General features: G+C 41.3%; 54 protein-coding genes (2 of these 54 cut by a window edge). 34 read left to right on the top strand and 20 right to left on the bottom strand.

Annotation, left to right across the window (positions count from 1 at the left end; all coding sequences use genetic code 11):
• Positions 1 to 880: the 3' portion of a vanadium-dependent haloperoxidase gene (locus FC093_RS10820; protein ID WP_137261792.1), read on the top strand. The gene continues 467 nt to the left of window position 1, outside the view; 880 of the gene's 1,347 nt are visible here — the last part of the coding sequence; its start codon lies beyond the left edge, outside the window; its stop codon occupies positions 878 to 880.
• A 764-nt stretch (positions 881 to 1,644) separates the two neighbouring features.
• A complete protein-coding gene (rpoB, locus tag FC093_RS10815; protein ID WP_137261791.1) occupies positions 1,645 to 5,448 on the top strand; it encodes a DNA-directed RNA polymerase subunit beta in 3,804 nt (1,267 codons plus the stop codon).
• 83 nt (positions 5,449 to 5,531) lie between these two features.
• On the opposite strand, the gene FC093_RS10810 is transcribed toward rpoB, so the two are convergent.
• On the bottom strand, positions 5,532 to 5,717 hold the full coding sequence (locus tag FC093_RS10810) for a hypothetical protein (RefSeq protein ID WP_137261790.1): 186 nt from the start codon (positions 5,715 to 5,717) through the stop codon (positions 5,532 to 5,534).
• Between the two features lie 140 nt (positions 5,718 to 5,857).
• Here FC093_RS10810 and FC093_RS10805 point away from each other — a divergent pair, with 140 nt between their 5' ends.
• The 8 genes from FC093_RS10805 (at position 5,858) to FC093_RS10775 (ending at position 12,117) form a co-directional block, all read left to right on the top strand.
• The gene (locus tag FC093_RS10805; protein ID WP_240743261.1) at positions 5,858 to 6,466 is read left to right on the top strand and encodes a DUF4294 domain-containing protein; all 609 of its coding nucleotides are present in this window, start codon (positions 5,858 to 5,860) and stop codon (positions 6,464 to 6,466) included.
• Positions 6,467 to 6,560: 94 nt separating this feature from the next.
• Positions 6,561 to 7,289 (top strand): bacillithiol biosynthesis deacetylase BshB1, encoded by a 729-nt coding sequence (gene bshB1, locus FC093_RS10800; protein ID WP_137261789.1) that lies wholly within the window; start codon positions 6,561 to 6,563, stop codon positions 7,287 to 7,289.
• 57 nt (positions 7,290 to 7,346) lie between these two features.
• Positions 7,347 to 8,414 (top strand): fatty acid desaturase family protein, encoded by a 1,068-nt coding sequence (locus FC093_RS10795; protein ID WP_137261788.1) that lies wholly within the window; start codon positions 7,347 to 7,349, stop codon positions 8,412 to 8,414.
• Between the two features lie 248 nt (positions 8,415 to 8,662).
• Positions 8,663 to 9,094, top strand: coding sequence for a hypothetical protein (locus FC093_RS10790; RefSeq protein WP_137261787.1), 432 nt, complete (start codon positions 8,663 to 8,665; stop codon positions 9,092 to 9,094).
• Between the two features lie 111 nt (positions 9,095 to 9,205).
• The gene (locus FC093_RS24385; RefSeq protein WP_262711021.1) at positions 9,206 to 9,337 is read left to right on the top strand and encodes a hypothetical protein; all 132 of its coding nucleotides are present in this window, start codon (positions 9,206 to 9,208) and stop codon (positions 9,335 to 9,337) included.
• A gap of 338 nt (positions 9,338 to 9,675) precedes the next feature.
• Complete coding sequence (locus tag FC093_RS10785; protein WP_137261786.1) at positions 9,676 to 10,446, top strand: prolipoprotein diacylglyceryl transferase; 771 nt, start codon at positions 9,676 to 9,678, stop codon at positions 10,444 to 10,446.
• On the top strand, positions 10,439 to 11,839 hold the full coding sequence (locus tag FC093_RS10780) for a radical SAM protein (RefSeq protein ID WP_137261785.1): 1,401 nt from the start codon (positions 10,439 to 10,441) through the stop codon (positions 11,837 to 11,839). Before FC093_RS10785 ends, FC093_RS10780 begins: the two co-directional genes overlap by 8 nt.
• A gap of 23 nt (positions 11,840 to 11,862) precedes the next feature.
• Positions 11,863 to 12,117: a hypothetical protein gene (locus tag FC093_RS10775; protein ID WP_137261784.1), complete on the top strand. Its 255-nt coding sequence runs from the start codon at positions 11,863 to 11,865 to the stop codon at positions 12,115 to 12,117.
• Positions 12,118 to 12,179: 62 nt separating this feature from the next.
• On the opposite strand, the gene FC093_RS10770 is transcribed toward FC093_RS10775, so the two are convergent.
• Genes FC093_RS10770 through FC093_RS10755 form a run of 4 tightly spaced genes read right to left on the bottom strand, consistent with a single transcriptional unit; the run spans position 12,180 to position 14,127 of the window.
• On the bottom strand, positions 12,180 to 12,596 hold the full coding sequence (locus FC093_RS10770) for an SH3 domain-containing protein (protein WP_137261783.1): 417 nt from the start codon (positions 12,594 to 12,596) through the stop codon (positions 12,180 to 12,182).
• A gap of 7 nt (positions 12,597 to 12,603) precedes the next feature.
• On the bottom strand, positions 12,604 to 12,972 hold the full coding sequence (locus FC093_RS10765; protein WP_137261782.1) for a BON domain-containing protein: 369 nt from the start codon (positions 12,970 to 12,972) through the stop codon (positions 12,604 to 12,606).
• Between the two features lie 40 nt (positions 12,973 to 13,012).
• Positions 13,013 to 13,342, bottom strand: coding sequence for a phage holin family protein (locus FC093_RS10760; protein WP_137261781.1), 330 nt, complete (start codon positions 13,340 to 13,342; stop codon positions 13,013 to 13,015).
• Positions 13,343 to 13,356: 14 nt separating this feature from the next.
• Positions 13,357 to 14,127: a TerB family tellurite resistance protein gene (locus FC093_RS10755; RefSeq protein ID WP_170971057.1), complete on the bottom strand. Its 771-nt coding sequence runs from the start codon at positions 14,125 to 14,127 to the stop codon at positions 13,357 to 13,359.
• A gap of 227 nt (positions 14,128 to 14,354) precedes the next feature.
• Here FC093_RS10755 and FC093_RS10750 point away from each other — a divergent pair, with 227 nt between their 5' ends.
• Both FC093_RS10750 and FC093_RS10745 read left to right on the top strand, forming a co-directional pair.
• Positions 14,355 to 14,594: a YtxH domain-containing protein gene (locus FC093_RS10750; RefSeq protein WP_137261779.1), complete on the top strand. Its 240-nt coding sequence runs from the start codon at positions 14,355 to 14,357 to the stop codon at positions 14,592 to 14,594.
• Between the two features lie 218 nt (positions 14,595 to 14,812).
• The gene (locus FC093_RS10745; protein WP_170971056.1) at positions 14,813 to 15,514 is read left to right on the top strand and encodes a C40 family peptidase; all 702 of its coding nucleotides are present in this window, start codon (positions 14,813 to 14,815) and stop codon (positions 15,512 to 15,514) included.
• A gap of 162 nt (positions 15,515 to 15,676) precedes the next feature.
• On the opposite strand, the gene FC093_RS10740 is transcribed toward FC093_RS10745, so the two are convergent.
• A complete protein-coding gene (locus FC093_RS10740; protein ID WP_137261777.1) occupies positions 15,677 to 17,353 on the bottom strand; it encodes a M1 family metallopeptidase in 1,677 nt (558 codons plus the stop codon).
• A gap of 477 nt (positions 17,354 to 17,830) precedes the next feature.
• On the opposite strand from FC093_RS10740, the gene FC093_RS10735 reads away from it, so the two are divergent.
• Positions 17,831 to 18,145, top strand: a complete 315-nt coding sequence (locus FC093_RS10735; protein ID WP_137261776.1) for a hypothetical protein — start codon at positions 17,831 to 17,833, stop codon at positions 18,143 to 18,145.
• Between the two features lie 133 nt (positions 18,146 to 18,278).
• Here FC093_RS10735 and FC093_RS10730 read toward each other — a convergent pair whose 3' ends face one another.
• Positions 18,279 to 18,722, bottom strand: a complete 444-nt coding sequence (locus tag FC093_RS10730; protein WP_137261775.1) for a cupin domain-containing protein — start codon at positions 18,720 to 18,722, stop codon at positions 18,279 to 18,281.
• Positions 18,723 to 19,230: 508 nt separating this feature from the next.
• On the opposite strand from FC093_RS10730, the gene FC093_RS10725 reads away from it, so the two are divergent.
• Positions 19,231 to 19,992 carry a rhomboid family intramembrane serine protease gene (locus tag FC093_RS10725; RefSeq protein ID WP_137261774.1) on the top strand — a complete coding sequence of 254 codons (762 nt, stop codon included), beginning with the start codon at positions 19,231 to 19,233 and terminating at the stop codon, positions 19,990 to 19,992.
• A gap of 163 nt (positions 19,993 to 20,155) precedes the next feature.
• Here the strand turns inward: FC093_RS10725 and FC093_RS10720 are convergent, their stop codons facing one another.
• Positions 20,156 to 20,749, bottom strand: coding sequence for a Crp/Fnr family transcriptional regulator (locus FC093_RS10720; RefSeq protein WP_137261773.1), 594 nt, complete (start codon positions 20,747 to 20,749; stop codon positions 20,156 to 20,158).
• A gap of 280 nt (positions 20,750 to 21,029) precedes the next feature.
• On the opposite strand from FC093_RS10720, the gene FC093_RS10715 reads away from it, so the two are divergent.
• The 6 genes from FC093_RS10715 to FC093_RS10690 all read left to right on the top strand — a co-directional run bounded on the left by FC093_RS10715 (position 21,030) and on the right by FC093_RS10690 (position 27,576).
• Complete coding sequence (locus tag FC093_RS10715; protein WP_137261772.1) at positions 21,030 to 21,512, top strand: c-type cytochrome; 483 nt, start codon at positions 21,030 to 21,032, stop codon at positions 21,510 to 21,512.
• Positions 21,513 to 21,572: 60 nt separating this feature from the next.
• Positions 21,573 to 23,576 carry a Sec-dependent nitrous-oxide reductase gene (nosZ, locus tag FC093_RS10710; RefSeq protein ID WP_137261771.1) on the top strand — a complete coding sequence of 668 codons (2,004 nt, stop codon included), beginning with the start codon at positions 21,573 to 21,575 and terminating at the stop codon, positions 23,574 to 23,576.
• 155 nt (positions 23,577 to 23,731) lie between these two features.
• On the top strand, positions 23,732 to 24,757 hold the full coding sequence (locus FC093_RS10705; RefSeq protein WP_137261770.1) for a nitrous oxide reductase accessory protein NosL: 1,026 nt from the start codon (positions 23,732 to 23,734) through the stop codon (positions 24,755 to 24,757).
• Between the two features lie 102 nt (positions 24,758 to 24,859).
• Entirely contained in the window at positions 24,860 to 26,101 is a 1,242-nt protein-coding gene (locus tag FC093_RS10700) for a nitrous oxide reductase family maturation protein NosD (protein ID WP_137261769.1), read from the top strand.
• Positions 26,098 to 26,802 carry an ABC transporter ATP-binding protein gene (locus tag FC093_RS10695; RefSeq protein ID WP_137261768.1) on the top strand — a complete coding sequence of 235 codons (705 nt, stop codon included), beginning with the start codon at positions 26,098 to 26,100 and terminating at the stop codon, positions 26,800 to 26,802. The genes FC093_RS10700 and FC093_RS10695 overlap by 4 nt, the downstream gene beginning before the upstream one ends.
• Positions 26,803 to 26,808: 6 nt before the next feature.
• Entirely contained in the window at positions 26,809 to 27,576 is a 768-nt protein-coding gene (locus tag FC093_RS10690; protein WP_137261767.1) for an ABC transporter permease subunit, read from the top strand.
• Between the two features lie 174 nt (positions 27,577 to 27,750).
• Here the strand turns inward: FC093_RS10690 and FC093_RS10685 are convergent, their stop codons facing one another.
• On the bottom strand, positions 27,751 to 28,230 hold the full coding sequence (locus tag FC093_RS10685; RefSeq protein WP_137261766.1) for a carboxymuconolactone decarboxylase family protein: 480 nt from the start codon (positions 28,228 to 28,230) through the stop codon (positions 27,751 to 27,753).
• Positions 28,231 to 28,626: 396 nt separating this feature from the next.
• On the opposite strand from FC093_RS10685, the gene FC093_RS10680 reads away from it, so the two are divergent.
• Entirely contained in the window at positions 28,627 to 29,460 is an 834-nt protein-coding gene (locus FC093_RS10680) for a sigma-70 family RNA polymerase sigma factor (RefSeq protein WP_137261765.1), read from the top strand.
• Between the two features lie 567 nt (positions 29,461 to 30,027).
• Here the strand turns inward: FC093_RS10680 and FC093_RS10675 are convergent.
• Both FC093_RS10675 and msrA read right to left on the bottom strand, forming a co-directional pair.
• Positions 30,028 to 30,429 carry a group III truncated hemoglobin gene (locus tag FC093_RS10675; protein WP_137261764.1) on the bottom strand — a complete coding sequence of 134 codons (402 nt, stop codon included), beginning with the start codon at positions 30,427 to 30,429 and terminating at the stop codon, positions 30,028 to 30,030.
• Positions 30,430 to 30,935: 506 nt separating this feature from the next.
• On the bottom strand, positions 30,936 to 31,511 hold the full coding sequence (gene msrA / locus FC093_RS10670; RefSeq protein ID WP_240743260.1) for a peptide-methionine (S)-S-oxide reductase MsrA: 576 nt from the start codon (positions 31,509 to 31,511) through the stop codon (positions 30,936 to 30,938).
• A gap of 281 nt (positions 31,512 to 31,792) precedes the next feature.
• On the opposite strand from msrA, the gene FC093_RS10665 reads away from it, so the two are divergent.
• Positions 31,793 to 32,641 carry a lysophospholipid acyltransferase family protein gene (locus FC093_RS10665; protein WP_137261763.1) on the top strand — a complete coding sequence of 283 codons (849 nt, stop codon included), beginning with the start codon at positions 31,793 to 31,795 and terminating at the stop codon, positions 32,639 to 32,641.
• Positions 32,616 to 35,099: a replication restart helicase PriA gene (priA, locus tag FC093_RS10660; protein WP_137261762.1), complete on the top strand. Its 2,484-nt coding sequence runs from the start codon at positions 32,616 to 32,618 to the stop codon at positions 35,097 to 35,099. Before FC093_RS10665 ends, priA begins: the two co-directional genes overlap by 26 nt.
• Positions 35,100 to 35,349: 250 nt before the next feature.
• Here priA and FC093_RS10655 read toward each other — a convergent pair whose 3' ends face one another.
• Entirely contained in the window at positions 35,350 to 36,510 is a 1,161-nt protein-coding gene (locus tag FC093_RS10655; RefSeq protein ID WP_137261761.1) for a T9SS type A sorting domain-containing protein, read from the bottom strand.
• 242 nt (positions 36,511 to 36,752) lie between these two features.
• Between FC093_RS10655 and FC093_RS10650 the strand changes: the two genes are divergently transcribed.
• Positions 36,753 to 37,238: a PH domain-containing protein gene (locus FC093_RS10650; protein ID WP_137261760.1), complete on the top strand. Its 486-nt coding sequence runs from the start codon at positions 36,753 to 36,755 to the stop codon at positions 37,236 to 37,238.
• Between the two features lie 11 nt (positions 37,239 to 37,249).
• On the opposite strand, the gene FC093_RS10645 is transcribed toward FC093_RS10650, so the two are convergent.
• From FC093_RS10645 to FC093_RS10635, 3 genes are all read right to left on the bottom strand, one after another.
• Positions 37,250 to 38,950, bottom strand: coding sequence for an APC family permease (locus tag FC093_RS10645; protein WP_137261759.1), 1,701 nt, complete (start codon positions 38,948 to 38,950; stop codon positions 37,250 to 37,252).
• A gap of 281 nt (positions 38,951 to 39,231) precedes the next feature.
• A complete protein-coding gene (locus FC093_RS10640) occupies positions 39,232 to 40,197 on the bottom strand; it encodes a polyprenyl synthetase family protein (RefSeq protein WP_137261758.1) in 966 nt (321 codons plus the stop codon).
• A 267-nt stretch (positions 40,198 to 40,464) separates the two neighbouring features.
• Positions 40,465 to 41,127: a protein-L-isoaspartate(D-aspartate) O-methyltransferase gene (locus tag FC093_RS10635; RefSeq protein ID WP_137261757.1), complete on the bottom strand. Its 663-nt coding sequence runs from the start codon at positions 41,125 to 41,127 to the stop codon at positions 40,465 to 40,467.
• A gap of 296 nt (positions 41,128 to 41,423) precedes the next feature.
• Between FC093_RS10635 and FC093_RS10630 the strand changes: the two genes are divergently transcribed.
• From FC093_RS10630 to FC093_RS10620, 3 genes are all read left to right on the top strand, one after another.
• A complete protein-coding gene (locus tag FC093_RS10630) occupies positions 41,424 to 42,650 on the top strand; it encodes a nucleoside permease (RefSeq protein ID WP_137261756.1) in 1,227 nt (408 codons plus the stop codon).
• 162 nt (positions 42,651 to 42,812) lie between these two features.
• Positions 42,813 to 44,006, top strand: coding sequence for a Gfo/Idh/MocA family protein (locus FC093_RS10625; protein WP_137261755.1), 1,194 nt, complete (start codon positions 42,813 to 42,815; stop codon positions 44,004 to 44,006).
• Positions 44,007 to 44,196: 190 nt separating this feature from the next.
• Complete coding sequence (locus FC093_RS10620) at positions 44,197 to 44,364, top strand: DUF1328 domain-containing protein (RefSeq protein ID WP_137261754.1); 168 nt, start codon at positions 44,197 to 44,199, stop codon at positions 44,362 to 44,364.
• A 103-nt stretch (positions 44,365 to 44,467) separates the two neighbouring features.
• Here the strand turns inward: FC093_RS10620 and FC093_RS10615 are convergent, their stop codons facing one another.
• Positions 44,468 to 44,797: a hypothetical protein gene (locus FC093_RS10615; protein WP_137261753.1), complete on the bottom strand. Its 330-nt coding sequence runs from the start codon at positions 44,795 to 44,797 to the stop codon at positions 44,468 to 44,470.
• Between the two features lie 278 nt (positions 44,798 to 45,075).
• Between FC093_RS10615 and FC093_RS10610 the strand changes: the two genes are divergently transcribed.
• Complete coding sequence (locus tag FC093_RS10610; protein WP_137261752.1) at positions 45,076 to 45,267, top strand: hypothetical protein; 192 nt, start codon at positions 45,076 to 45,078, stop codon at positions 45,265 to 45,267.
• Between the two features lie 504 nt (positions 45,268 to 45,771).
• The gene (locus FC093_RS10605) at positions 45,772 to 46,608 is read left to right on the top strand and encodes a phytochrome family protein (RefSeq protein ID WP_137261751.1); all 837 of its coding nucleotides are present in this window, start codon (positions 45,772 to 45,774) and stop codon (positions 46,606 to 46,608) included.
• A 123-nt stretch (positions 46,609 to 46,731) separates the two neighbouring features.
• Here the strand turns inward: FC093_RS10605 and FC093_RS10600 are convergent, their stop codons facing one another.
• Together FC093_RS10600 and FC093_RS10595 are read right to left on the bottom strand one after the other, a co-directional pair.
• The gene (locus FC093_RS10600) at positions 46,732 to 48,045 is read right to left on the bottom strand and encodes a Gfo/Idh/MocA family protein (protein WP_137261750.1); all 1,314 of its coding nucleotides are present in this window, start codon (positions 48,043 to 48,045) and stop codon (positions 46,732 to 46,734) included.
• Between the two features lie 165 nt (positions 48,046 to 48,210).
• Complete coding sequence (locus FC093_RS10595) at positions 48,211 to 49,584, bottom strand: 3-keto-disaccharide hydrolase (RefSeq protein WP_137261749.1); 1,374 nt, start codon at positions 49,582 to 49,584, stop codon at positions 48,211 to 48,213.
• A gap of 7 nt (positions 49,585 to 49,591) precedes the next feature.
• Between FC093_RS10595 and FC093_RS23760 the strand changes: the two genes are divergently transcribed.
• From FC093_RS23760 to FC093_RS10580, 4 genes are all read left to right on the top strand, one after another.
• A complete protein-coding gene (locus tag FC093_RS23760) occupies positions 49,592 to 49,735 on the top strand; it encodes a hypothetical protein (protein WP_170971055.1) in 144 nt (47 codons plus the stop codon).
• A 21-nt stretch (positions 49,736 to 49,756) separates the two neighbouring features.
• The gene (locus FC093_RS10590) at positions 49,757 to 50,227 is read left to right on the top strand and encodes a RidA family protein (protein ID WP_137261748.1); all 471 of its coding nucleotides are present in this window, start codon (positions 49,757 to 49,759) and stop codon (positions 50,225 to 50,227) included.
• An 84-nt stretch (positions 50,228 to 50,311) separates the two neighbouring features.
• Positions 50,312 to 51,415: a D-TA family PLP-dependent enzyme gene (locus FC093_RS10585; RefSeq protein WP_137261747.1), complete on the top strand. Its 1,104-nt coding sequence runs from the start codon at positions 50,312 to 50,314 to the stop codon at positions 51,413 to 51,415.
• A 16-nt stretch (positions 51,416 to 51,431) separates the two neighbouring features.
• Positions 51,432 to 52,517 (top strand): dipeptidase, encoded by a 1,086-nt coding sequence (locus FC093_RS10580; protein ID WP_137261746.1) that lies wholly within the window; start codon positions 51,432 to 51,434, stop codon positions 52,515 to 52,517.
• Positions 52,518 to 53,127: 610 nt separating this feature from the next.
• On the opposite strand, the gene FC093_RS10575 is transcribed toward FC093_RS10580, so the two are convergent.
• Together FC093_RS10575 and FC093_RS10570 are read right to left on the bottom strand one after the other, a co-directional pair.
• Entirely contained in the window at positions 53,128 to 53,754 is a 627-nt protein-coding gene (locus FC093_RS10575; protein ID WP_137261745.1) for a response regulator, read from the bottom strand.
• A gap of 59 nt (positions 53,755 to 53,813) precedes the next feature.
• Entirely contained in the window at positions 53,814 to 56,867 is a 3,054-nt protein-coding gene (locus FC093_RS10570; RefSeq protein WP_170971054.1) for a ligand-binding sensor domain-containing protein, read from the bottom strand.
• 128 nt (positions 56,868 to 56,995) lie between these two features.
• Here FC093_RS10570 and FC093_RS10565 point away from each other — a divergent pair, with 128 nt between their 5' ends.
• Positions 56,996 to 57,671, top strand: partial view of a putative sugar nucleotidyl transferase gene (locus FC093_RS10565; RefSeq protein WP_137261743.1) — the 5' portion only. It continues 476 nt past the right edge of the window; only the first 676 of its 1,152 coding nucleotides appear in the window; its start codon is at positions 56,996 to 56,998; the stop codon falls past the right edge of the window.

Raw genomic sequence — 57,671 nt, 5'->3', positions numbered from 1 at the left:
GCAGTATGCAAAGGCAGACGCTTACAATAAATTAAGCAACCTGCCGCGCTATACGCCCATTAACAAAGAAGGTTGCTGGTATCCTACACCACCTGCATACATAGCAGCTATCGAGCCTTATTTTAGCAGGGTGCGCCCTTTTTTGCTCGACTCCGCCGGCCAGTTTCGCGTAGCGCCGCCAACGCCTTTTTCCAAAGATAAAAACAGCGCTTTTTACAAGTTGATGTATGCCAATTATCAACAGGCAGAAGACAGCTTATCGGAAGAAAATCGTCATATAGCAGCATTTTGGGACTGCAACCCATTTGCTGTGCAAGACCAGGGGCATTTGATGATTGGATTAAAGAAAATATCACCCGGGGCACACTGGCTGGGCATTACCAATATTGTATGTGGACAAACAGGCAAATCGTTTGAAGAAACCTTGTTTATCCATACCGTAGTAGCAATGGGGCTCATGGATAGTTTTATGGCTTGTTGGGACGAAAAATACCGCAGCAACCGTATTCGTCCTGAAACAGCTATCCGCCAGTTGATAGATGTGCGTTGGAAACCTTTGCTGCAAACACCACCATTTCCCGAATACCTGAGCGGGCACTCCTGCATATCTACTACTTCGGCCACCATACTCTCGCATTATTTTGGTGAGCATGTTGGTTTTACCGATACTGTTGAAGTACGCTACGGTTTGCCACCACGACATTTTAATTCTTTCAACCAGGCGGCCGAAGAAGCCGCTATCTCGCGGTTTTACGGCGGCATTCATTTTATGGATGCTATTACTGAAGGTGTGGAGCAAGGTAAAAAGGTAGGCGAGTGGGTGATTGGTAAAATGGATAAAGCTAATGTGGATGGAGCACTGGCAGAGAGGGGAAAATAGATAATAAAATTATGAACTATCTTGAAGCCCGCTTTCACCCTTTTTCCTGTTTTTGTTTTAGGCAGTTGCGCTAAAAATGCAAAACAAATTCTAGCTAAAGAGATACTGTGAGGAGCAGGCAGTTAGGATTATTAGATGCGGATGAAAGAATTATAAAATTTACAGCAAACTATAAAAGGAAGTTACTGGCAGCCTCTTTACAAAAACAAAAGAGTTGTTCATTATTGGATAGATGAGCGGTATGCTGATAAAAATTCCATTAAGTACGCCTATTTTGCTGATATTAAAATGATTGATACAATTTTCAAAACTAAAGCACTAACACAAGTATCCTACCTGACCCTGACCGAAATGGACAGCTTCAAGGTTTAAAACGTATATTTAAGGGAATAAAAAGAAGTGCGAAGCTTTTCAATGCCATTATTGATAAGTGGCGCCAGAATAACTTCAAAGGATGACCAACTATATATATATTGTGAGTAATTGGTCAATTGTCGTAAGCCCCTTTAAAACTTTTTCTCTAAAAAAATTACTATAATTCTTCTGTCAAATTTTGTTAAACCAACAAAATCCCTTATAAATTTGTTTTTAATTTGCACCATATTGCTTAATTTTGCCCTCCTTTTGTTATGAGCTAATTTATACAAGGGAGAAACATAGATGCGCATCCAATTTTGTTTCTCTTATTTTCAATGCATTGAGCCTTTTCCGTTCGCCAGAATGTGAAAGGTACTTTTTAAGCAAAAAACCGGTTAAATACAGATATGTCATCAACACAAGTTCAAAACAGGGTCAGCTTCGGTAAAACAAAACACCTTGCTGAAACCCCTGATTTATTAGACATTCAGTTACAATCTTTCCGAGAGTTTTTCCAATTAGAAACCACACCAGACAAACGCAACGTAGAAGGTTTGTTCCGCGTGTTTAAGGAAAACTTTCCCATTACCGACACGAGAAACATTTTCGTGCTCGAATTTTTAGATTATTTTATTGATCCGCCGCGCTACACCATTGAAGAGTGTATGGAGCGCGGTTTGACTTATGCTGTTCCGTTAAAAGCAAAGCTTCGCCTGAGCTGTAACGATGAAGAACACGTTGACTTCCAAACTATTGTACAGGATGTGTTTTTGGGAAACATTCCGTACATGACGCCACGCGGTACTTTTGTTATCAATGGTGCTGAGCGTGTTGTCGTTTCCCAGTTGCACCGTTCACCCGGTGTATTCTTTGGTCAATCTATTCACCCCAACGGAACCAAGATTTACTCAGCCAGAGTAATTCCGTTCAAAGGTGCGTGGATGGAGTTTGCTACCGACATCAACAATGTAATGTATGCTTACATTGACCGTAAAAAGAAATTTCCGGTAACTACCCTGCTGCGTTCTATTGGCTACGAAACAGATAAGGACATTCTGGAACTGTTTGGTATGGCTACGGAAGTGTCTGCCGATAAAAAATCGTTGCAGAAACATGCCGGTAAAAAATTGGCAGCACGTGTTTTAAGAACATGGGTAGAAGATTTTGTGGATGAAGACACTGGTGAAGTAGTATCTATCGAGCGTAACGAAGTAGTATTGGAACGTGATACTATTTTGGATGACGAAGCTATTTCTTTGATTGCTGAAGTAGAGGCTAAAAGCGTGTTCGTGCAGCGTGAAGATGTTGGCGGCGATTATGCAATCATCTACAACACTTTAAATAAAGATACCTCTAACAGTGAGTTGGAAGCGGTGCAGCACATCTATCGCCAGTTGCGCGGTGCTGATGCTCCGGACAACGAAACTGCCCGTGGTATTATTGATAAATTGTTCTTCAGCGATAAACGCTACGATCTGGGCGAAGTTGGTCGTTATAAAATCAACCGTAAACTGGGCGTTACGCAAAAGCTGGAAAATAAAGTATTAACGAAAGAAGATATCATTGAAATCATCAAATACCTGGTGCGTCTGACCAATGGCAAAGCAGAAATTGATGATATTGATCACCTGAGCAACCGCCGGGTACGTACCGTAGGCGAGCAGTTATATGCTCAGTTTGGTGTAGGTCTGGCACGTATGGCGCGTACCATCCGTGAAAGAATGAACGTAAGAGATAATGAAGTATTTACGCCGGTTGATTTGATTAACGCGCGTACATTGTCTTCTGTTATCAATTCCTTCTTTGGTACATCGCAGTTAAGCCAGTTCTTAGACCAGACCAATCCGCTTTCTGAAATTACGCACAAGCGCCGTATTTCCGCACTCGGACCCGGAGGTTTGAGCCGCGAACGTGCAGGCTTTGAAGTGCGTGACGTACACTATAGTCACTATGGCCGCTTGTGTACCATTGAAACACCGGAAGGTCCAAACATTGGTTTGATTTCTACGCTTTGCGTGCATGCCCAGGTGAATGATATGGGCTTTATTGAAACGCCTTATCATAAAGTGCATGACGGTAAAGTAGAATTAAACTCACTGAAATTTTTAAGTGCCGAAGAAGAAGATACCGCTAAAATCGCCCAATCTAATGTTGAGTTAGATGAAAAGGGCAATTTTGTGGAAGATAGAATTGTAAGCCGCGAAACAGGTGACTTCCCTATTCTGGAAAAGAATGATGTGCAATACATGGATGTGGCGCCTAACCAGATTGTAGGGTTGAGTGCTTCGTTGATTCCGTTCCTGGAACATGATGATGCCAACCGTGCGCTGATGGGCTCTAACATGCAACGCCAGGCGGTGCCGTTGATTCTGCCACAAGCGCCAATTGTAGGTACTGGTTTGGAAGGCAAAGCTGCCCGCGATGCACGCATCCAGATACATGCAGATGGAAATGGGGTAGTGGAATTTGTAGATGCTAAAGAAATTCATGTTCGCTACAATCGTAACGATGCAGACCGTCTGGTAAGCTTCGAAGATGATTTGGTGGTTTATCGCTTAACAAAGTTCATCAAAACCAACCAGTCCACTTCTATCAACCTTCGTCCGGCTGTAAAGAAAGGGCAAAAGGTGGTAAAAGGCGACTTTTTAACCGAAGGCTACGCAACCAAAGATGGTGAATTAGCACTTGGTCGCAACCTGCAGGTGGCATTTATGCCGTGGAAAGGTTACAACTTTGAGGATGCTATCGTTATCAACGAAAAAGTAGTTCGCGAAGATTTGTTTACCTCTATCCATATTGAAGAATATGAACTGGAAGTACGCGATACCAAGCTGGGTGAAGAAGAATTGACTTCTGATATTCCTAACGTTTCGGAAGAAGCTACCAAAGATTTGGATGAAAACGGTATTATCCGCATAGGTGCACAGGTGCGTGAAGGTGATATTCTGATTGGTAAAATCACCCCTAAAGGCGAAAGTGATCCTACACCGGAAGAAAAGCTGTTGCGTGCTATCTTCGGCGATAAAGCCGGCGATGCCAAAGATGCTTCTTTAAAAGCACCAAACGGTACCGAAGGGGTAGTGATTGACAAGAAATTATTTCAGCGCGCCAAAAAAGATAAAAACGGCAAGATTCGTGAAAAAGCACAGCTTGAAAAAGTAGAGAAAGTACACGACAAAAATGAAGAAGACCTGAAAAATCTGTTGCTGGAAAAACTGCAATTAGTATTGAAGGATAAAACTTCTGCCGGTGTAAGTAACAATTTTGGTGAAATGCTGATTGGAAAAGGATCTAAGTTCAATCCAAAGAATTTGGCTTCTATTGACTATCAGAATGTAAATCCATTAGGCTGGACTGGTGATGCAACGATTGATAATCAAATCAACGTGTTGCTGCACAACTTTAATATCAAGTACAACGAAGAGCTGGGTCGTTATAAGCGTGAGAAATTCAACATCTCTATTGGTGACGAATTACCGGCTGGTGTGTTAAAGTTAGCCAAAGTATATCTTGCTGTTAAGCGTAAGCTGAAAGTAGGTGATAAAATGGCTGGTCGCCACGGTAACAAAGGTATTGTAGCAAAGATTGTACGTGCCGAGGACATGCCGTTTATGGAAGATGGCACTCCGGTTGATATTGTGCTGAATCCATTGGGTGTACCAAGCCGTATGAATCTCGGTCAGATTTATGAAACCATTCTTGGTTGGACCGGTAAGAAACTGGGCGTGAAGTTCGCAACCCCAATTTTTGATGGTGCTACGCCGGAAGAAATTGCACAATATTGCGAGCAGGCTGGTATTCCTTCTATGGGGCACACGTACCTGTATGATGGTGAAACTGGCGAACGCTTCCACCAGAAAGCTACAGTGGGTATCATTTATATGATTAAGCTGCACCACATGGTGGATGATAAGATGCACGCCCGTTCTATCGGACCATATAGCCTGATTACACAGCAGCCGCTGGGTGGTAAGGCGCAGTTTGGTGGTCAGCGTTTTGGTGAAATGGAGGTGTGGGCACTTGAAGCGTATGGTGCTTCCAACATTTTGCAGGAACTGTTAACCATTAAGTCTGATGATATCATCGGCCGTGCAAAGACATACGAAGCTATCGTAAAAGGCGAAAACATTCCAAGAGCTGGTATTCCTGAATCATTCAATGTATTGGTTCATGAGTTGAGAGGCTTGGGCTTGGATTTGAAGTTTGAATAAATCCTTTTAAGATGTAAAATATAATCGCCGCTTTCAGTGATGAGAGCGGCGGTTTTTGTTTATAAAGTGTTCACAGTTAATTTCTATATTCTATAGAAAAGTATAGCACCAGAAAAATAAAAAGAATCTGTTTTTACAATCCTCCCTCCACCTAATATCTCTTTATCCTTCGCCAGTTTTTCATGAAATAAATCTGGACGCTGATTGTTCCAGCTTTTATCAAAAATAGTAATTGATACTTCATATTTATTTAATTCTTCTACTGCCATAGTGTAAAAGTATTATCCCATTCCCCACAAACTTTATAAAAAACATAACACCGAAACCCTCAACTTTATCTACGCCCAAAGTATTAAATAAAAAACGGATTCCTAATTTTACATACGTGCTTTTTGCCCGAAAACATATTATGCAAGCCCTTCTTGTTTCAGCCTTTTTACTGCTGCTGAATACAATGACTATAGCACAAAATGGCACTGGTCCTTACGATACCATCCGCGTGGGCGCCTGTATAGAAGCCAATGGCGATACCATCCCCTGCAGTTGGCTGCCGCCTTACCTTACGGTTACCCGGGAAACAAGGAAGAGCCGCCGCATGGCTGCCGAATGGACGCGCCTGCGCAATGCGGTGTATGTTACTTATCCGTATGCTATAAAAGCAAGTGCGATAATGAATCAGATCAATGCCGAGCTGGCGAATGTAACGGATAAGAAGAAGCGCAAAGCCATTATAAAAGCACACGAAAAAGAATTGAAAAAAGAGTTTGCAGATAAGCTCACGCAGTTATCTGTTTATCAGGGCAAAGTATTAATGAAACTCATTTACCGCCAAACCGGCAATAACTGCTACGAAATAATACAGGAATACAAAGGCGGCTTTTCAGCAGGCTTTTGGCAAACGGTGGCTGTAGTGTTTGGCAGCAACCTCAGGCAGCAATACGACCCCAATGGTACAGATAAACCTATGGAATCTATCGTGGTGGATGTGGAAAGAATGTACGGACACCGGAGAGGCTAAGTAACTTTTGCTCTTTATACTACACGCTATCAAACTGAAATAATATCCAACTTTAACGGCAAGTTGCTTTTATACGCCGTACTTTTGCGTCTTTATGAAAGCAGATATTCTGGCTTTTGGCGTGCACCCCGATGATTTGGAATTAGGTTGCGGTGGCACGCTGATAGCAGCTATTGCCGAAGGCAAAAAAGTAGCAGTAATAGATCTTACCCGTGGCGAATTGGGCACACGCGGCTCTGCTGAAATCCGTGCTAAAGAGGCCACTGCCGCGGCTGAAGTGTTGGGCGTTCATGCCCGCGAAAATTTAGGCATGGCAGATGGTTTTTTTGAACATAACGAAGCTAATCTCTGTAAGATTATTGTTGCTATCCGTAAGTACCAGCCTCAAATAGTTATTTGCAGTGCGCCCGAAGATCGTCATCCCGACCACGGGCGTAGCTCCAAACTTATTTCGGATGCCGCTTTTTTATCGGGCTTAAGAAAAGTAGTAACAACATTAGACGGACAACCACAGGAAAGCTGGCGGCCGGCACAGGTATTTCACTACATACAAGACCGCTATTTAAAGCCGGATTTTGTGTACGACATCTCGCCTTATTTTGAGCAAAAGATGAAAGCTGTACTTTGTTATGGCACACAGTTTAATACAACAGATACCAGCGAGCCGGCAACGTATATTTCTAATCCCGACTTTATGGATGTGATACGCGCACGCGCCCTGATGTTTGGCAAACGTATTGGCGTAAATTTTGCCGAAGGCTACATTACACAAAAAATGATAGGCATTACCAGCTTTGATAATATTATTAATAATGTGACCTGAGATATGATAACAGAATAGATAAACACTTACCAAGAACCAGTATAACAGATAGTTAGCATGACACCCAAGTTTGCAAATCCCAAGCAGTCTTTTCACGTAGAACTGAAGAAAAGAATTAACCAGTATTTTGATGCTACCGGCAAAGAAACTACCGGCGGCTGGCGATTGATTGCCAAAGCCCTGATTTTGGTAACCTCGCTTATTTACATCTATGTACATTTAGTATTTTTTACGCCAAATTGGCCATTAGCTTTATTGTATAGTGCTTTGCTGGGTTTTATTACAGCAGCCATAGGGTTCAATATTATGCACGATGGCAGCCACGGTAGTTTTAGCAAGTATAAATGGTTGAATAAAACAGCATCAAATGTAGCCGAATTCATTGGTGCCAGCCAGTTTATGTGGAATATGAAACACAATGTTATCCATCACGCGTATGCCAATGTGGATGGCATTGATGATGATATTGATGCGAAGCCCATTTTGCGTATGGCACCTACACAAAAACACTATAAAATTCATCGTTTTCAGCATTTATACTTCTGGGTGTTTTATGCATTCCTGCACCTGTACTGGACCATGATGAGCGATTACCGCAAGTATTTTACAAAAAAGATTGGTGATATTCCACTTAAGAAAATGAGCGTAAAAGATCATATTGCTTTCTGGGCTTTCAAGATTGCGCATTATGGTTTGTTTATTGTAATTCCTATCTGGCAGGTTGGCTTTATGAACTGGCTGATTGGTTACACGGTCTTCACGGTGTGTGTAGGTTTTACTATTTCCATTGTATTCCAGTTGGCGCATACGGTAGAGCATACGCAGTTCCCGGTGCCCGATGCTGTTACCCACAAGCTGGAAGACGAATGGGCTATCCACCAGTTGAAGACAACCGCCAATTTTGCTACGCGCAACAAATTTATTTCGTGGTATGTGGGTGGATTGAACTTTCAGATAGAGCATCATTTATTCCCCAAAATTTCGCATATACATTATCCTGCCATCAGCAAAATTATTAAGCAGGCTTGCAAGGAGCATGGTGTAGTGTATGTAGAATACCGCCGTATGCACCAGGCTGTAGCTTCGCACATTTCATTTTTAAAAGAAATGGGAAAAGCTTCTTAAACAGCATTTGCCTGTAACTTATAAATAAAAAAGCCATCCTTTTAGGTGGCTTTTTTATTTTTCTTACCGCAGAGGGTAAAGAAAGCCGGGCTTCGCAGGGAAAACTACTTTGCGTAAACACTGGTTCATTTGCTCTCTGTAGTGAAAGTATTAAATCAAACTCCCCCAACTTACAGCTTGAATCTTGTATCCTTGCATGTTGCTCCTTATCTTGGTATGAAATCTGAATGGAAAAAGAAAAGCTTTTTATGACAACAAACGAACAAATAGGCGATCCGATTTCATTAGAAGCGAGCAACGAAAGTGATATACAAACTTTAAAGAGTATAAATCATTATTATCAGAACAGGGGCGCCATTGACCAGCGGCTGATGGATTTAGAGGAAGAATGGGATATAGAACGGATGCTGGAGTTTAATGCTGCCGCCTGGGCAATGATAGGTGTGACGTTTGGCCTTACACGCAGCCGCTTGTGGCTGTTGCTGGCATTGGGTGCCGGTGCGTTGCTTGCCGGCCAGGCTTTGCAAGGCAATAGTCCAGCGGTACCTTTGTTGCGTAAATTAGGCTTTAGAACCAAGACGGAAATAGATAAGGAAAAGTATGCTTTAAAGGCACTGCGTGGCGATTTTAAGTACCTTTTAGATGTACCTAATGTAGTATGGAAAGCGGTAAATGAATAGAAATAATCTCCTGAAAAGCTTGCTCTTTTCTTTTGTGAATCGTACACAGTAACAGTTGGAGTTTTTAAACAGGCGAACAGAAACCTAAGCTGCCCGTTATTATGTCACGCCATGAGCAAGCCCCCGGCAGCAGGATTTAATTACAATCATACATTGCGGGGCTTTGTGCAAAATTTGTGGGCAGTAGTAAAATCAACGCTGATGCAAATAACGGCGGGTATTCTTTCTATCAATTCCTTGTAAGTAAAGGCAATCCACAGATTCCACACAAAGCGCCCACAGGATTGAAAGTACGGCTGACTGCTATCAGGAGCAATTGCGGAATGATGACTTCGATTATTAAAATTATCAGACTACTTACTTATTGAAATCTTCAAGAAATATATCCAAACCTGCTCTTCGTTGAGCCTTGTTACTTTACGCTATTCAAACAGGTTTTTATACAGCTTTCAATTAAGAAGTGTTACGGGCAGGTTTTGCTCTCTCCTTGCAGCGTGCAACTTTTACAACTTATTTGAAAATAGCATAAGCTGTTCCTCCGCTGATAGTAAAGGAATATATTTGACTTTAAATCAGCAGATTTGCATTTTCCTGTACAAATACCTGTTGGCAGCAATGCCATCTATCTGCATACAATTACCGAGTCGCTCGGCATGTTTGCAGGTTTCCGGTATTTTTTATACTTAAGAAAGAAAGAAGGTGATAAAATTGAATCGCCTAACCGTATCTGGATAATTATCGGCGCCATTTTCGGCGCTGTTATTGGCAGCCGGTTTATTGGCGGGTTGGAGAATGTGCATGATCTGTTGAATGCGGGTAATACATGGCTGTACTTTTATACCAATAAAACAATTGTTGGCGGACTGCTTGGCGGTTTGTTTGGCGTAGAATTAATGAAGAAAATTATTGGTGAGCCTACTTCTTCCGGCGACCTGTTTACGTACCCGCTTATTTTGGCAATAATCATCGGGCGCATCGGCTGTTTTAGCATGGGCGTGTACGAAGAAACATACGGTTTGCCTACACATGTATTTTGGGCAATGAACCTGGGCGACGGTTTGTTGCGGCATCCGGTTAGCTTGTATGAGATTGTTTTTTTGCTGTTGCTGTGGTTGGCTTTAATTAAGATAAATAATACTTATCCGTTGCAAAACGGTGCGTTGTTCAAGCTGTTTATGATGGCTTATCTTTTGTTCCGGTTAATGCTCGATTTTATAAAACCACATTATACATTAATATTTGGGTTATCTACCATACAGCTTACCTGCATAGCAGGATTGATTTATTATTATCGTTATATGCTGCATCCTAAAAAATTAATGGCTTATCCTTTAATAAAAATATATGCCTGAACGCCCTTATACATACTACGATTTTACAATCAGCCTGTGCCCTGTTTGTTTAAAAAGAATTGATGCGAAGATTGTGTTTGAAAACAACAAGGTATATATGCTAAAAAGCTGCAAAGAGCACGGCTTTAGCAAAGTGCTGATAGCAACCGATGTGGAATATTACAAGAACATCCGCAATTACAACAAAGCATCCGAAATGCCGCTACAATTCAACACACGTGCACATTATGGCTGCCCTTACGATTGTGGTTTATGTGCCGATCATGAGCAGCACAGTTGCCTTACCGTAGTAGAAATTACCGACCGCTGCAACCTTGCATGTCCTGCCTGTTATGCTATGAGTTCGCCGCACTATGGCAGGCACCGTACCATTGAAGAGATAGAACGTATGCTGGATATTGTGGTTGCAAATGAAGGCGCGCCCGATGTAGTGCAAATAAGCGGCGGCGAGCCTACTATTCATCCCAACTTTTTTGAGATATTGGACATTGCCAAAAGAAAGCCCATCAAGCATTTGATGGTAAATACCAATGGCATTCGCATTGCCAGAGATGTGGAATTTGCAAAGCGGCTTGCTGGCTATATGCCCGATTTTGAAATATACCTGCAGTTTGATTCTTTTGAAGGAGCAGCTTTGCAGGCAATGCGCGGTAAAGATTTAACCGGTATACGCAGGAAAGCATTGGATCATTTAAACAAGCTCAATGTATCTACTACGCTGGTAGTTACGCTGCAAAAAGGTGTAAATGATGATGAGATTGGAAAAATTATTGACTTTGCATTGCAGCAGCCTTGTGTGCGCGGTGTTACTTTTCAACCGGTACAGATAGCCGGGCGTACCGAAAATTTCAACCCGGCAACAGATCGCATTACCATGACGGATGTACGGCAGAAAATACTGGAACAAACCACCGTTTTTCAACCCAACGATTTAATACCTGTGCCCTGCAACCCCGATGCATTGGTAATGGGCTACGCGCTGAAACTGGCGGGCAAAGTTTTTCCAATGACCAGATATGTGGACCCGGCGCATTTGCTGAACAACAGCCGCAATACCATTGTGTATGAACAGGATGAGCAATTGCACCAGCAAATGCTGAAGATATTTAGCACCGGTATTTCGGTAGATAAAGTGCAAAACAATTTTAAAGAGCTGTTGTGCTGCCTGCCGCAGATACATGCGCCAGGATTGGATTACAACAATTTATTCCGTATTATCATTATGCGGTTTATAGATGCTTATGACTTTGATGTACGCGCGATTAAAAAGAGCTGCGTTCATATTGTGCATAAAGATGGAAGAATAATTCCGTTTGAAACGATGAATCTGTTTTACAGAGATGAAAAACAGGTGTATCTTGAAGCATTGCAACAGGAAAGAGTGAGTTTGTAAATTAATCTTTAGACTGCTTTTTTATGAATCAATTCTGGAAATATACTTTAATCATTACCGGTGCCAATGTGCTGTTTATTCTGTTGTGTTTTGCAGTACAGGAAATGTTTGTAGTATGGTTTTTTGGATTGATAATACAACTCTTATTAGGTATAGGGATGGTCTTCCCAAAAGAAACCCGAACACTTGGTCAGGCATTTCTTTTATCATTTGCCATTGTATTGGTTATTGGCTTTTCTGTTTGCTCCATAGCATGGAACAGTAGCGGTTTTCATTAGTGTATTTGCTTTTATACTAAAAACGCTTACAGAATTCAGAATCCTGTAAGCGTTTTATGTTTCTATGCCTGCGTCAAATATTGCGAATACGCATAGCCTTCTATGCCACTATCAGTGCGAATAAGACTCCACTGGTCATCGGCTTTGCTTATTACATTTACAACCTCGCCGTGTGCAGCTTTACCTACAATCTCCTGATCGGTGCCAGGACCTTTGCGGATGTTGAGATTAGATGACTGCGTAGTTACCTTTGCCTTAGTGCCTGCTGCTGCCGAGGCATCAATATTCAACACCAAATCGCCGGAGCGGTAATCGGGATCTATTTTATTATAAATATTCCAGAGATTATCTTTTACCGCGCCGCTGTTAGTAGTGCCATCTATATACAATACATTGTTTTGCTCGCGAACCTGCAGGTTGCTTACACCGGCAGTTTTTGCTGCATCAATTAGTTCTTTATATTTATCCTGTAATGTCATAGTTATTTTATTGGATGGTTAAGTTATTATTTACTTTTTTGGGGTGCAGTGCATTAACGTTTTGCAGGAGCTGCGGCAATTTATCCCTGCTGATCGTGCCTGTAAGCGTTACCTCTCCATTGTTTACTGTTGCCGTTACACCCGGAAAATCTTTGGTGGCATCTTTTAAATTGTTAGTTAATGAGTCGTCAGGCGATATAGTTACCGGCCCGCCGGTAGCAGCCGGCTGATCCGTCATTACTGTGGTATCGGGTAATTGAGCCGCGGCAGAATCGGCATTCGCATCGGAGGCAGTTTTGCTTTTACAAGCAGGTAAATAAGACATTGCAACAAGCGAAGCTGCCGCCAGCAATAATTTAAATGATACATTTTTCATAACGTTGATTTTAAAATTTAGTAATAAAAAGGCTTACTTTTTAATAAGCCAATAAGGTGCCTACGATAGCCAGCACACAGGCTACCAGCACTGCAGTACCAAACGAGCGAAGTTGAAAGCCGGAGAATAGTTTATCGGTAAGCCAGATGACAATGGCAGTTACAAACAGGCGAACGAGAAAGGAAAGTAGCCAGAGCGTCATTAAGTTTAAGGTAAAGCGTAGCAGGAAACCAATAGTCGCATTTAAAATACCAATCACCAAGGCTACACCTACAGCGGTACCAAAGCTTCTTACTTTAACGCCGGGATGTATATAAGCGAGCAGCAATAAAACACCGGCATTAATTATTAATTGTAATATCCAGCTCATGTAATAAAAACAGTTTACAGGTTTCTTAAAATTCTGTCAAACATACCACCGGCATTACCATAACCACGGCCGCCATTAAACATACCAATAAGGGAGCCCAAACCGCCACCGCCGAATAGTCCGCCTAAACCGCCGCCCATGTTTCCACCTGGTCCTCCACCGCCAAACATTCCTCCGCCTCTCCTTCTGCTACCGCCAAACATACCGCCGCTGCCCCTGCCCAATTTGTTGGTAACCATTCGCGTAAGTAATAATGGTGCAGCAATGGTAAGCAAGCCGCGCAGCAAACTACTGCCATTAATGCCGGCATTTTTCATTTTATCATCCAAACCTAAAGTAGATAAAAAGCCCGGCTGTTTTGCCTCCTCAGGTGTTACCTGCGCATTGGCCGCTTTGTTGGTAAACTGGTCGAGCAACGAAAACTGTTGCTGATTTACACCAAGATATTGCGCAATTTCTTGTACCTGCTGTTGTTCGGCTTCGTTGTAATCACTGTCGGCTTTTGCAAAAGCAATCAAATCGGTTACCAGTGAGTATCTTAGATCACTATTCTTTAATATATCCAGGCACTTTATCAGTTCATCATCAGTTATTGTACCGGCTGCATGTAGTACCGCTTCTTTTTGTTGTTTATTTATTTGGGCGGCGTCGCACAGTTCGGCAAGGCTTTCCAGTTCTTCTTTTGTTGCCTGCCGGTCGGCAGTGGCAATAGATGCAATGGCACCCAAATAAGCACCTTTTTCCTGGTCGGAATGGCCGGCTAAAATAGTTTGCTTGTTTTCCATGTGCAACCTTGTATTAAATTTTATGCCAGATAAATACGCTACCAGCACGTATGCCTGTTGTTCAATTCGCATATCCAATTTCGGTACTACAACTATGTAATGCCTTCGGTGACTTGCCTGTACATTTTCCTTTTAGAAGGATTGGCGGGATATTTATTCCATAAACAATAACTGGCAAACTTTTAGGTATAACATATACACTATTCATCCATTAAAAACATATAATTATGCATCCGTTATCTTTTATTCGTGGAGCTCTTTTTGGCGCTTTTGTTATGTATTTGTTTGCACCCCGCAGCGGCGCAGAAACGAGGAGAATGTTTGCTCAAAAAGGGGAAGATCTTAAAAACACTTTGGGAAATATTGCAGATACTGTTGCAAACGAAGTATCGGCGCAGCCCACTGAAACAGACGAAGCTGTAGTGATAGCCAGTGGTACTTACCGCCCAATGACGTATCAGCAATAAGCAGCTTGTATTGGTTCATTGTATTATACTCCTCCTGTTTTGCCTCAACAGACAAAGCCGGAGGAGTAATTTTTTAGGCAAATAACACTTTTTACTCCAACAATTTATCCACAAGCAACTGCTTTTGCGCAAAATGCGCTGGAAATTTTGCACTGTACTGCCTGTAAACGGCGTATCTTTTATTTTGCAGTGTAATGTTTAAAATTCATCAGATAAGTATGATGGCTGTAGTAGCCTGCATGCTGCTCACGAGCTGTAAAAGCCTGCAACGCCTGTCGGCACGCGACGCTTCGGCAAAGAGTAAAACAGCGGCTGCAAATAAAAAGGCGCGTAACATTGAATTTATTGATGATATTGCTGTAAGCACCGGCAAGGCACCAGCTCCAAAAAGTAATACTAATGCAAAGAGGGCTCCAAAGGTGATTTATAAGCCTCCAACAGACATTGTGCTCACCAGATTTAATATTGAAAAAGCTACCGCACTACAGTTTAAATATGCCATCATGTTGGATGCTTCGGTAGAGAAACTCACCGATACGTTACTGTTGCAAAATATTGATCATTGGTATGGCACGCAGTACTGCATGGGCGGTTCTACCGAAGATTGTATTGACTGCAGTGCCTTTACACAAATTATGATGCGCGATGTGTATAAGGTAGATATTCCACGCACTGCCCGTGCGCAATACGATAACAGCGACCGTATTGCGGTAGAAGACTTACAGGAAGGCGACCTGGTGTTTTTTCAAACAGTTGGCCGCGATATATCGCATGTGGGCATCTATCTTACCAACAATAAATTTGTACATGCTGCCACCAGCAATGGTGTAATGGTGAGCGACCTGAATGACATATACTGGCGACCGCGTTTCAAAGGCGCCGGAAGAGTATTGAAAAATGGGGTTGCCTTGGGTAGATGATTTTAGCGCTCACAGATGAATGAATAGGCATGGATGAGAAATAAAAACTTGATTATGTACGCTATTCCTCACGAATGTGCAAAAAGATACATAGAATTACTTTCTTATATTCTTTAATTATTCCTCAACTGTGTTTATCCGCTTTATCTGCGAGCAATCATTTCATTGAGCAGCAGCGCTCATTGCTTTTACATTCAGGTAATACATTTTTTCTATTCCTTCTTTTGTAAATAAACCTGCCTGCTGTTTATTTACTGCACTATTTTTCCATTCATCGGTTGGATAAACTTTAATGTTTGCAGTATCGTTATGTAAGGCAATGGGCAAATTAAAACCTGCCACGCAACTATCATAGCGATAATACACTTTGCTGCTGTCGTTATTGAAATAATATTCAAAAGTTGGTATTTGTGTGGTGCGCAAATACTGGTCGAATACTTTATTGTAATCGAAGCCTGCCAGCTTACTGAAGGTGCTTTCTATCTGTTGTGTAGTTACTGTTTTGTGGTAAAAGATTTTATTTAATCCGTGCAACACATTACGGAATTTTGCATCATCATTCATGCTGTGGCGAATGGTATGCAACATATTGCCACCCTTATAATACATATCGCCGCTGCCTTCTTCATTTACACCATAATGTGCTATAATAGGCTTATCATTTTGTATTCTTTTGCGAACGCCGTAATTGTATTCATCAGCCGCATCCTTGCCATAATAATAATCTATAAATAAGGTTTCGCTGTAGTTGGTAAAGCCTTCGTGCACCCACATATCAGCCAGATCTTTGGTAGTGATGTTATTGGCAAACCACTCATGACCGCTTTCATGCACAATAATAAAATCCCATTTCATGCCCCAGCCTGTGCCCGATAAATCAATGCCATGATAACCATTTTGATAGCCATTGCCATACGCTACTGCACTTTGATGCTCCATACCGAGGTGCGGCGCATCTACCAGCTTGTAGCCATCCTCATAAAAAGGGTACGGACCAAACCAATATTCAAATGCCTTCAGCATCCGGTTTACATCAGGCGCGAGCTTTGTTTCTATTTTGGGATAATTATAATCCAGCACCCAATAATTTACATCCAGGTTACCTTTTAACCCAGGATATACTTCGGCTTTATTTTTATAAAAACCGATATACGGAATAATGTTGTAATTATTGATTGGGTTTACAATACTCCATGTATAACTTGTAGTGCCATTGCCTTTTTTTTGCGTGTTTGTCAATCTTCCATTGCCCACTGCCATGAGGCTGTCGGGAACAATGATGGTTATGGAGGCACCTTTATCCGGCTCATCGCCCTGGTAGTCTTTGCACGGATACCAAACACTGGCACCCAGCCCCTGACAAGCAACGCTCATCCATGGGCGGTCAAGCGAATCTTTTGTCCAAATCCAACCGCCATCCCAAGGTGGTCTTATCGCTTCTTTGGGCTTGCCGTGATAGTAAATGGTAATAGCTGCGCTGCTGTTATATACCTGCTTGGGCGCATTTACTATACACACATTTTCTTCCTGTTTAAAGTTGAGCGAACGATGATTGTTGAATGAGATACTGTCAATAATCAAAGGCTGTTGCAGATCTATTTGCATAAAAGCCGGATAGCTCTTGCTTACCACTTTATAAGTAATAACTGTTTTGCCGGTAATGGTCTTGCTTTCATAATCAGGCTGTACGGTCAAATCGTAACGCTGTACATCCCACCAGGTGCGGTTGGCGTTGAGGCTGCCACGCAATGTATCGGCGTGTGTAAAGGTCTTTGTTTGCTGCGCAAAAATAATGCTGGTGCAAGTAAAAAAGGCTAACAACAAGAGAATGTACTTCATGCGATAAATATAGTATGGACGGGTAAAATGGCGACAAGTAAAATGGAAGAGCGGAAGCAGGGGAGGACGACAATGTTATAGTAATGAATAAAGCTATGCCAAAATTTTCATCAGCTATACTGTACTTCAAAGGCATCTGCGATAAAAGTGCTACACTAACATAGTGTATCCGCGAAACATGCCCTTGCCTTAATGCAAAGAATGTTAGTTTCCATACGCACATCACGAAAGCGATTGAATAGAACAGGTAGAATCTTGGACTTACACTACGTCACTTGCTGTACTAAATATTTATTTTTAGTAAAAAGTTTCTTTAATGTTCATTAACTTTCGCTTGTAATGTTTTTTTTCATATTTAAATAGGTTATGTATCTTGCGCTTGCAAGTAGTTGGATTATTTATGAACTGCTCAAACCATAACTTAAAAAGCACATTTTTATATCCTACATTTTATTTCGTTTCCCTTTTACTTATTACATGTATTGCTACACAAGCCAAACCAAAGAACTGTATAGCTATCAGGACCTCTCGCACATTTATTACCTGAGGCAAAAAGATTCGCTGCAAAAAAACTGGTCCTGCCCACAGCTATATCAAAGTAAGGAAACACAAAAGAAATACAAGGAATTCCAGGATTCCCGTACCGATTTTATTACCACTGCTATCATGGATAAAGATTTTGTGCATGATAAAGAAGTGTATGATTATGTCAACAGCATTATTGCACAGATAGTAAGCGGCAATAAAAGGCAATTTTACTGCTATGCAAGCGTTTGGAGAAAAGCCTGGTGAAAATGAGTTCCACTGCAGAAGATTGTTGGTGATATTGAAGCAACTGCTTCGCGTTCTTCTTCACAGTGCAAAACTTTGAAAAAGCAACATAAGGCTACAAACAGGCACTTATGCCAAAGCAGGATAATGGTACTTAACCGTTACTCTTTTCGTAGTTAATAATGATTACCAGATCCTCTGTTCCGGTTTGTTTTAATCCATGAGAACTGCCCGGAAAAGTAAGGATAGCATCACCTGCCTGTACTGTAAACACTTTATTGTTCATTGTCATTTCGCCTTTGCCACTTACAATATAATATATCTCATCTGCTTGCTGCAGGTGGTAACCTATTTCGGAGCCGGGATGTAGCACTCTCTTGCGAAACACCAGTTTACTATCGGCTGCGCTATTAAAAAAGCTGTACGCCGTAGTTGATCCATTACCATGGTGCGGAGCAGGCTCATTTTTACCAATATCGCTTTCGTGTTCCAATATATAGCCTGTTTCTTTTTGCTTTTTTGCAAAACTGTAAGAAGCAAATAATCCTGCTGCAAAACAGGATATTGCAATGGTGGTTACAACAATATATTTCTGCATGGTTGCTTGGTTTTATAAATAATGCTGTATGAAGTTAGCTGTTTATGCATTGCTGTTTAGTTTATCTTAAACAAGAATAAGGAATAGCAGAACCTGTAACTGCTCTTTTATTATTTTTATAGCAGTACTACAATAACAATCAAACAACTCGATAAGTGGCACACAAAAGGAAGGGACAATTAACCGTTACACGCGAATGGGCAAAGCACCTTAGGAAAGGTCTTCACAAACAATTTTGGAAAGCTGAAAGAAGGGCAGCGAAAAACATACTAAAAAAAGAGCTTATTAAAACGGGTAAGGACTACAACTCCTAAAAACACGCGAACTGCTATAGCAATTTAAACCCTTCTGCAATGGGAAATATGCTGACACATATCTATATTAAACTTGTTTTTATTCAGGTTATTTATTTATTCCGGTTGGCTTTCTACGGGCTTAGCCGGTCACTACTTAAAAGGTATCCGTTCTCACATTAGGAATAACATTTGCATCATCTATGGAAAAATGTATGCCCATTCCCATCGGTGATGATAACAGAGACAGGCGCCTTACGCCTTATATAAATTACTTGTTGATAGCGCTTAATATTTTTGTATTCGTCTGGTGGCAGGCATGGGGCAGTAATGTTTCCGTAAGCTTAGCTTATGCCACCGTGCCGGGCGAAATTCTTACAGGTACAGACATTGTTACGCAAAGCCAGATTTTGACTGATGCTTATACTGGTCGCTACTTCGAAATGCCGGGCTTGCAGCCTACTCCCATTCCCGTTTTTCTTACACTTATTACCTCGCAGTTTTTGCATGGCGGGTTCGCCCACTTATTTGGTAATATGGTGTTTCTTTGGATATTTGGCGATAATATAGAAGATTCAATGGGGCATTTCCGCTATCTTATTTTCTATCTGCTGTGTGGTATAATCGCGGGGCTGATTCATGTATTCAGCACGTTGGTACTGGGGCAAGATCTGCTTATTCCTTCCCTTGGTGCATCGGGTGCTATTTCGGGTGTATTAGGCGGATATATTGTATTGCATCCATACAGAGGGATACATGTTTGGTTCTATCTTTTTATAATAACTATTCCTGCGTTCCTGGTAGTAGGGCTCTGGTTTGTTTTCCAGGTATTGAGTGGATTAGGTACATTGGGTGGAGAAGAAATTGGCGGAGTGGCGTATGGTGCGCATATAGGTGGCTTTATTGCCGGATTGCTGCTGGTAAAGCCTTTTATGAAACATATTCCACCGCCCAGGCGAAGATCATACTGGAGATAGCCGGGAAGACCTGTTTTATTTACTATAAAAGAGTGCTTACGTAAGCATCAGGTTATACCTCACTGACATTATAAATACATGGTGCGAGTACTTTCATCAAAAAGGCTCACGAGATACGAATCTTTCTGATAGTTTTTAAAACCTGAACGCTGTGCATAAACTATCAGCAATACACTTTTCCTCTATCTACTTTCAGCGCGCCTTTGTCGTGTAAATTACGAATGGTGCGGATAACAGTTTCTACACGCAATCCGGTCATATCGGCTATTTGCTGGCGGGTGAGTTGAACCTTTGAGCAACAGCTACAGATATAATGTTTTTCTTTTTTAAAATGATCGAGCAAAGCGGTGATGGTACTTTCGGGGTTATGACGGGCAATCTCTTTTGAGAAATGAAATTTAAAACGAAGCCGTTGCACCATCAGCTTTGTAAAAGCAAATCCGTAGTGCGGATGATCTTTTAACAACTGGTGAAAGGAAGCCTCGTGCAAGCGAAGAATTACACAGTCTTTATCTGCTATGGCTGTTGCAGCATACGGCTCGCCATCAAACAACGGAAACTCGCCAAAGCTTTCAACCGGCTCTATAATATCATGTATAAACTCACTGCCGTCATCATTTATCGTCAGCCATTTTACACGGCCACTTTCCAACTGATGATAAAAATGGGCTTGCTGACCTTCGCGAAAAATAACTTCACCAGCGGCTACCTTTTTGTAAGAAGCGCCATAGGATGTAAGAATTGCAGCATCAATCATTGCTATTATATTAAAGAGTATTACCAGACAAATAATAGTAAAAGTATATGGAATACACTTTGTGCAATATGACGTTAAACAGTTATCGGCATGATTAATATCATATTATCAAAACTGCCGCTGACAAAACTGCCAAAACGCTTACTGGGCCTGAGTTTCCCGCATTTCGATCACTGCACTGCTGCTACAGAAAATAAGGTGCGTTTACAAATATGACTAAACGCATAAAACACGGATTTTGCCGTGAGTAATCTTGCACTTTCAATTTAAAACAATCAATATGAGAAAGCTTTTGATTCTTTTTAGTGTTTCCATGTCGGTGCTGTTATACGCCTGCGACGGTGCCAGTGGGGATAATACATCATCCGGCAATGCGGATAATAGCAGTGCTGCCGCAAATAATTCCGCTGCCTCTTACGACCCCGAACGTGGTGAAGGAAAATTCTCGAATGTAGAACTAAGCGATAAGCTGAATACTACTATAGCCGATGCCGGGGAAAAAGTATATGGGGTAAAATGTGCTGCCTGCCACAAACTTACGGATGAAAAATTGGTGGGTCCGGGCTGGAAAGGCGTTACTACCAGGCACAAGCCGGAATGGATAATGAACTTCGTTACTAATCCCGATGCAATGCTGGATAAAGACCCCAAAGCACAGGCTATGCTGGAGATTTGTATGGTACGTATGCCCAACCAAAACCTAAGCGATGATGATGCACGCAGCGTGCTGGAGTTTATGCGTAAAAATGATGGAGTACAATAAATACTATCAATAATAACACAAACAATCCAAAAAATTGATCCAGTTCCAAACCTGTATTTTATGAAAATATATAACATAAGAATGATGACAATTGCAGTCGCGGCCATACTACTCTATGCCAGCGGTTGTAAGCCAAAAAATGTAAACAGTGCCGTAAGCGAAGATGCTGCTGTAAAAACGTATGTGGCTCCGGGCAAGTACGACGAGTTTTACAATTTTGTAAGTGGTGGTTTCAGCGGGCAAATGAGTGTATATGGTTTGCCTTCGGGAAGACTGCTGAAAGTAGTTCCTGTTTTTTCTGTTGACCCCGAAAAAGGCTGGGGCTACAGCGAAGAAACAAAACCAATGCTGAATACTTCGCGTGGTTTTATCCCCTGGGACGACCTGCATCACATGGATTTATCGCAGACAAACGGAGAGATAGACGGCCGTTGGTTATTTGCAAATGCCAACAATACCCCACGCATTGCACGTATTGATTTAACCACATTCCGCACTGCCGAAATTTTGGAGATACCCAACAGCGCAGGTAACCACTCTTCGCCTTTTATTACCGAAAATACAGAGTATGTAGTAGCCGGAACAAGGTTTAGCGTACCCATGGATAACGATAATGGTGATGTTCCCATCAATACTTACAAGCAAAACTTTAAAGGCACTTTAAGCTTTATAAGCGTTGATAAAAACGATGGCAATATGCAGATTGCTTTCCAGATCTTATGCCCCGGTGTAAACTTTGATTTAAGCCATGCCGGTAAAGGTCCTTCTCACGGTTGGTTCTTTTTCTCCTGCTACAACAGCGAACAGGCCAACACCTTGCTCGAAGTAAATGCTTCGCAAAAAGATAAAGACTTCATTATGGCTGTTAACTGGAAAAAGGCAGAAGAATACCTGAAAGCGGGTAAAGGAAAAAAGGTGAGTGTGAAATATGCGCATAATAAATACGACGACAAAACACACTCTTCCAAATCGGAGACCATGACCGAAGTAACTATGCTGGATTCAAAAGATCTGCCCGGACTGTGTTATCTTATTCCCTGCCCTAAATCACCACACGGCTGCGATGTGGACCCATCCGGCGAATACTTTGTAGGTAGCGGTAAGCTGGCTGCTTTGATTCCGGTTTTCTCTTATAGCAAAATGATAAAAGCTATCGAAAACAAGGAATTTGATGGTACGTATCAAGATTTGCCAGTGCTAAAATATGAATCTGTCTTGTATGGTGAAGTGCAGAAGCCGGGTTTAGGTCCATTGCACACCGAGTTTGATGGAAGGGGCAATGCTATTACTACCATGTTCGTTTCTTCTGAAATTGTAAAATGGAATATTAAAGACTTAAAGATAATAGATCGCCAGCCTACTTATTATTCTCCCGGTCACCTGTGCATCCCCGGCGGCGACACCAAAAAACCTAATGGTAAATATGTGATTGTGTACAACAAAATCACCAAAGACCGTTACCTGCCTACTGGTCCTGAACTTGCACAAAGCGCACAGTTGTTTGACATTACGGGCGATAAAATGAAACTGATATTAGACTTCCCAACTATTGGTGAGCCGCACTATGCACAAGCCGTAGCTGCCGATCTTATCAGAAATAAGTCGGTAAAGATTTTCAACATTGAGCAAAACGGCAATCCCTATGCAAGTAAGGGCGAAAGTACTGCAAAAGTGGTGCGCACCGGCAATAGGGTAGATGTATATGCAACGGCTATCCGCTCACACTTTGTGCCTGATAATATTGAAGGGGTTAAGCTGGGTGATGAGGTGTATTTCCATATCACCAACCTGGAGCAGGACTGGGATATACCGCACGGCTTTGCCATAAAAGGTGCCAATAATGGCGAGTTGCTGATAATGCCGGGCGAAACACAAACACTTAAATGGACACCAGACAAAGTAGGCATTTATCCGATGTATTGTACTGACTTCTGTAGTGCACTGCACCAGGAGATGTCGGGATACGTAAGAGTTTCACCTGCCGGCAGCAATGTTCCCATTAGCTTCAGCACTGGTAAAAACGAACCTGCTGATTCGGTAAAAACTACCGCAAGCGTAAAATAAACAATATTGTACTGGCTTTTTAAAATATCACTGCAGTACAGGTGTATCTCGCTTGTACTGCAGCCAATAAGCCGCAGCAAAACAGGCTATGTTACAACCATTCAATGCTAAGCCCTCTAAAAAACAAATTGCACAATCGGTTAAATAAATGGATTATGAAAAGTAAATTAAAAGTATGGGTAAGAACAGCAACTGCAATATGTGGCATCGCTCTGCTTGCAGTATTATATTTTCCCATCTGGCAGATACAATTGAATGCACCACAATATCCCGAAGGGCTGGTATTACTGATTTATGCAAGCAAGCTGGGAGGGAGCGTAGATATTGTGAACGGATTGAATCACTACATTGGCATGAGAACGCTGCATGCCAATGACTTTGTGGAGTTCTCTATACTACCATACATCATCATTTTCTTTTCAGTCCTTTTTATACTAATTGCCATCATCAACCGTAAGCGCTTTTTATACACCGGCTTTATCCTGTTTGTACTATTTGGTATTATTGCTATGGTTGACTTCTGGCGGTGGGAGTACAGCTATGGTCGCGATCTTAATCCCGAAGCGCCTATCAAAGTTCCCGGCATGGCTTATCAGCCACCATTAATTGGGTATAAACAACTGCTTAATTTTGGTGCTTATTCTATTCCCGACATTGGCGGCTGGATATTTGTTGCCGTGGGCGTAGTGCTTTTTGCTGCCGTTTTTTTTGAATTAAAAACAGCCAAAACCCGGACTATAAAATTCGCAAAAACACCGGCACTCGTTGCTTTGCTATTTGTTTTTTCTGCCGTTATCACCTCATGCAATGCACAGCAGGAGCCAATTGTAGTAGGAAAAGATGCCTGTTATTTTTGCAAAATGACAGTGAGCGATGCCCGCTTTGGCGGAGAAGTATTAACGCAAAAAGGAAAGGTATATAAGTTTGATGATCCGCATTGTTTGCTTGCCTTCCTGCACGGAGATGTGGTAAAAAAGAACGATATTAAAGAGGTGTATGTAGTAGATTTTAATAGTCATCAACTCATTCCTGCAGCCAGTGCTTTCTTATACAAAAGCGAAGCATTAAAAAGCCCCATGAACGGCAATATTGCTGCTTTTGCAACTGCTGCCCATATGCAAAAAACTTCAGCCCAATGGCAAGGCGAAGCAGTAAAATGGGATACGCTGCTGAAGCAATAAAACATTGTAAATAGTGAATGGTGCGTTGCAGGTTTAAACGCTTATACGCATCACTCTTGGCTTACCATCTACAAAAAAGTATGTACTTGAATTGATTGTAAAATGAAAGTTTTTATACTCATATCAGTTATTGCAAGTCTTGTATGCATCAACACTTCTCTTGCTGCTGTTATTACGGTAGGAAAAGGAAAAGATGTGGCAACCATTCACCAGGCGATAGATAAAGCAAATAATGGAGATACGGTTCTTGTGTATCCGGGAGAATATCATGAAAAGAATATTCTTATCAACAAAAGCATTGCTTTGATTGGTATTGACCGTCCGGTGATTGATGGTGACCATGCTTACGAAATGATCTCTGTTGCTGCCAGCAATGTAGTGGTAAAAGGTTTCCGCGTGCAACATTCAGGCAAATCTTCTTTAAACGATATTGCTGCCATAAAAATTTACAGCAGCAGCTATGTAACCATCGAAAACAATATTGTGGATGATAGCTTCTTTGGCATTTTTGCTAATAATGCATCCAGTTGTACCATCAGGAATAATTATTTAACAGCTTATAACAAAGGCGAACAGGAGAGTGGCAATGGTATTCATTGCTGGAAGAGCGACAGCATGCACATTCAAAATAATACTGCAACCGGCTTTCGTGATGGTATTTACTTTGAATTCGTAACCCATTCCATTATCTCCAGAAACCTGAGTGAAAAAAATATTCGTTATGGTTTGCACTTTATGTTTTCGCACAACGATACTTATGTAAGTAATACCTTCCGGAACAATGGCGCTGGCGTAGCGGTAATGTTTACGCATGGCGTAAAGATGATCAATAATGTTTTTGAGAATAACTGGGGTGCTGCTTCTTATGGTTTATTACTAAAAGAAATCAGCGATAGTTATATACAAGACAATCGTTTTTTAGAAAATACAATGGGTATTTATATGGAGGGCACTTCGCGTATAGCCCTTGTAAAAAACCTGTTTAAAAAAAATGGGTATGCCATGAAAATAATGGCGAGCTGTGCCGACAATAAATTGTATTTGAATAATTTTTTGGGAAACAGTTTTGATGTAGGTACTAATGGTTCTATATCGTTGAATGAATTTAAAAATAACTACTGGGATAAATATGAAGGCTACGATTTAAACAGGGATGGCATTGGCGATGTGCCTTACCGGCCTATCAGCTTGTATTCGATGATCGTAGAGCAAAATCCGCCTGCAATGATGTTGTTCAGAAGTTTCATTGTTACATTGCTCGATAAAACAGAAAAAGTGATTCCTGCCATCATCCCCGAAAATCTAAAAGACAATTATCCATCCATGAAACAATTATCATTATGATTATTGCAACAAATGTTTCAAAGCAGTTTGGCAAATTGAAAGTGCTGGACAATATATCGGTAAACTGCAATAAAGGTGAATGTATTGCTTTGATTGGTCCAAACGGAAGCGGTAAAACTACATTTATAAAAAGTATTTTAGGTATGGTGGTTCCCGATAGCGGCTTCATCACCTTTAACGGAAAAAATATTATTCACGACTGGGTATATCGCCAGCATATTGGTTACATGCCGCAGATTGGTCGCTACCCGGAGAATATGACCATCGGGCAAGTAATTGATATGATGAAAGACATTCGTCACAACAGCACCACCGTTTTAGACACCGACCTGATAGAGGCATTCAATCTTGATAAACTAATGCAAAAAAGAATGCGTACACTCTCCGGCGGTACAAGGCAAAAAGTAAGTGCTTCGCTTGCTTTTCTTTTCAACCCCGATGTATTGATTTTGGATGAACCTACAGCCGGACTCGACCCGGTTGCTTCTGAGATTTTAAAAGACAAGATTATAGCCGAAAAGAAGAAAGGAAAACTTGTTCTTATCACTTCACACATCTTAAGCGAACTGGATGATCTGGTAACCCATGTGATTTATATGAACGAAGGCAAACTGCAGTTTCACAAAAGCATTGAGAAAGTGCGGACAGACACGGGGGAAGAAAAATTGTCAAAAGCCATTGCCAGCATCATGAGTAAATAATAAGCCATGCAAAAGATATTGAAATACGTTGTTGTAGATATTTTAAGAAGCAGGATAGTGCTTGCATATACCCTTTTCCTGCTCCTTATTTCTTTTTCTATTTTTAACCTGGAAGATAACCCCGAAAAAGGTTTGTTGAGTTTGCTCAACCTTATTCTGTTTATTGTGCCACTTATCAGCATTATTTTTTCTACTATTTACTTTTATAACAGCTCAGAGTTTATCGAGTTGATGGTGAGCCAGCCTATTAAAAGGAAATCCATCTGGCTGAGTTTGTTTGGTGGTTTAGCGGTTTCACTGGGTGTTGCTTTTTTTGTGGGTGCAGGCATTCCCATTCTCATTTATCAGCCCAATATCACCGGCTTTCTGATGATTATTGCAGGCTTGTTTCTTTCCGTTATTTTTATTGCCATTGCTTTATTAAGTTCGGTGATAACAAGAGATAAAGCGAAAGGTATAGGTATTGCTATTTTATTGTGGTTATATTTTGCTGTTATTTTTGATGGGCTTGTCTTATTCCTGCTGTTCCAGTTTGCAGATTATCCTTTGGAGAAAGTAATGGTGGGCATCAGCTCGCTCAACCCTATTGATTTAAGCCGCATTCTTATTTTATTGCAACTCGATGTATCTGCACTCATGGGTTATACCGGTGCTGTTTTTAAAGATTTTTTTGGCACCGCAACCGGTATTACAATCTCCTTTTCCGTACTGATTTTATGGATTGTTATACCTGTATTTCTTTCCCTGCGAAAATTTAAGAGCAAAGATCTGTAAGGGTAAGGTGATTAAATGCATTTTATTAAACGATCCGAACCAAATCAATCTGCGTTATCCAAATTTTTTTACATGAATCAACCTTAATCATAAAAGATTTTAAAACGAGGTTGGTGTGCAACTGGTTGCATACTGCATTTAGGACACCAACCTCGTTGTATAAAAACCTTTCTGCTATGAGACGACTTCGTTTTCCCTTATTCTTTGTTTTACCATATAACTGCCTGGCACGGGACCGAAGGAACGTACAATACGGTTCCAGGTATTAATTTGGGCAATGCACAAAGTGAGATAAGCAATTTCGTCCTTAGAAAAATACTTGGATAGCTCATCGTGTATGTGATCACTGCTTTGTTCTTCGGGCAATCTTGTCAAGATTTCGGTAAAAGCTAGCGCAGCCCTTTCTTTCCCTGAATAATAAGGTGTTTCCCTCCAGGCAGGCAAAGCGTATAGCCTTTGTTCGGTTTCACCGGCATGCCTGGCTTCCTTAGAATGCATGTCGAGGCAGTAAGCGCAACTATTAATTTGGGATGCCCTCATTTTCACCAGGTTTAGTAACTTCTTATCCATTCCGCTTTTGGCAATGTATTGTTCTACGTTTAGCAGCACCTCTCTCATACCTTGCGGGGTTTCGTTCAAAGTAATTCTTTCCATAATTTAAAAAAGTTTGATTCAGTTAAAAAACAAATAAGGAACGGGAAATGTGACAGCCTTTTAAAATTTTTTGAATGAATTATCTGAAAACAGAAACTTTCCATTTTACAGCTTCCTCCCATTAGCGCAAGGAAGCGTCGAGTACCTTAAATAATGTTAACGCTACTGTTTGCAGTAAGCGTAAAGATGGGTGGCAACAACGCAGTATAAATTTTTTTAGGGAGTATTTATAAGTAAAGTGTATCATATTACCTGAACCTTATAAGATTGATAAACGAATAAACCCTGCGCAAAATCAATTCTCAGATGTGAACAGTAAGCATAATTCCCTACCAACGATCTGAATACTATATCAAATTATTGGAAAATATACCTTTGCATATTTCGCTCAATTGTATGGAAGACATCAGGAAATTGCTTACTACTTATGCCTATAACATCCTAGGCTCTTACGAAGATGCAAAAGATATAGTGCAGGATGCTTACCTGAAATTTTACAACATAGATGATAATGGTAGCATTGAAGATAAAAAATCCTATCTGGTTCGTACGGTTATTAACCTTTCCATCAACTTAAAGAAACGGAAAAATAAACTGTTGTCGCAATATCCCGGAGAGTATCTGCCGGAACCTCTTGCAACAGAAAAAGCTGATACAAACATCGTCAGACAAGACATTCTTTCTTATTCCCTGCTGGTACTTCTCGACAAATTAAATCCAAAACAACGGGCAGTCTTTATTTTAAAGGAAGCATTCGAATATGACCACAAAGAAATCTCAGAAGTGCTTCATATCACTGAAGAAAATTCAAGAAAAATGCTCAGCAGGGCAAAACAGGAATTGAAAAATCCTGGAACGGTGGTAAACACCGCTTACTACAAAGAATATGTTGAAAAATACCTGCAGGCTATCTATAATGGAGATGTAGAAGAGCTGGAAAACTTATTGCATGATGATATTTCAATAATATCTGATGGTGGTGGTAAAGCATCGGCCCTATTGCGCCCCCTTTACGGTAAATCATTAGCTGCAAAATTCCTTGTGGGTATATTTCGTAAGTTTTACTCCACAAGTGACACCCGGATACAAAAAGCGAATATCAACCATCAACCTGGGCTCTTGCTTTACAAGAACCAACAATTATCTGTGTGCCAGGTTTTTGAATTTGATAACGGGAATATCTGCCGTATTTATTTTGTACGTAACCCTGATAAGTTACGAGCGCTATAAAAAATTGATTTAAACTGTCACTTTTTTATTATTTGTTTGCTTTATGATCGCAGGGCAACAATGAAAGAATTTTTTAAAATATTATTTCAATATAACCACTGAAGCAAGCAGAAAATAGCCGGAGTATTTTCAACATTTCCTGAAAAGCTTTCCGAAAAGACTATAAAACTTTACAATCACATTCTGAATGCCCGCCACATCTGGAATTTCAGAATTTAGTCAACTAAATCTTCCTTTGAAGTTTGGGATATTCATTCTTTGGAGGACCATAAGACAATCGATAAAATGAATCTCGAAAAACAGTAGATATACTTAGCGACCAAGGCGAACTGCGGAAGATATTGCTTTGGCAAAACACCTATGCAGACCTTCTGCACAGGTTCGTGCTTTCACGAACTTTGTTGCATTATGGAGAATAAATTATAAAAATTACACTATAACTCAAAACCTATCAACAAAATAATAAGCCTGCTATAAACAATATCAATTCTTAAACAAACATCATGGAAAATGTCAATAAAAAAGGTTCGTAAAAACACGAACCTTAACCAACAATATGATAAGATCTTACGTAGTTTGGGCGATATTATTTGCTTGTGGCGCTACAATTTTTATTTGCATAATGGTAGCAACAGACAGCGCCCGCTGCTTAATTAATTCCGCATTATCTCCTTCGTACAGTTCATTTACCGTTTGAGCAAACAAACGATACCATTGTTTAAAATCGGCTCCTGTAAGGGCGTGCAGGGCATGTATATGTTTGTGCACCTGCATGGGATTGCCAGAGAAATTATTGGTATAAAAAACAACATTATCCCAAAAATTATACATTTTAGGCAAATGCTTGTCCCAGTCCACTTTTATTACTTCCGTAAAAAAGTGACCGATAGTGGCATCCTGCTTCACTTTATCATAAAAAGCATTTACTATTTGTATAATGTCCTGTTTATCGCGAATATCATTTTTCATAACACTGCAAAGAAATGTATTTGTACAAATAAGAGACCTGATTAATATCAGGCGAATGTATTTTAACTATTGGTTTTGCTTTTATCTGGTTAAGTTATATGCAAGCTAACCATACTTACATACATATGTGTGTAACACGAAACCCCTGGTGGTAAAGCATTATAGTTCTTCAATAAACGCTCAGTCAGCCGAGCTATTCACCCTAAAAGCTATAATCCATCTTAAAGTAAGTGGTGACGTTGATCCGTACAAACGCGCAGTGCAATCGTGTTGTCCTTGAACTAGCGAAGCGATTTCATGAATACCATTGAACAAACATCAATTCATTCATACTTTTTGGTTACTTTTTTCAAGAGAAAGCGACAAACAAAAACTTATTGTAGAAAATCATACTTACGATACCTTTAACGCTTATATCCATTAATAAATAAATAGATTTAAATAGCACCATATTAATACTCAAAACAAAAAAGCGGTAAGTACAAATACTTACCGCTTTTTATAATCTATTGTTTTACTTTCAACTGATCTTTAAATATTTTTTCAAACTTCTCCAGCTTAGGCCGTATTACATATTGGCAATACATAGCCCGGGTGTTGTTGTTAAAGTAATTCTGGTGGTAATCTTCAGCAGAATAAAAGTTCTTCAATGGTTCAATTGCCGTTACAATGGGTTTGCTCCAGGCACCGCTGGTATCCAGTGCAGCCTTGTACATTTCCGCTTTTTCTTTTTGCTCGCTATTATGATAAAAAATAACGCTCCGGTATTGTGTGCCTACATCGTTGCCCTGGCGGTTAAGCGTAGTAGGATCATGTGTTTTCCAAAATACAGAAAGCAGTTCATCGTAGGAGAGTTTAGAAGGATCGTATATCACATTCACTACTTCGGCATGGCCGGTGGTGCCCGTGCATACCTGCTCGTACGATGGATTGGGTACGGTGCCACCACTATAGCCGCTAACGACTTTTATCACACCGTCGAGGCGCTGAAAAATGGCTTCGGAACACCAGAAACAACCGTTGCCAAACGTAGCTGTATCAGTGTTTGCATTAGACGAGGTGGTTAATTTTTCTTCAGGCATAAACTGTTGTTGCTGACTTTTATGTTCGGCGCAGGATGATATTGCAAACAGTGTGTAAAGGACACTCATGCACCAATAGAACCTATTCACTGCTGTCGTGTTCATACTGCAAATATGAGAACAGATGTATAGTGCTAACAAGTTAATTAACAAATATTAACCCCCTTTTTACTATTCGGCTAAACGACTGAGCGTAATAATACGTTTTTGCGATAGCTGTTAACACAGTTGAAGTGTATATTTGGCAATTACTTATTATTTGAATGCTTTACTAAATAGTTATGACTGCTGCTGCAAAAGAGACTACTTTAAGAACCGGGGAAGGCGAAAAGAAAGTATATCCGCCCCGTAATGCTGTATTACGTACCCTGCAAATCGTTTATTGCATATATGCTTTGCTCCTGTTTGTTGTATTAATGTTTGTAGTATTGGTGCTCGTGCTGTTGTGTACGCTGCTGGGTAAAGTACGCGGCGGCAATGCAATGTATAAAGTAATGAATGGCTGGGCGCGTGTATGGTGTTTTTGCATTGGTATGTGGCACAAAGAGATATATGAAGCGCCGGTAGATAAAAGCGCACAGTACATATTTGTGGCCAACCACATCTCTTACATGGATATACCTGCTGCTGTGTTAAGCATCCATCAGCCTATACGCATTTTGGGCAAGCAGGAAATGGTAAAATATCCCATTTTTGGCCTTATCTACCGCCTGGCTGCTATTAGTGTAGATAGAACAAGTGCCGAAGGCAGGGCACGCAGTGTGCGTGCATTGAAGGCCGCACTGGCACAGCATATCTCTATTTTTATTTTTCCCGAAGGCACGTTTAACGAAACCGGCGGACCGCTGAAAAGTTTTTACGATGGCGCCTTTCGCATAGCGATAGAAACCCGCACACCCATTAAGCCATTACTATTTTTAGATACACACCAGCGCATGCACTACCGTGGCTTTTTGGAACTTACGCCGGGCATTACCAGAACCGTTTACTTGCCCGATGTGCCGGTGGATAATTATACCATGGCGCAAGTAAATGAGTTGAGAGAAAAAGTACATAGTATTATGGTAGATGGTTTGCTCCGGTATCAAAAAAAGTATAAGCAAGATGAACGTATCGCAGTTGCCAAATAGTTTGTATAAAGAAGATGGCTTGTATGCAGAAATTATTATTCCGCTGTACCTGCCAAAAAATTATACCTGGAGCGTACCGCAGCATTTGCACGAAGCAATAGCTGTTGGCAAGCGGGCAGAAGTATCGCTGCGCAATAAAAAATACACCGGCATTGTAAAGAAGATTTTCACTGAAAAACCTGCTGCTTTTGAGCCTAAGCCCGTTCTGAATATTCTGGACAACGAGCCATTACTACACAAAGAACAGTTGCAATTATGGCATTGGATCAGCGATTACTATCTGTGTACCGAAGGTGAAGTGATGCAGGCAGCAGTGCCTTCTAATTTAAAGCTCTCCAGTGAAACTATTTTGTTGTGGAATGAAGAATGGGATGAAGATTTTGGAAGCTTGAATGATGAGGAGTTTTTAGTTACCGAAGCATTACACATCAAAAAAGAGCTCCGCCTTGCTGAAGTGCAGCAGATATTGGATGCTACCCACGCCTATCCTGTCATCAAGCGGTTGATAGAAAAAAATGTGTGTTATGTATGGGAAGAATTGAAAGAAAAGTACAAAGAGAAATACGAGACGTTTATTGTATTAAATCCTGTTTATCACGATGAAGAAAAGCTGCAGTATTTGCTGAACAACTGGAGCCGCGCACCAAAGCAAATGGAGCTACTGCTGGCTTACCTGCACCTCATGAAAACCGAAGGGGAAGTAACGCAGCAGGAGCTATTAAAAAAGAGCAATGCTTCGCCGGCACAGTTAAAAGGTTTGATAGATAAAAATATCTTATTTGCCCACAAGCGCAGCATGGATCGCCTGCCATCTTTGCCCAAAGATGTAGTGATAGATTTTACCTTATCGGCAGCACAGCAACAAGCTTTGAAAGAAGTAATCCATGCCTTTACCGAAAAGCAAGTATGCCTCTTACATGGTGTTACTTCCAGCGGCAAAACACAATTGTACGTAAGGTTAATTGAGCAATACATCAGGCAAGGCAAACAGGTATTATATATGCTGCCGGAGATTGCACTAACCGCGCAGATAATACGCCGGTTGCAAAAGTATTTTGGCGGGCATATTACCATCTATCACTCCAAGTTTAATGCAAATGAAAGAGTGGAGATTTGGAATAAAATAAACAGTGGCGAAACCAAAGTTATCTTAGGCGCAAGGTCTGCCTTGTTTCTGCCTTTCCGCAATTTGGGATTGATTATTATTGATGAAGAACAGGATCCTTCTTACAAACAACAAGATCCTGCACCACGTTATCAGGCCCGCGATGCAGCCGTGTATTATGCTTCACTGTTTGGGGCAAAAGTGTTGCTTGGCAGTGCTACGCCGTCTATTGAAAGTTATCATAACTGCGAACTGGGTAAATATGCATTGGTAAAGCTTACCGAACGTTTTAATAATGCAGCTTTGCCGGCGATAGAACTTGTAGATACCAAGCATGTTATCAGCAAGCCGGGCGAAAAGATAATTCTTACGCCACAACTCAAATATGCTATTGAAAATGCTGTTAAAAAAAATAAGCAGGTTATCCTTTTTCAAAACAGGCGTGGCTACTCGCCGTACTTAATTTGTAATGCCTGTGGCTGGATACCGCATTGCCGCAACTGCGATGTAACGCTTACGTATCATAAGGCAAAAAACAAACTTGTTTGCCATTATTGCGGCACCGATTATCCGGTAATGTACACCTGTGCAGCCTGTGGCAGCCATCAGTTCAATCAACGCAATTTTGGTACAGAAAAAATAGAGGAAACCCTTGCGGCGGCTCTGCCCGATGTGCGTGTAGCGCGTATGGATTACGACAGCATCAAAGGCAAGCACGATCACGACTCGCTGATAAAACTATTTGAGCAGCGGCGTATAGATGTACTCGTAGGCACACAAATGGTGGTAAAAGGTCTAGATTTTGAGCATGTAAATCTGGTAGGCATTTTAGATGCCGATGGCATCCTCAACTTTGCCGACTTCCGGGTGAATGAACGCGCTTTTCAATTGATGGAGCAGGTGAGCGGGCGGGCGGGGCGCCGGGATGCCGAAGGCGAAGTATTGATACAGGTGGCTAATACTAACCATCCGGTATTGCAGTTGGTAAAAGAGCATAATTATGAAGAACTATATAAAATGGAAATTGCTAACCGCCGGCAGTTTTTTTATCCGCCTTTTGCAAGATTGATACAGATAACCTTCAAGCATAAACTCTCTAATATTGCTGAGGAAGCTGCCAACCTCATGGCAGTTGCTTTGCGTGCTTCTTTCGATCAATATCTTTCCGGTCCGGCAGAGCCGGTGGTCAACCGCATCCGTAATATGTTTTTGTGGGAAATATTAATTAAGCTGCCGCGCGAAGCTGCTGTTATTAATAACTGTAAACAGCAGATTGTACAGCAAACCATTATCATACAAAGCAACCCGCAATACCGGAGTGTAATGATAACGGCAGATGTGGACCCGGTGTAGCAAATCAAATCGGTCATTGCGAGTGCCGGCAAAGCAATCTGTGCTATGCTGTAAATAAATATTGATGGCACATTTTGAAAGCATTAACCTGACAGGTTATCCATTCGGATGCCTTATTTGATTTTAATTATATCCACAGATTATTTTACTATTACCCGCAACAATGGACACTTAAACAAAAAAGCTGAACGGTTGTTATAATCGTTCAGCTTTTTTGTTCCGCTTTTTGCAAAAAGCGAAATATCAGTGCTTAATCCACAATAAACTTAGCCTGCATTATACCGCCCGATGGAGTCATAATTTTTACCACATACGTACCGGCACTCAAACCACTGGTATTAATCATTACTTTATCGTTGCTGTTTACCTGCTGTTGTTTTACCATTCTGCCTTGCAGGTCAAATACGGCAAGCTGGTAATTACCGGCTATGCCACTGTTTACAATTACAGCTTGTCCTCCCTTTACAATAGATGGCATCAGTTTCAGGAAAGCTTTACCGGCAATAGTTACCAATACCGCATTGGTAGTTTTGGCAAAGCCATCTTTATCTATCGCTACTATACGATACAGATAATTGCCATTAGCAACTGCTTTGTCGGTATAGCTATAACTGATAGCGCCGCTGCCGCCTTTTGCCGGCAACATAGCTACAGCCGTATAGCTTGTGCCGTTATTGCTGCTTTTTTCTATGCGGTAGCCACTGAGGTTTACTTCGTTGAGCGACTGCCACGAAACCGTTACATTGTTGCCGGCTGCCGTGGCATTGTAGCTGCTGATGGTTACGGGTAACAACTGCGCATTGGAGGCTATAGCGTAAATAACATCGAATTCAAAAATGGTATTCAGCGGAATAATATTGCTGTTAACCGTCAATTGTAAACGGTTAAAATTCTTCCTGGTATTTACATATACAATAAAACGGCTACTATCGGTTGCAAGGTCAATCGGATGAATGCTATCGCCATTGTACGATTCCTGCATGGTAGTGCCCAGGAAGGTTTGTATAGAAATATTTTGTGTAAGACGAGCGATATTAATACCAGATGGTACTTTTATTCTGAAGCCCGCCTGCAAGCCGGCACTCACGTACGGCGAATCGGGCGGCAGGTTTAAAAATGTAGTAAAAGTATAGCCACCATTGGTGCAGGTAAGCGGACTGCTGATGCTGCCTTTGATGGAAGTAAAGTTGTTGATGTTGCCATCAGCAAAGGCAGCAGCATCCTGAACGGCTGGCGCATTGCAAGTGTTTCCCGATGGCTCAGTAACGGAAAATTTGCCTGTTGGATTACCAAAAGTGGAATAATACGTTTGTCCGTACGAAGCGTGCGGCGACAAAGCATAACAAAAACATACGGCTGCGGGGAGCAACAAGCGTAGAGAACGAGCAGGTTGCGTGTACATTTTTTTCATAATGATCGGTTTATTTAGTATTGAGGGAAAAGCTTTTTGTTCTATGGCCTATGGCTTTCCAAAAACAGGAGTAATGTTAATTCCAGTTCCAAAATTAGACTGAATTTCCAAAATTGGAAAAAATGTTTTCGAAATAACGTAGCAAAAACTTATTTTTTACTTTGCAATATCATTGTATTTTCTAAAATTAGCTGCAATATTACATAAAATTTAAATATGTATTGCACCATAAAACAGGAATTATGCTTTTCAAAATTTCGTTGGATAAAACTGCAATCGCCATTACAGTGCTGTTTACGTTATCGTTTGCCTGCATCATTGCCACGGAATACCTTATTGCTTCCGATGTCAACATTGTCCGTCCGCTGTGTGTTACTGTCATTTTTCTCTTGCTCTATGGTTTGGCATTTGCATTTCATCCTACAGCTTACAAAGTAACGCCGGACGCACTGATTATTTGCCGCCTCATCCGCAATGTGCGTATAAAACACACAACCATCAAAAGCATAGCCATTGTTGATAAAAAAGAAATAAATGGTGCTATTAGAACTTTTGGCGTGGGTGGTGTGTTTGGATATTATGGCTGTTTTGCCAATTATACCCTGAGCAGCATGACGTGGTATGCTACACGAAGAGACAAGGCGGTTTTGATAACTACTACTTACAACAAAAAGATTGTAGTTACACCCAACGAGCCAGCGGATTTTATAGCTGCATTAAGTGTATGATTATACAATGCTTATATGATCTCATTCAGCTTACTTTTTTTATACCCATACAAAAAATAAATAATTAAGCCCAGCGCCAGCCACGATGCAAACCAAGCCCAGTTTTCACCTGTCATGCCCGTGAGTAAATACATACAGGAAGACAAACCCAACAAGGGTATTAAGGAGAAACTTTTAATAAAAGCGGCAATAGCAACAGCAATCATTACCAGCCAGAAAACAATACTCGAAATGTTGAACGAAGCATTGTCTTCGTTGATATTGAAAAAGCCAATAAAATAATTACGGTTGTAATATTCTATTAAAGCAATGGCTACGATAATGATGAGCGGAAACAGATATTTACCATTGATATAAGGTATATTAAACCTGCCCGGAACACCCTCTTTGCGCGGTATCAGCAGTACGCCGCCGCACACCAGCACAAATGCAAAAAGCGTAGCAATGCTGGTAAAATCGAGCACAAATGTTTTATCTGTAAAAATAATTGGAATAGCCACCAGCAAGCCGGTTATAATAGTTGAAAACGAAGGTGTTTGAAACTTGGGGTGGATTTTCTGAAAAACAGGTGGCAGCAGTCCATCGCGGCTCATGCTCATCCATATACGCGGCTGCCCCATCTGGAAAACAAGCAACACACTTGTCATAGCTATTACAGCAATGATGGATATTAAAAACTGCATCCAGCCTACATTGGTTACTTCAAATATTCTTGCTAAGGGGTCGCCTACGCCTTCAAACTGGCGGTAGTTGAGCACGCCGGTAAGCACCAGTGTAAGTAATATGTACACAACCGTGCAAATGACCAGCGATAAAATCATACTGCGCGGTAAATCGCGCTGCGGGTTTTTACTTTCTTCTGCCATTACACTCACCGCATCAAAGCCAATATAGGCAAAGAATACGCCGCTTACGGCGCTCATTATACCTGCAAACCCATTAGGCGAAAAAGAGCGTACACCAGCATCATTCACCGGATGCCAGTTGGCAGGGTCTACATAATAAGCGCCCACCGCAATCACCAGCACTACAGCGCACAGTTTAAGCACTACCATCACATTGCTAAAGTTGCGCGACTCTTTTACACCTACATATACCAATGTTGTAATAAGCAGGTTGATAATCAATGCGGGCAAATCAAAAATAATTTTCAAGGAGCCTAATAAGGGGGCACTTGTCCATGCATTTACCAACTCTTCATTAGAAGAGTTATTGGCAAATGCCTCTTTCGCTTCCATATAGCTGCAAGTGAGGTAATCGGGGATATGGATATTTATTTTGTGTAAAAAAGAAGTAAAATAATCGCTCCACGAAAAAGCTACATAAATGTTACCAATAGAGTATTCCATAATAAGCGCCCAGCCGATAATCCATGCAAACAACTCACCAAACGAAGCATACGCATACGTGTAAGCGCTGCCTGCAACGGGTATGCGGCTGGCAAACTCGGCATAGCACAATGCCGTAAAACCACAAGCCACCGCGCACATAATAAAGAGGAACACCACGCCCGGGCCACCTTTAAAAACAGCTTCGCCCAAGCTGCTAAAACTGCCCGCACCAATAATGGCAGCAATGCCAAAAAAGGTCAGGTCGCGCAATGTAAGCACCCGCTTCAATCCGCTGGCACCACCATGCGCTGCTTCTTCATTGGTGGCAGCATCGGTAAGTATTTTATTGATGTTCTTTTTCCTGAAAAGAGAATGAGCCATGCGCTATTGGTTTTGGTTGTGGAAGATAGATAAAATATGACTGTTGCTAAATGGTTTCAAAAATAAAAGCGATGCTGTTGTGTATTGAATAGCAGTTGTAATTTTTACTATGTGGTAAAGCAACGTCATTGCGAGCGCCAGCAAAGCAATCTGTGCGTTGCTGTAAATTGTTATTGATGGTTTAGTTAGAAAACATTAACCTGTAGGATTATGCACTTAACGGCTTATTTTGATTCTACCAATATCCACAGATTGCTTTGCTGGCGCTCGCAACGACGAGGTTATGAATCGCGGCTAATTAAATAATCCGTTAATTCCAGTAAACTCTTTTTCCTGGCCGAAACTACTGCCACATCTTCCAAATGCTGCAACGCCTTAATTACATATTTTTCTTTAAAGTCTTTTGCCCAGCTATCTACATTACAAGCCCTGTAAATAGTCAATACTTTTTCTACTTTATCAGTAGCATTGCTTTGCATCAGTTGCTCCAGTTCGGCCTGCTGTGCTGCATTGGCGTTTTGCAACGTATGTAACAATAAAAAAGTTTTTTTATTCTGCCTTATATCGCCGCCCACATCTTTACCAAACTTTTCGGGATCGCCAAATGCATCCAGATAATCATCCTGAATTTGAAAGGCAATACCTAAGTTTTTGCCAAACTCATACATATGCTGGCAATTGCGTGCGCTGGCACCACCAAGTATGGCGCCCATCTCTAAACTCGCTGCCAGCAATACCGATGTTTTCAGGGTTATCATGTGCAGGTAATTATCGGGTTGCACATTATCCTGCTTTTCAAAATCCATATCTAATTGCTGCCCTTCACACACCTGTTTTGCCGTTTGATTAAAGATGCCAATAATGCGTTGCAGATAAGTGAGAGCAATTTTATTCAGGTATTCATACGCCACAATCAGCATTACATCGCCGGTAAGTAACGCCGTACTGTTGCCAAATTTGGTATGTACGGTAGGCAGTCCGCGCCGGAGCGGCGCTTTGTCCATCATATCGTCATGTATCAGCGTAAAGTTGTGAAACAGTTCTATAGCCGTTGCTACGTGCCATGCATCCGGCGTAATGGTGTCAAACAATTCATTGGCCATCAGACACAATACCGGGCGAATGCGTTTGCCACCAATATTTAAAAAATAAGCGCCTGGCTCGTATAGCGAAGCCGGTTCTGCCGGAAAGTGGTTGACCTCAAAACGTTTTTTGAATGCAGCTGTCAGTTCTTGAAATGAATGCATAAACAAGTTGTATGCTGCAAAGTAAAGTGTGAAGGATTGATTGTAAAAAACTAATTATGAGAAGTACTATGCCGCAAGGGCGCGAAGGCACTAAGATGTATAAGTATGCTGTTATATTTTAAAGTAGTAAATAAGCACCCATTCCCGGATGATGAAATACCCGCCGGTAAAAAGCTATCAGCTAACATCTCATTTGTTGATGATTAAGATTATTTAATTGACAATGTAATAAATAGCATAACAATCCTTTGTGTCTACACAAGTTCCTTAATGATTCTTTCCACTCAGCATTGGCACAAAGGAGAAGAAATCAAACCGTTCTTCCTGTATGCCATCGGGTGTTTTGGTAATGCGCAACATACGTTGACTTTTGTGTTCAGGATCGTCTAACGGTACTACCATAATGCCGCCCACACGCATTTGATCTATTAATTTTTGTGGTAAAAAAGGCGCTGCTGCCGTGATGATCACTTTATCAAAAGGTGCAAATGAAGGCAAGCCTTCAAAGCCATCGCCATAAAAGAATTTGAGATTGGGATATTTGCCTTTGAACACATAAGTGCGTTGCAAGTGGTCGTACAACTTTTTCTGCCGTTCAATGGTAAAAACACGCGCACCCATTTCGGCTAAAACTGTTGCCTGATAAGCGCTGCCGGTGCCGATTTCCAGTATTTTTTCACCGCGGTTTACACACAATAATTGTGTTTGGTACGCTACGGTGTAAGGTTGCGAAATAGTTTGTCCTTCGCCTATAGGAAAAGCCCGGTCTTCGTAAGCAATTTTATTAAAAGCTGAATCTAAAAACCAATGACGGGGAATATTGTTCATTGCTTCCAATACCCGTTCGTCCTGTATGCCTTTTTCGCGCAGGCTGTTGATAAGCTGCCGGCGCATGCCTTTGTGCTGATATGTATCTTCTGTCCGTTTCATCCGTTGTGCAAAATAATGTGCGAATACGAGTATAAATAAATTTTTGTTTCGTACTTTTTCACCGTTATTTCGGGAGCTGTTTTCACTGCGGAGTACATGAGTAAATGGAGATTGCACAGAGAATTGTGCTTTTAGTAATCTCTTAAACTGCTCATTTTTCGTGGAAAACCAGTATTAAGTTACAACATTATTCAATAAGGGTTGCAATAATATTTTAACGATATTGCCGCGTATAAATAAACGAGTGCACATCAGCCGAGCAATACGCTTTGTTTACTAAATAATAATACTGTTTAATGAAATCAACTACACGTGTTCAGCTTTCCTTAATGATGTTTCTGGAATTTTTTGTATGGGGTGCCTGGTATGTAACGATGGGCACTTACTTAGATAAAGTATTACATGCCGATGGTGTGCAGGTAGGTGCTGCATATAGTGCTATGGCGATTGCCACTATCATTTCACCCTTTTTTGTAGGTATGATTGCCGACCGTTTTTTTGCAGCTGAGCGTGTACTTGGGATATTACATCTTATTGGCGCTGCTTTGCTGTATTATCTTACTACCATTCAATCGCCGGACGCTTTTTACTGGATATTGCTATTATATTCTTTGTGTTATGCACCTACTTTAGCTTTAGCCAATTCGGTTGCCTTCAGGCAAATGAAAGACACGAGCAAAGAGTTTGCTTCTATACGCGTACTGGGCACCATTGGCTGGATTGCTACCGGCTGGATGATAGACAAGGTGTTTAAATTAAGTACCGATGAATTGGGATTTACATTTAAAATGGCAGCAGTTGCTTCGCTGGTGTTGGGTGTGTTAAGCTTCTTTTTGCCTAATACGCCACCTAAGGCAAAAGGCTCCAAAGCAACTTTTGCTCAAATATTGGGTGCCGATGCATTTGTATTGTTTAAAGACCGCTCGTTTGTTATCTTTTTTATTGCTTCAGTATTAATCTGCATTCCGCTTTCATTTTATTACAGTTTTACCAACCTGTATCTTACTGAGGCTGGTATGAACAATGTAACCAGCAATATGACCTTCGGGCAATTTTCCGAGGCATTCTTTATCTTACTAATTCCGTTTTTCTTTAAACGTTTGGGTGTAAAATGGATGATTGTGCTGGGCATGATTGCCTGGGGGCTGCGTTTCCTGTGTTTTGGTTATGGCAATGCCGATGATTTACTTTGGCTGCTGTTTGTAGGCATTATACTGCATGGCGTATGCTTTGATTTCTTTTTTGTAACAGGGCAAATTTATACCGATAGTAAAGCTGGTGTACAAATACAAAGTCAGGCGCAAGGCATGATTACTATGGCCACCTATGGTATTGGCATGTGGATAGGCACTTTGCTATCAGGTTATGTAAAAGATTACTTTACTTCGGACAACATAGTAAACTGGAAAAATACATGGATGGTGCCCGCTGGAATTGCCGTTTTTGTGCTGGTGTTTTTCCTGCTTTTTTTCAGAGATAATCAACGTTCTGCCGTGCGTGCCGAGGCTGTGGAAATGGTGTAAGCATATGTGTGCGATGTTAGTTGTATGGTGTACGATGTGCTTACTCCACCTGAAGATGTATAGATATGCAAATGAATGTGTTTAAATTTTTATACTTATTATTGCTGCTTTCATGCCTTAGTGGCAAAAAATTAATATTCAAATAAAAAACGATAACCAACTATGAAAAAAATAGCGATGCTTGGCTCTGGCTTTATTGGTCGCTTTTATGCCGATGCACTGCATGGCAACCGCAGTGCCGATAAGATTGTAAGCATTTATTCGCGCAGGCAGGAAAGTGCTCAAAAGTTTGCCGACGACTATGGCGTGCCGCATGTAACTACCAATATGGAAGAATCCATCTCTAACCCCGATGTGGAAGTGGTATGTATTGCATTGCCCAACAACCTGCACGAAGAAGCCGTTATGCTTTGCTGCAAGCACAAGAAGGCAGTGATTACCACCAAGCCTTTGGGTCGCAATGCCGCCGAAGCAAAACGTATGTTGGAAGCAGTAGAACAAGCCGGCATCTTCAATGGGTATTTGGAAGATTTGGTTTATACGCCCAAGTTTATCAAAGCTATGGAGAGTGTAAAAAATGGCGCTTTGGGCAGAATATTATGGGCAAAATCGCGCGAAACGCATCCTGGCCCGCACAGCGAATGGTTTTGGAATATAGAGCTGGCCGGCGGTGGCTGTATTCTCGATTTGGGTTGCCACTGCGTGGAGATAACAAGAAGCTATATTGGTAAAGATATAAAGCCGGTAGAAGTAATGTGCTGGGCAGATACACAGGTGAAACCCATTGATGCCGAAGACCATGCCATTGGCTTAATTAAATATGAAAACGGCTCTATCGCCCAGTTTGAAGTAAGCTGGACATTTCGCGGCGGATTAGATCTGCGCGATGAAGTAATGGGCACTGAAGGCACTATTTGGATAAACAGCTTTTTGCGTACCGGTTTTGAAATGTTTACTACCGGCAAAGGTGCCGATTATGTAGCCGAAAAAGCAGAAAGCAACAGTGGCTGGCTTTTTCCGGTAGGCGATGAGATAAACGAGTTGGGCTACAACCATATGTTTATGGATATGTTTAAAAGCATGGAAGAAGGCAGGGAGCCCAAAGAAACATTCTATGATGGATATGTGGTAAATGCTATATTGGATGCGGCTTATAAAAGTGCTAAAACAAAACAATGGGAGCCGGTGCAACTGGACATCTGGCGTGGTAAAGAAGGTTTAACAAAACCCAGCACACTCACCGATTACGATGCCGATCATTACCTCATAAAAGAAGAGATGACGCACTTTGGTGCTAAGAAATTAATATTAAAAAACAAGACTACAGGAAGAATAGAAGAGCGTGTATTGTCGTAAGAAATAGACTGCAGCGCTTTACTTTTTACTCTGAGATAAGCCCTGATCTTTGGCTCAGGGCTTTGTTTTGCTCTAAATCTAATGGCATAAAATGTTGAAAAAGAAAAGGTATAAAACTATTTTATGCTGTTTTGTACACTTTGGCACAAAATTATCTTAATAATTTAACGAACCTTTAAAACTATATTATATGCTAAAGTGGGCAGCTATTTTCCTGGTTATCTCAATTATCGCAGCAATATTTGGTTTTGGCGGTATTGCTGAAGGTGCAGCTTCTATTGCCAAGGTATTGTTCTTTATTTTTATTGTACTTTTTGTATTAACGCTAATTTTCGGAGCAAAAATCTTTGGCAAGTAACAGCTAAGGCGTTTGTACCATTATTTTTTATGCTTCTCTTTTGTTGCAGTAACAAAAGAGAAGCTTTTTTGTAGGTTGTTAAGCAAATCCATTCTACACCTGCTTATTCTTCCTTGTTTCGTTTAGCGGTTGCTTCATCTATATTTTCTTTTACCGGGTCAAAACCGGTATTGGGATCGGTATTTGGTTTGCCTCCTTTTTCGCTACTTGAAGGTTCCTGCAAATCACCTTTTTCTTTTTCGCTTTCACTGCCACTACCCATACCGCCTTCGGCAGCGCTGGTGCCGCCGGTACTGGTTATTTGCAGTTTTCCGGTTCCATCTATTTCAAATAAGCCAGTTTCCCATTCCATTTCGTTTACTTCTGCTGGCGGGTTGCTAAAATTATCGCCCATTGGAAGAACTGCATCGCTATCATATTGTTGTATCCACATAAAGCCTCCTTTTATTGGTGTTTTATAATCTCGCTTACAGTAGGCTGCGCCGAAATTATCATGCCATATCCCACTTTCTTTTTATTCCACACTTTACCCTGTTCTTAGTGCTTTTTTATAACAATCGTATTGTTATAAATGAAAGTAAATGCTGCGCATTATGGTATAATCTTTTAAACAAATAAACAAATGAATACAATCATTTTCTTGTTTGGGAATAAACATGATTTCTTTAATACATTTTCAGTACATCTGTCTTTTAATCAAAAACAAACAATATGAGTAAACATCAGCAAAATAGTGGCAGCAAAGGCATCGACGGCACAACTACAAAAAACAAAGGAGAAAGCCAGCAAAGCCGTCAAAAAGGAGCACCAGGTGTAAGTAAAAAAACGCTATCCAGGCATACTAAGGATGAATCGGGCGGTGCTGACCATAATATCACAAAAAAGGGTGCAAATAGTATTTAACCAGTTAAAAACGTCTCTGAACCGGGCCGTTTTTTTATTTTATTGCTTGTAGAAGGATCAATAGAGTTTTCAAAATTGTATGTACGGTTTATTATACAATACTGCTTTTCTTGCAGGCACATATTGTTATTAAACCTTGCTTAAAAGAAACTGAATGAACAGCTTAAAAGCCGCTTTTTATTTTACTTTGGTTTGAACAAGCAATGAATCCTGTTTGTTTTATAAAATCCATATCTTATAACCAATATCAGATGACAACTTTATCAGCAATCATATTGAGTGCTATTGCATACAACAATGCTTTTGCGGAGGTGAATGCACTACCATTGAAGCAGATGTGGTATGTAAAACCAATTGGATAAGCTGTTTGCAATAGCTTTTAACAGCTTTACAACAGGCATCTGCCGGCCAATACCAACTTATTGAGCAGGAGGTGTATGGCCAATATCGCTTATATCCAACGCATAAATACTGCTGTAACAGGCAGTACCAAAATTTTTAAACATGATGATTACCGATACCCAATTAGAATATCGTGCTTTATACGATAGCCTGTCACATTTTTCCATTGAACTCAATAATGCAAATTCACTTTCCGATATACAACTTATGCTGCAAAACAATATAAAGCTCCTGTTTAACTGCTGTGTATGCCGCATTACTTATTTTCAGCAAAACAATTTTGTTTGTTACACCATTACCAACGAAATGCCCGCCGTAATCACCGGCACACATCAACTGTTGTGGGATGTGGAAAAGTTGCTTTATTATGAAGGGCTGCCATTGCGCCTCAACGCTACTGAGCACGGCGCAGTTTTGCAAAACATACCTTATAAAGGTAAGATAGATAAACTGTGGGGCTGGAAAATGAATTATGGTGATGAAGCAGGCATTTTAATAACGATACTCGCTGATGAAGAAAGGCCTTTTTCGAGGAAGCATATACCGATGGTAAAAACAATCAGCGAGATGCTGTTTACTAAAATGCGCCTTATTCATTTGTTGCAAACAATACAAAAAAATGAAGCCGACCTCAGGCTTACCAACAAGCAACTGGAGGCGAGCAATGCCACCATTAGTGAGCTGGTAAAAGGACAGGAAAAGATAATTGAAGAGCGTACGCGTGAGCTTACCCAGCTTAATAAACAGTTGATAGATATTATACAGTTTAACTCGCACAACATCCGCGAGCCGCTGACGCGTATTATGGGTTTGATGCAGTTAAAGCCCTTAATATCTGAGGAAGAATTTTTTATAAACTGTTGGCCAATGATGGTTGCTTCGGTGCAGGATTTGGATATGCGTTTAAGAGAAATAATTATGAAAACCGAAAAGGTATAAAAGTACTTTACAAAGCTTTAGGCTATAAGCCATTAGCTTTGTAAAGGAGAAATACATGTTGCGCAATATAAGACTGCAATAAGCTTGCAGCTTTACCCATTGCTGCTTGTAAAAAGCGCACTTTTACACTATTGGCTCCCAGCCTTTTTCGTATGTTCTTTTCCACAATTGCATTGCCGCTTCATTGTTTAAAATATGTCCATCCTGCGGATTGCAATGCAAGGCAGTGCCGGTACGCTGCGCAATATTGGCCAGGTGACAAAGTAATACACTCTTACTTCCCTCGCTAATCGGTGAATTCAACGTTGCTTCGCCACGAATACTGTCAATAAAATTATGGAAATGGTAGAAGTCTAAGTTGCCGGTACTGCTTACCGTATTGCTTGCATCTGCTTTGGTATCGCTTTTTATTTCTTTTACCAGTTTATTATCAGCATCAAATATTTTATATTCACCGCCGCCATCATTTACCAGTGTTCCTTTATCGCCATAAATAATAAATCCTCTGCCCGCACCTTCCACCGGAAACGGATTGCAACTGCGGCTTTCCCAGGTAATTGATTTTTTATCGCCAAACTCAAATGCAGCCACTTGAGTATCCGGCGTTTGCCAGTCATCATTAAACGCATAACGCCCGCCTGCCGATGTTACTTTGGTGGGAAAATCAACTCCTAAAAACCAGCGGCAACAATCTATTTCGTGCGTGCCGTTGTTGCAGGCTTCGCCAGTACCCCAGTTCCAGCGCCAGTGCCAGTTGTAATGCACTAAATTATCTACATATTCTTTGCGTGGGGCAGGACCTTGCCACAGCTCAAAATCGAGTGTAGGTGGCACCGGCACTACTTTGCCATGACCAATAGACTTACGGTTATTGGCATACCATGCTTTGGCAAAATAAGCATTGCCAATAATACCATCGTGCACTTCTTTGGCAGCCTGTATCAGCGTTGGCATCGAGCGGCGCTGGTTGCCCATTTGTACTAATTTATTGTATTTATTTACAGCCTTTTGCAACAACTCGCCTTCATACGGGTTATGCCCGCAGGGTTTTTCTACATATACATGCTTGCCATGAGCGGCGCCTAAGATGGCTGCCGGCGTGTGCCAATGATCGGGCATAGCAATGACCAATGCATCAAAATCGTTTTGCGCCACCAACTTGCGGATGTCTTTTACAACCGTAGGTTTGCGCGGTGCGTCTTTCAAAGCTTTCAATCCATTGGCAATAGCGCCATCTTCCACATCGCATATATACGCCACTTCCACATTGGGGAGTTGCGAGTAGCATTGGGCTAAGTAAGCGCCGCGGCTGTTTACGCCGGAAATAGCAAGCACCACTTTATTGCTCGGCGCATTTTTGCCAAACACCGGAAAGTTTAATATGGTAATACCGGCAGCTGCCAGCGAAGCATCTTTTATGAATTGTCTGCGAATCATTTATTAAAATTAAAAATGTAAAATACAAGATGTAGTATATAATTCTGAACAGTGAGTTTTAAATAATCCCAGCGTTAAAGGAATTTGTTCACGGGGTTACACAAATAACTTTTCTCTCTGCTCCTCCAGTGTGGCACTCCCTGCTCTCTGTGGTTCAAAAAGACGCTACTTCATCACTCTTATCTTAATGCTTCTAAAGCTCACTTCGTTGCCGTGGTCCTGCAATAAAATATGTCCTTGTTTGGCTTCGCCAAAGTTTGGCCATATCTTGTATTTGCTTTCTGCAACCAATGCTCTAAATTCTTTCGAACCTCTCTCATACTCCAGCACTTTAACGCCATTTAGATAATGCTCTACATGATTATTAGGGTACACCACAATGCGGCCGGTATTCCACTCGCCGGGCTGATGTATAAAACGTTTTTGCTTGTTTGCAGGAATTAAATCGTACAAAGAAGCCATCGTTCTATCGCCATTTTTGCCCAGTTTTGCATCGGGATGCAACGAATCGTCCAGTACCTGATATTCTAAGCCAATAGCAGAGCCGGTGTTGTTTTCGGTTAAGGTTACAAAGTATTTTACCCCGCTGTTGGCACCCGGCGTGAGCTTAAATTGAAAAGATAAATCAAACGCACTGTACTGGTCTAAGGTAACAATATCACCCGCATTGCCGCCCTCTTTTCCTGCGGACGAAAGCACAGTGATAGTACCATCTCTGATTACCCATTCGCTGGTTGGAAAAGCATCTTTGTAAGCGCCACGCCAGCCTTTGCTATCCACCCCATCAAACAACAATTTCCAGCCGCTGTTCTTTTCATAATTACTCAAAGAATTAGGAATATTATTTACTACATACACATTCTTTGGAAATGGAGCAGGCTTGATGCCGGTTGTTTTGATGCGGATATTTTTGAAATAAATTTTCTCGCCGGCAAGCTGAGCATTATTGCCAATGCTATGCACCTGCAAGCCAATAAAACCGCTTTTATCTACCGTATCCACCACAAAAGCAGCCGGCACATCGTTGAGCCAGGTTTTTATTTCGTTGCCAAAGCACTCAATATGCACTTTGTTAAACTGCCCCAACTTAAAAGCATTTTGCGCTTCGGGATGCAGTGACATAGGATACAGCCAGTCTCTTCTGCCTTCGTCATACAAACCACCGCTCCAGGCGCGTGCCGATGGATCAATTTCAAATTGATAGCCAAACACTTTGCCTTTGCCTCCATTGCCTTGGGCATTGTAATGACTTCTGAACTGTACGCCTGAATTGGAAGTGGTATCTTCTACTTTTATATCGGCTTCTAAAATAAAATCGCCATATTCTTTATCTGTTATTAAAAAAGAATTGGGCGAACCTACTACGGTGGCGCCCACAATCATACCGTTATCTACTGTGTAAGTGGCGGTGCCTACTGCCTGCTTCCAGCCGTTGAGTGTTTTACCGTCAAACAGGGAAGTCCAGCCGCTGGGGGAAGTTTGTGCGGTTGCAATACTAATCAACGACAAAGAAAAGCATACTGCAAAAAGTGTTTTCATTTTTTTCATGGCTATGAATAATAAAGAAGCAATGATGAATGTGTTATCGTTAGCTTTAAAACAAACGTGGGCAAATTATAGAAAAAACAGTACACTTGCCTTTTTCAAAAAAAAAGCTACCGATTTTACAACACCAGCCACCGCTTATTAGTGGCTATAAAATGTACTTTTTATGCAAACAAAAAAAGCTGAAGAAAACTTTGCAGCATTGGGCTATGCGCTGCCGCCGGCACCCAGGCCATTGGGTGTTTACAAGCCTTATCTGGTAGATGGAAAATACTTGTATTTATCTGGCCACGGGCCGGTGCAGGACGATGGCAAACTCATTATCGGGCGTATTGGCAGCGATATAGATATGGAAGCCGGAAAAGCCGCTGCACGTCAGGTGGGTTTAACCATGTTATCTACAATACGCACACACCTGGGCAGTTTGGATAAGATAAAAAGGGTGATAAAAGTATTAGGTATGGTGAATTGCACGCCCGGCTTTTTAAAGCATCCGTATATCATCAACGGTTGCAGCGAATTGTTTGCCGCTGTATGGGGTGAAGACAATGGTATTGGCACCAGGAGCGCTGTTGGCCTTGGTTCTTTACCCGATAATATACCGGTGGAAATTGAAGCTTTGTTTGAATTAGTTTAAACCACAAAGGCGCTGAGTATCTGAAAATATTTTCGATACATCTTTGCGCCTTGGCATCTTCGCGGCTATAAAAATTTATATTCCATGAATGAATGGTATTCCATAAAAAATATTGATGAAATAGATTCTCCTGCATTGGTCATTTATCCTGAACGGGTGAAGCAAAACATTACATTGGCACTGCAAATGATTGGTGATGCAAACAAATTAAGACCGCATGTAAAAACCAATAAAATAGCTGAAGTATGCAAGCTGATGATGGATGCGGGTATCACCAAATTTAAGTGCGCTACTATTGCCGAAGCAGAGATGCTGGCGCAAATTGATGCAAAGGATATATTACTCGCTTATCAGCCGGTAGGACCGAAAATAGAGCGGTTAATCAAGCTGGTAAAAGCTTATCCGAATACCACTTTTTCCTGCCTGATAGATAACGAAGAAACTGCATTGCAGCTATCCAATATATGCGAACGGAATGGTGTGTTGTTGCCCATTTTTATTGATGTAAATACCGGCATGAACCGTACTGGCATTGTGCCGCAAAAAGTGATGAATTTATTGCAAACAATAAAAGGTTACAAAGGTATTCAGATTGCAGGTTTGCAAGCTTATGATGGGCATATTCGCGACAGCGATCTTGTGGTGCGGCAGGCAAAGTCTGATGAAGCTTTTAAAAGTATAGAACTGCTTTGGCAGCAAGCATCAACATTATTGCAGCATTCATTACAAATCGTTATGGGTGGCACGCCCACTTTTCCAACGCATGTGCATCGTGCACACGTAGAATGTAGTCCTGGCACTTTTGTTTTTTGGGATTGGGGGTATAAACATGCGCTTCCCGATGAACCATTTGAATATGCAGCATTGCTCATTTCGAGAGTTATATCAATTATAGATGAACAAACGATTTGCACCGATCTGGGGCATAAATCGGTGGCTGCCGAAAATCCTTTACCGAGAGTACATTTTTTAAATGCACCCGGTGCGGTTCCCACTGCGCAAAGTGAAGAACATTTGGTACTACAGGTGCCTGCGGGTAATCAATACAAACCCGGCGATGTATTATATGGTGTGCCCGTACACATTTGTCCAACAGTAGCTTTGTACGATACTGCTTATGTAATTGAAAATAGCAGTATGGTTGATAGCTGGAAAGTAATTAGCCGCAACCGCTCCATCAACATATAGAACCACATATAGGACTATGCAACAAAAGCCTCGCTTTATTATAGATGCACACCTCGATTTAAGTATGAATGCTTTGGAGTGGAACAGGGATTTGCGCCTGCCTGTCGATGTTATTAATAAACGCGAAAAAGGCATGAATGATAAGCCCGACAGAGGTAAGGCAACAGTATCCTTACCGGCGCTTCGCAAGGGTAATACCGGGCTGGTGGTTGCTACGCAAATTGCACGGTATGTGGCGCCGGAAAATACGCTGCCCGGCTGGCATTCGCCACAACAGGCATGGGCGCAAACGCAGGGGCAGCTCGCATGGTATAAAGCAATGGAGGAGGCGGGTGAAATGAAGATGATTAAAGATATACATGCACTCAATGAGCATATTGCTTTGTGGATGAATGATGAGCCGAATGAAAATAACCCCATTGGTTATATGTTAAGTTTGGAAGGTGCCGATTCGCTCATTACTATACAACATTTGGAGCGGGCTTATGAATATGGTTTAAGAGCCGTTGGTCCTGCGCATTACGGACCGGGAAGATATGCCAACGGTACTGATGCAACCGGACACTTGAATGAGCAGGGCAAAGAATTGCTGAAAGCAATGGAGCGCATGAATATCATATTGGATGCAACCCATTTGTGCGATGATGCTTTTTGGGATGCATTGGATTTGTTCAGGGGGTATGTATGGGCAAGCCATAACAACTGCCGTGCACTGGTCAATCACAATCGCCAGTTTAGTGATGATATGATAAAAGCACTGATGGAGCGGGATGCTGTGATTGGCGTTGCGATGGATGCATGGATGATAGTACCGGCTTGGATGCGCGGCGTTTCTACACCGGAAGGAATGCAATGCAGTTTAGATAGCGTAATTGACCATATTGACCATATTTGCCAGCTTGCAGGCAATACGTTGCATGTGGCTATAGGCAGCGATTTGGATGGTGCTTTCGGACGCGAGCAATGCCCCTATGATTTGCACACCATTGCCGACCTGCAAATAATACCAACATTGCTTGCTAAACGAGGCTATAATGGAGAAGATATTGACAATATATCGTACGGCAACTGGCTGCGTTTTTTAAGAAAAGCATGGAGCTGATTAATAGGTGACTATATGAAAAGCAGAATGGCTAAACCAGGTATCTCGCTCTTATTTTACACTCATTTATAATCTTACTAAATACACTGTCAGTCCGATTATTTACTATCAACGGCTGGTATGCCCACCGGTAGTCTTCAATCAGAGGGGGTATTACCATCCGGAGTTTGTTTGTGTTCTAAAGATAGTTATGTTAGAATGTACTAAATAGAAAAGCATTGCAAATAATTGCAACGCTTTATTATTTATGATGAATATTGGTTTCCATAACAAGGGTACAAAGGCTTCGACATCTACGCCACAACCAACACATTGGCCGTACTGCTGCTTTTGAACAAAGATCTTTTATGGGTTGAGGCTTGAAATGAACTCTTTGTTTAGTAAAAGTGATTTTTAGGGGAATAGGATTGAAATTCTTTTGTAAAAGCAAAACAAATTTGAAGTAAAATAGAGCTGCCGCCAATCCCCATTTTGAGTAGTAGGGCTGAACCAAATTGTATCCTGCCCCACCGGCCGTTAAGGAGCATTTGTTGCTGATAAATTTCAAATAAGAGACAGCTTATTTAAGCCTCTTAAACTGTTGTATTGTTATGCTTTATGGTTCAGAAAATTATACAATTCTTTCACTCAACGCTTTGGCAATAGCTTCTTTACCACAGTTGACGTGTAGTTTCTGATAAATATTTTTCAGGTGCGAGCGCACCGTATCAAAAGCAATATCCATTTCGGTTGCAATCATTTTGATGCTGTAGCCTTTGCTTAACCATTGCAATACTTCTTTTTCGCGCAGCGATAAATTGTACTTATTTACTTCCTGCTTTGTCCTGAAAGTGCTTAATACCTTTTGAGCAATAATGGGCGACATGGGCGCACCGCCTTCGAGCACTTCATTAATGGCATCAAACAGTTTTGCCGGTGGCGTTTTCTTCAGCAAATAACCATTGGCACCAGCGCACAGGCATTGAAACAACTTTTCATCATCTTCAAATACCGTGTACATAATTACGGCGGTATCGGGGTTGGATTCCTTTATCATCTGCACACCCGCAATGCCACTGATACCGGGCATGTCTATGTCCATCAGCACTACATCGGGCTTATACACTCTGGCTATAAGGCTGGCTTCACTACATTGCCCATAGCTGCCCATTACAGTATAACCATTCATATTAAGCAGGTAGGTAAGCGACTCGCGCAGGCGGTCGTTGTCTTCAAAGAGTACGATAGAGGCAGGCATTTTATAAAATTAAGTTTCTAAGCTACAGCATAACTAACTCATTTGAGTGATTATTGTTTTTACGCCACCATACTAATCTGCACGGTAGTGCCTTTCCCTTTTACAGATTCAATAAGCACCGTTCCGTTCCATTTTGCTGCCCGGCGACGAATATTTTTGACGCCGTTGCGGTGTGTAATGCTATTTGTATCAAATCCGTTCCCGTTATCCTGTATAATAATATTCAGGTGATTTTTATTCATGGTTACACGAATGTTTACTTCGGTGGCATTGGCGTGTTTATAAATATTGTTAATTACTTCTTTATACATCAAAAAGCAATCGCGGCGCTGCTCCATATTCAGCTTGTGCTGCGCAAATGGTTCATCCATAAAGAGCGAATAATTGATGTTGGCGCCTTCAAATATTTCGCCTGCATAGCGTCGCATCCTCGCTGCCGTTTGCTCCAGCGTATCGTTGCTGGTGTTGATACTCCAAACAATATCATCCAGTGCCTGGCTAAACTGCTGCACTTCTTCGGAAATGCGCTTTAAAAAAAGGGTTGCTTCTTCGTTGCCGGGGGGCAATTTTTTTCTGCTTAATTCAGCCAGCAAACTGATGTTGGTAAGCGTAGAGCCAATATCATCGTGCAGATCGGAGGCAATGCGGTTGCGCGTTTGCTGCACATGTAATAACTGGCTGATGCGATACCTGTACAAAGCATACAGCAAGCCTATTACAGCAAAAGTACATAAAGCTGCAAACCACCATGTACGCCAGAAAGGCGGATGAATAATAATGTTTAATTCGGTAATGGGTGCATTGGTGTTGCCTGCGTTGTTTGTGGCTTTTACCTGCATAGTGTAGCTGCCCGGCGGCAAATTGGTATAAGCTGCATAATTGCGGTTACCGGCATCTATCCATTTGGTACCGTAGTTCAATAAGCGATAATAATAATGCACTCTGCTTTGCGAAACTAAGCCCAACGCTGCAAAGGAAAAGGATAAAGAGTTTTGCTGATAAGATAAGTGCAATATTTTCTTATACACATCTGCCGTATCGCTTTCCATCGGTTGGTTATTCACTTGAATATGCGTAATGGCGGCTTTTGCCGGTAGCGAGGCATTGAGAAGTTTTGAAGGCTTAAACATAGATAACCCGCTAATACCACCAACATAAAAAACACTATCGCCAGACATATAGTGAGCGCCGGTGTTAAACTCATTGCTTTGCAATCCGTCTTCGGCAGTGTAGCGGCTAAAGTTGGAAGCAGTAGTATGGTGCAGGTTGACAGGCGGTAAAAAACTGCACAAACCATTGTTGGTACTCATCCAAAGCATACCTTTTTTTTCGGGTATAATGCTGTAAATAGTATTGTTGGGTAAGCCTTGTTTTTCTGTTATCCAATAAGTATTGTTGGTTTTTTCATTCCATGCAATCAATCCTCTGCCCAAGGTGCCTATCCAAATATAAGGTGGCTGATAACAGAGTGTTTTCAGCACAGCTTGTTCGCCCGCCAGTTGCCCGAAAGGAATATTTGGATTTATTATTTTAAATGTACGCGTATTCAGCAGTTGAACACCTGCTTTGTCGAAGCCAATGCAAACGGTAGAATCATCCATCCGTACCAATGCACGCACATTGTTTTCGGGCAAACGTTCACCCTCATTTCCGGTATTGGTAAATTGTTTTATAACCCCTTTGTTTTTATCCATCAGGCACAAGCCAGCATTTCGGGTGCCTATCCACACCTGTGTAGCACTATGCGGTAGCATACACCAAATTGTATGATCGGGCAGGGCAGCAGCGGCGCCCGGATAAAAGCGGTTTTTTATTTGTTGGGTCTGATGATTAAGAATAAGCAATCCATTGCCTTGCGTGCCTACCCACACATCACCATCGTTGTCGCATAACAGCGAAACAATGCGGTCGTAATTGCTAAGCCCTGCCTGGTAAGGTGGAAAATGAAATGTAACAAAGCTGTCGCGTGCGGCATTGGTATAGGTAAGTCCCAAGTTGGAAGTACCAATCCACAAACCGCCCGAAGAATCGGTAGTTACACTTCTCACCTGTTGAATGGCAATGTTTTCGGGTACATTGCTTTTATTCAGTAAATCAAAATTGTTGAAACGTTTGTCGTAGTGGTTCACGCCGCCACCATCGGTGCCCAGCCAGATGCCGCCATAGTTGTCTTTTTTGATGCTTAAAATATCGTTGTACGATAGCGAAAAAGGATTGTTATAATCGGCGGTGTAATGTTGTAATTTATGAGTTGCTGCATTTAGCACATATAAGCCATCGCCGTAAGTGCCTATCCATACATTGCCATTATCATCGGCCAAAACGGCTTCAGTAACCGTATTTTGCGGTATCTGTTTATTGCCCGTTATTTTAAACGTAATAAAGCTGTTGACTTCTTTGCTTTTATAAAAAACACCTTTTCCGTAAGTGCCTAACCAATAATTGCCCTCGTTATCCTGTGCCATTGCACTGCACGAAATCCATGTTGTTTTATCGGGATCATTGCTATACAAAAAAGACTGGATAATTTTTCCGGCGGTATCTAAAACAGTAATGCCGTTATCGGTGAGCAGCCAGTAATGTTGAAAATGATCTTTGTGAATTGCCTGAATATTATTGCTGTTGAGATGTGGTTCTGCAAGCGTATCGACTGTTATATGGTTTAATTGTTTTGTACGATGATGATATAAGTAAATGCCTTGCGCAGTGCCCAGCAGAAGCAGTGCTTTATCGTTGTATATACAATTAACTGCGGGCAATAAAGTGCTGTCGTTGCCCAGCCGATGAATGGCCTCAAATTGTTCTCTTATTAAGTTGAATTTTTCTAATCGGCCGCCGGTACTTATCAGCCAGATTATATGATCTTCTCCGCAAACCAGTTTTCCCAGCCGGCTGCTTACAGGCGTAGTTACATCATCAAATGTTTTGCGATATACAACCACTTCTTTACCATCAAAGCGGTTCAATCCATCCTGTGTGGCAAACCATACAAAGCCCAGGCTGTCTGTTGCAATATCTATAACACTGCTTTGCGAAAGACCATCATTAATGCCCAATTTCCTGAACGAAAAAGGCGTTTGCTGTGCAACTGCAAAACAGGGTAAAAGTATCATTAATAAAATAATAATCCTGCTTTGCATATTTTAATAAAAAATATTCAACTACAATTTAGTTATCCTATCAGTAAGTTGCATAATTAATTTTTACACCAACCTGCCAAATCCATTACATTTACCCCAACATGGCTATTGTTTTATTTGATACGGAGAGGCGGAGCGGTTTATATCCGCTTACTTACACACGTGCAGTAGCAGATATGCGCACAGGCATTTGCACTATACAGGATCGCTGGCGGTATTTATTAAATGAAGAAGTGTACGTAGAAACAGCGCTTTACCTACAAGCCCTATACACCAAAGTGCCAGCAGGTATTCACACATTTATTGATGCGCAGGTGATGCCTTCTGATGATTTGATAAACAGCATTAAAAATTTGCAGCAAGGTGAAGTATTGGAAGATGAAGCCGGTGTTGTTGCCTGCAAGGCGGCAGGCGAGAGTCTGCGGCAGGCAATGGATAATGGCGCCATGATTTTCACGGCTGTGGATAAAGTGCAACGGCTACAGTATGCGCATCAAATGATACAATGGAATAAGCATTTTATTGAGTACGACTTTAAATTATTAACTCAAAACAAAACTTCTCAATCGTTATCTTCTACTAACCATATTATTCATCCCGAAAATGTTTTTGCAGAAGAAGGAGCCAATGTGGAATATGCTATTATTAATGCAAAAGATGGTCCGGTGTATATTGGCAAAAATGCAGTAATAATGGAGGGCTGCATGATAAGAGGTGCATTAGCATTGTGCGAAAAAGCAATATTAAAAATGGGCACTAAAATTTATGGTGCTACAA

Origin of the sequence: Ilyomonas limi (assembly GCF_005233845.1) — a bacterium.
Taxonomy (GTDB): domain Bacteria; phylum Bacteroidota; class Bacteroidia; order Chitinophagales; family Chitinophagaceae; genus Ilyomonas; species Ilyomonas limi.
The sequence above is the reverse complement of the archived record's forward strand: the minus strand, read 5'-3'. Positions and strand labels throughout refer to the sequence as shown.

Excerpts from the sequence above, each read along its gene's own strand:
- FC093_RS10780 (WP_137261785.1), top strand. The coding sequence starts at position 10,439 with ATGCCTGAACGCCCTTATACATACTACGATTTTACAATCAGCCTGTGC.
- nosZ (WP_137261771.1), top strand. The coding sequence starts at position 21,573 with ATGAAAATATATAACATAAGAATGATGACAATTGCAGTCGCGGCCATA.
- FC093_RS10625 (WP_137261755.1), top strand. The coding sequence starts at position 42,813 with ATGAAAAAAATAGCGATGCTTGGCTCTGGCTTTATTGGTCGCTTTTAT.
- FC093_RS10770 (WP_137261783.1), bottom strand. The coding sequence starts at position 12,596 with ATGACATTACAGGATAAATATAAAGAACTAATTGATGCAGCAAAAACT.
- FC093_RS10645 (WP_137261759.1), bottom strand. The coding sequence starts at position 38,950 with ATGGCTCATTCTCTTTTCAGGAAAAAGAACATCAATAAAATACTTACC.
- FC093_RS10665 (WP_137261763.1), top strand. The coding sequence starts at position 31,793 with ATGACTGCTGCTGCAAAAGAGACTACTTTAAGAACCGGGGAAGGCGAA.
- FC093_RS10585 (WP_137261747.1), top strand. The coding sequence starts at position 50,312 with ATGAATGAATGGTATTCCATAAAAAATATTGATGAAATAGATTCTCCT.
- FC093_RS10745 (WP_170971056.1), top strand. The coding sequence starts at position 14,813 with ATGATGGCTGTAGTAGCCTGCATGCTGCTCACGAGCTGTAAAAGCCTG.
- FC093_RS10790 (WP_137261787.1), top strand. The coding sequence starts at position 8,663 with ATGACAACAAACGAACAAATAGGCGATCCGATTTCATTAGAAGCGAGC.
- FC093_RS10685 (WP_137261766.1), bottom strand. The coding sequence starts at position 28,230 with ATGGAAAGAATTACTTTGAACGAAACCCCGCAAGGTATGAGAGAGGTG.
- FC093_RS10740 (WP_137261777.1), bottom strand. The coding sequence starts at position 17,353 with ATGAAGTACATTCTCTTGTTGTTAGCCTTTTTTACTTGCACCAGCATT.
- FC093_RS10715 (WP_137261772.1), top strand. The coding sequence starts at position 21,030 with ATGAGAAAGCTTTTGATTCTTTTTAGTGTTTCCATGTCGGTGCTGTTA.
- rpoB (WP_137261791.1), top strand. The coding sequence starts at position 1,645 with ATGTCATCAACACAAGTTCAAAACAGGGTCAGCTTCGGTAAAACAAAA.
- FC093_RS10690 (WP_137261767.1), top strand. The coding sequence starts at position 26,809 with ATGCAAAAGATATTGAAATACGTTGTTGTAGATATTTTAAGAAGCAGG.
- FC093_RS10775 (WP_137261784.1), top strand. The coding sequence starts at position 11,863 with ATGAATCAATTCTGGAAATATACTTTAATCATTACCGGTGCCAATGTG.
- bshB1 (WP_137261789.1), top strand. The coding sequence starts at position 6,561 with ATGAAAGCAGATATTCTGGCTTTTGGCGTGCACCCCGATGATTTGGAA.
- FC093_RS10570 (WP_170971054.1), bottom strand. The coding sequence starts at position 56,867 with ATGATACTTTTACCCTGTTTTGCAGTTGCACAGCAAACGCCTTTTTCG.
- FC093_RS10610 (WP_137261752.1), top strand. The coding sequence starts at position 45,076 with ATGAGTAAACATCAGCAAAATAGTGGCAGCAAAGGCATCGACGGCACA.
- FC093_RS10620 (WP_137261754.1), top strand. The coding sequence starts at position 44,197 with ATGCTAAAGTGGGCAGCTATTTTCCTGGTTATCTCAATTATCGCAGCA.
- FC093_RS10680 (WP_137261765.1), top strand. The coding sequence starts at position 28,627 with ATGGAAGACATCAGGAAATTGCTTACTACTTATGCCTATAACATCCTA.
- FC093_RS10630 (WP_137261756.1), top strand. The coding sequence starts at position 41,424 with ATGAAATCAACTACACGTGTTCAGCTTTCCTTAATGATGTTTCTGGAA.
- FC093_RS10605 (WP_137261751.1), top strand. The coding sequence starts at position 45,772 with ATGATGATTACCGATACCCAATTAGAATATCGTGCTTTATACGATAGC.
- FC093_RS24385 (WP_262711021.1), top strand. The coding sequence starts at position 9,206 with ATGAGCAAGCCCCCGGCAGCAGGATTTAATTACAATCATACATTGCGG.
- FC093_RS10805 (WP_240743261.1), top strand. The coding sequence starts at position 5,858 with ATGCAAGCCCTTCTTGTTTCAGCCTTTTTACTGCTGCTGAATACAATG.
- FC093_RS10705 (WP_137261770.1), top strand. The coding sequence starts at position 23,732 with ATGAAAAGTAAATTAAAAGTATGGGTAAGAACAGCAACTGCAATATGT.
- FC093_RS10635 (WP_137261757.1), bottom strand. The coding sequence starts at position 41,127 with ATGAAACGGACAGAAGATACATATCAGCACAAAGGCATGCGCCGGCAG.
- priA (WP_137261762.1), top strand. The coding sequence starts at position 32,616 with ATGAACGTATCGCAGTTGCCAAATAGTTTGTATAAAGAAGATGGCTTG.
- FC093_RS23760 (WP_170971055.1), top strand. The coding sequence starts at position 49,592 with ATGGCTATGAATAATAAAGAAGCAATGATGAATGTGTTATCGTTAGCT.
- FC093_RS10725 (WP_137261774.1), top strand. The coding sequence starts at position 19,231 with ATGCCCATTCCCATCGGTGATGATAACAGAGACAGGCGCCTTACGCCT.
- FC093_RS10675 (WP_137261764.1), bottom strand. The coding sequence starts at position 30,429 with ATGAAAAATGATATTCGCGATAAACAGGACATTATACAAATAGTAAAT.
- FC093_RS10695 (WP_137261768.1), top strand. The coding sequence starts at position 26,098 with ATGATTATTGCAACAAATGTTTCAAAGCAGTTTGGCAAATTGAAAGTG.
- FC093_RS10730 (WP_137261775.1), bottom strand. The coding sequence starts at position 18,722 with ATGCAGAAATATATTGTTGTAACCACCATTGCAATATCCTGTTTTGCA.
- FC093_RS10650 (WP_137261760.1), top strand. The coding sequence starts at position 36,753 with ATGCTTTTCAAAATTTCGTTGGATAAAACTGCAATCGCCATTACAGTG.
- FC093_RS10700 (WP_137261769.1), top strand. The coding sequence starts at position 24,860 with ATGAAAGTTTTTATACTCATATCAGTTATTGCAAGTCTTGTATGCATC.
- FC093_RS10750 (WP_137261779.1), top strand. The coding sequence starts at position 14,355 with ATGCATCCGTTATCTTTTATTCGTGGAGCTCTTTTTGGCGCTTTTGTT.
- FC093_RS10580 (WP_137261746.1), top strand. The coding sequence starts at position 51,432 with ATGCAACAAAAGCCTCGCTTTATTATAGATGCACACCTCGATTTAAGT.
- FC093_RS10595 (WP_137261749.1), bottom strand. The coding sequence starts at position 49,584 with ATGAAAACACTTTTTGCAGTATGCTTTTCTTTGTCGTTGATTAGTATT.
- FC093_RS10640 (WP_137261758.1), bottom strand. The coding sequence starts at position 40,197 with ATGCATTCATTTCAAGAACTGACAGCTGCATTCAAAAAACGTTTTGAG.
- FC093_RS10760 (WP_137261781.1), bottom strand. The coding sequence starts at position 13,342 with ATGAGCTGGATATTACAATTAATAATTAATGCCGGTGTTTTATTGCTG.
- FC093_RS10765 (WP_137261782.1), bottom strand. The coding sequence starts at position 12,972 with ATGAAAAATGTATCATTTAAATTATTGCTGGCGGCAGCTTCGCTTGTT.
- msrA (WP_240743260.1), bottom strand. The coding sequence starts at position 31,511 with ATGCCTGAAGAAAAATTAACCACCTCGTCTAATGCAAACACTGATACA.
- FC093_RS10720 (WP_137261773.1), bottom strand. The coding sequence starts at position 20,749 with ATGATTGATGCTGCAATTCTTACATCCTATGGCGCTTCTTACAAAAAG.
- FC093_RS10755 (WP_170971057.1), bottom strand. The coding sequence starts at position 14,127 with ATGGAAAACAAGCAAACTATTTTAGCCGGCCATTCCGACCAGGAAAAA.
- FC093_RS10600 (WP_137261750.1), bottom strand. The coding sequence starts at position 48,045 with ATGATTCGCAGACAATTCATAAAAGATGCTTCGCTGGCAGCTGCCGGT.
- FC093_RS10590 (WP_137261748.1), top strand. The coding sequence starts at position 49,757 with ATGCAAACAAAAAAAGCTGAAGAAAACTTTGCAGCATTGGGCTATGCG.
- FC093_RS10810 (WP_137261790.1), bottom strand. The coding sequence starts at position 5,717 with ATGGCAGTAGAAGAATTAAATAAATATGAAGTATCAATTACTATTTTT.
- FC093_RS10795 (WP_137261788.1), top strand. The coding sequence starts at position 7,347 with ATGACACCCAAGTTTGCAAATCCCAAGCAGTCTTTTCACGTAGAACTG.
- FC093_RS10575 (WP_137261745.1), bottom strand. The coding sequence starts at position 53,754 with ATGCCTGCCTCTATCGTACTCTTTGAAGACAACGACCGCCTGCGCGAG.
- FC093_RS10735 (WP_137261776.1), top strand. The coding sequence starts at position 17,831 with ATGTATTGCTACACAAGCCAAACCAAAGAACTGTATAGCTATCAGGAC.
- FC093_RS10655 (WP_137261761.1), bottom strand. The coding sequence starts at position 36,510 with ATGAAAAAAATGTACACGCAACCTGCTCGTTCTCTACGCTTGTTGCTC.
- FC093_RS10615 (WP_137261753.1), bottom strand. The coding sequence starts at position 44,797 with ATGTGGATACAACAATATGATAGCGATGCAGTTCTTCCAATGGGCGAT.